General features: G+C 64.4%; 50 protein-coding genes, 1 tRNA gene and 2 other RNA genes (2 of these 53 only partly in view). 20 read left to right on the forward strand and 33 right to left on the reverse strand.

All coding sequences use genetic code 11. The features are described from left to right. Positions 1-969, forward strand: the 3' portion of a protein-coding gene (locus S6FBBBH3_RS10380; protein ID WP_120177657.1) for a molybdopterin molybdotransferase MoeA. Its footprint begins 234 nt before the window's first position; the window shows 969 of its 1,203 coding nt (coding positions 235-1,203); the start codon falls outside the window, past its left edge; the stop codon is at positions 967-969. Positions 970-1,062: 93 nt separating this feature from the next. Here the strand turns inward: S6FBBBH3_RS10380 and S6FBBBH3_RS10385 are convergent, their stop codons facing one another. From S6FBBBH3_RS10385 to S6FBBBH3_RS10405, 4 genes are all read right to left on the reverse strand, one after another. Beyond that, positions 1,063-2,442, reverse strand: a complete 1,380-nt coding sequence (locus S6FBBBH3_RS10385; protein ID WP_120177658.1) for a metallophosphoesterase family protein — start codon at positions 2,440-2,442, stop codon at positions 1,063-1,065. Between the two features lie 8 nt (positions 2,443-2,450). Beyond that, on the reverse strand, positions 2,451-3,503 hold the full coding sequence (locus tag S6FBBBH3_RS10390; protein WP_232008787.1) for a helix-turn-helix transcriptional regulator: 1,053 nt from the start codon (positions 3,501-3,503) through the stop codon (positions 2,451-2,453). A 207-nt stretch (positions 3,504-3,710) separates the two neighbouring features. Continuing rightward, positions 3,711-4,412 carry a LolA family protein gene (locus tag S6FBBBH3_RS10395; protein WP_120177659.1) on the reverse strand — a complete coding sequence of 234 codons (702 nt, stop codon included), beginning with the start codon at positions 4,410-4,412 and terminating at the stop codon, positions 3,711-3,713. Positions 4,413-4,718: 306 nt separating this feature from the next. Further along, positions 4,719-7,109 carry a DNA translocase FtsK gene (locus tag S6FBBBH3_RS10405; RefSeq protein ID WP_120177661.1) on the reverse strand — a complete coding sequence of 797 codons (2,391 nt, stop codon included), beginning with the start codon at positions 7,107-7,109 and terminating at the stop codon, positions 4,719-4,721. 241 nt (positions 7,110-7,350) lie between these two features. On the opposite strand from S6FBBBH3_RS10405, the gene trxB reads away from it, so the two are divergent. Both trxB and S6FBBBH3_RS10415 read left to right on the forward strand, forming a co-directional pair. Then, positions 7,351-8,313, forward strand: coding sequence for a thioredoxin-disulfide reductase (trxB, locus tag S6FBBBH3_RS10410; RefSeq protein WP_120177662.1), 963 nt, complete (start codon positions 7,351-7,353; stop codon positions 8,311-8,313). Positions 8,314-8,653: 340 nt separating this feature from the next. After that, positions 8,654-9,310 carry a Smr/MutS family protein gene (locus S6FBBBH3_RS10415; RefSeq protein ID WP_120177663.1) on the forward strand — a complete coding sequence of 219 codons (657 nt, stop codon included), beginning with the start codon at positions 8,654-8,656 and terminating at the stop codon, positions 9,308-9,310. Between the two features lie 93 nt (positions 9,311-9,403). Here the strand turns inward: S6FBBBH3_RS10415 and S6FBBBH3_RS10420 are convergent, their stop codons facing one another. The 6 genes from S6FBBBH3_RS10420 to S6FBBBH3_RS10445 form a co-directional block, all read right to left on the reverse strand. Continuing rightward, complete coding sequence (locus S6FBBBH3_RS10420; protein WP_120177664.1) at positions 9,404-9,742, reverse strand: P-II family nitrogen regulator; 339 nt, start codon at positions 9,740-9,742, stop codon at positions 9,404-9,406. An 11-nt stretch (positions 9,743-9,753) separates the two neighbouring features. After that, positions 9,754-10,131: a hypothetical protein gene (locus S6FBBBH3_RS11300; protein ID WP_232008788.1), complete on the reverse strand. Its 378-nt coding sequence runs from the start codon at positions 10,129-10,131 to the stop codon at positions 9,754-9,756. Positions 10,132-10,151: 20 nt separating this feature from the next. Continuing rightward, on the reverse strand, positions 10,152-11,495 hold the full coding sequence (gene glmM / locus S6FBBBH3_RS10430; RefSeq protein ID WP_120177665.1) for a phosphoglucosamine mutase: 1,344 nt from the start codon (positions 11,493-11,495) through the stop codon (positions 10,152-10,154). Between the two features lie 50 nt (positions 11,496-11,545). Then, positions 11,546-12,385, reverse strand: a complete 840-nt coding sequence (gene folP / locus S6FBBBH3_RS10435; RefSeq protein WP_120177666.1) for a dihydropteroate synthase — start codon at positions 12,383-12,385, stop codon at positions 11,546-11,548. 215 nt (positions 12,386-12,600) lie between these two features. Then, on the reverse strand, positions 12,601-14,622 hold the full coding sequence (gene ftsH, locus S6FBBBH3_RS10440; RefSeq protein ID WP_120177667.1) for an ATP-dependent zinc metalloprotease FtsH: 2,022 nt from the start codon (positions 14,620-14,622) through the stop codon (positions 12,601-12,603). A gap of 205 nt (positions 14,623-14,827) precedes the next feature. After that, entirely contained in the window at positions 14,828-15,481 is a 654-nt protein-coding gene (locus S6FBBBH3_RS10445; RefSeq protein ID WP_120177668.1) for an RlmE family RNA methyltransferase, read from the reverse strand. A 98-nt stretch (positions 15,482-15,579) separates the two neighbouring features. Between S6FBBBH3_RS10445 and yhbY the strand changes: the two genes are divergently transcribed. Then, positions 15,580-16,116: a ribosome assembly RNA-binding protein YhbY gene (gene yhbY / locus S6FBBBH3_RS10450; RefSeq protein ID WP_120177669.1), complete on the forward strand. Its 537-nt coding sequence runs from the start codon at positions 15,580-15,582 to the stop codon at positions 16,114-16,116. Positions 16,117-16,259: 143 nt separating this feature from the next. Here the strand turns inward: yhbY and greA are convergent, their stop codons facing one another. The 10 genes from greA to ffs all read right to left on the reverse strand — a co-directional run bounded on the left by greA (position 16,260) and on the right by ffs (position 23,242). Further along, positions 16,260-16,739: a transcription elongation factor GreA gene (greA, locus tag S6FBBBH3_RS10455; protein ID WP_179950556.1), complete on the reverse strand. Its 480-nt coding sequence runs from the start codon at positions 16,737-16,739 to the stop codon at positions 16,260-16,262. 256 nt (positions 16,740-16,995) lie between these two features. Continuing rightward, the gene (locus S6FBBBH3_RS10460) at positions 16,996-17,592 is read right to left on the reverse strand and encodes an SIS domain-containing protein (RefSeq protein ID WP_120177670.1); all 597 of its coding nucleotides are present in this window, start codon (positions 17,590-17,592) and stop codon (positions 16,996-16,998) included. Between the two features lie 26 nt (positions 17,593-17,618). After that, complete coding sequence (recR, locus tag S6FBBBH3_RS10465; protein WP_120177671.1) at positions 17,619-18,245, reverse strand: recombination mediator RecR; 627 nt, start codon at positions 18,243-18,245, stop codon at positions 17,619-17,621. Next, on the reverse strand, positions 18,242-19,093 hold the full coding sequence (gene modD, locus S6FBBBH3_RS10470; protein ID WP_120177672.1) for a ModD protein: 852 nt from the start codon (positions 19,091-19,093) through the stop codon (positions 18,242-18,244). The genes recR and modD overlap by 4 nt, the downstream gene beginning before the upstream one ends. 92 nt (positions 19,094-19,185) lie before the next feature. Next, positions 19,186-19,518, reverse strand: a complete 333-nt coding sequence (locus S6FBBBH3_RS10475) for a YbaB/EbfC family nucleoid-associated protein (protein WP_120177673.1) — start codon at positions 19,516-19,518, stop codon at positions 19,186-19,188. An 85-nt stretch (positions 19,519-19,603) separates the two neighbouring features. Next, a complete protein-coding gene (locus S6FBBBH3_RS10480) occupies positions 19,604-19,966 on the reverse strand; it encodes a hypothetical protein (RefSeq protein WP_232008865.1) in 363 nt (120 codons plus the stop codon). Positions 19,967-20,078: 112 nt separating this feature from the next. Further along, positions 20,079-21,473, reverse strand: a complete 1,395-nt coding sequence (gene dnaX, locus S6FBBBH3_RS10485) for a DNA polymerase III subunit gamma/tau (protein WP_120177675.1) — start codon at positions 21,471-21,473, stop codon at positions 20,079-20,081. A 204-nt stretch (positions 21,474-21,677) separates the two neighbouring features. After that, positions 21,678-22,217 carry a GNAT family N-acetyltransferase gene (locus S6FBBBH3_RS10490; RefSeq protein ID WP_120177676.1) on the reverse strand — a complete coding sequence of 180 codons (540 nt, stop codon included), beginning with the start codon at positions 22,215-22,217 and terminating at the stop codon, positions 21,678-21,680. Positions 22,218-22,232: 15 nt separating this feature from the next. After that, positions 22,233-22,901: a LysE family translocator gene (locus S6FBBBH3_RS10495; protein WP_120177677.1), complete on the reverse strand. Its 669-nt coding sequence runs from the start codon at positions 22,899-22,901 to the stop codon at positions 22,233-22,235. Positions 22,902-23,143: 242 nt separating this feature from the next. Then, positions 23,144-23,242, reverse strand: an RNA gene (ffs, locus tag S6FBBBH3_RS10500) — signal recognition particle sRNA small type. A 351-nt stretch (positions 23,243-23,593) separates the two neighbouring features. Here ffs and trxA point away from each other — a divergent pair. Both trxA and rho read left to right on the forward strand, forming a co-directional pair. Continuing rightward, positions 23,594-23,914, forward strand: coding sequence for a thioredoxin (gene trxA, locus S6FBBBH3_RS10505; RefSeq protein WP_120177678.1), 321 nt, complete (start codon positions 23,594-23,596; stop codon positions 23,912-23,914). Positions 23,915-24,077: 163 nt separating this feature from the next. Beyond that, entirely contained in the window at positions 24,078-25,334 is a 1,257-nt protein-coding gene (rho, locus tag S6FBBBH3_RS10510) for a transcription termination factor Rho (protein WP_120177679.1), read from the forward strand. A 133-nt stretch (positions 25,335-25,467) separates the two neighbouring features. Here the strand turns inward: rho and nadE are convergent, their stop codons facing one another. The 3 genes from nadE to hemC all read right to left on the reverse strand — a co-directional run bounded on the left by nadE (position 25,468) and on the right by hemC (position 28,772). Next, a complete protein-coding gene (gene nadE, locus S6FBBBH3_RS10515; RefSeq protein WP_120177680.1) occupies positions 25,468-26,919 on the reverse strand; it encodes an NAD(+) synthase in 1,452 nt (483 codons plus the stop codon). 126 nt (positions 26,920-27,045) lie between these two features. After that, positions 27,046-27,828, reverse strand: coding sequence for a uroporphyrinogen-III synthase (locus S6FBBBH3_RS10520; protein ID WP_120177681.1), 783 nt, complete (start codon positions 27,826-27,828; stop codon positions 27,046-27,048). 14 nt (positions 27,829-27,842) lie between these two features. Beyond that, complete coding sequence (gene hemC, locus S6FBBBH3_RS10525; RefSeq protein ID WP_120177682.1) at positions 27,843-28,772, reverse strand: hydroxymethylbilane synthase; 930 nt, start codon at positions 28,770-28,772, stop codon at positions 27,843-27,845. Positions 28,773-29,066: 294 nt separating this feature from the next. Here hemC and S6FBBBH3_RS10530 point away from each other — a divergent pair, with 294 nt between their 5' ends. The 3 genes from S6FBBBH3_RS10530 (at position 29,067) to S6FBBBH3_RS10540 (ending at position 32,759) form a co-directional block, all read left to right on the forward strand. Then, entirely contained in the window at positions 29,067-29,354 is a 288-nt protein-coding gene (locus S6FBBBH3_RS10530; RefSeq protein WP_120177683.1) for a type B 50S ribosomal protein L31, read from the forward strand. A gap of 183 nt (positions 29,355-29,537) precedes the next feature. After that, positions 29,538-31,277, forward strand: coding sequence for an ArnT family glycosyltransferase (locus S6FBBBH3_RS10535; protein ID WP_232008789.1), 1,740 nt, complete (start codon positions 29,538-29,540; stop codon positions 31,275-31,277). Positions 31,278-31,331: 54 nt separating this feature from the next. Next, positions 31,332-32,759, forward strand: coding sequence for an MATE family efflux transporter (locus S6FBBBH3_RS10540; RefSeq protein WP_120177685.1), 1,428 nt, complete (start codon positions 31,332-31,334; stop codon positions 32,757-32,759). Positions 32,760-33,154: 395 nt separating this feature from the next. Here the strand turns inward: S6FBBBH3_RS10540 and htpX are convergent, their stop codons facing one another. The 7 genes from htpX to gyrA form a co-directional block, all read right to left on the reverse strand. Then, complete coding sequence (gene htpX, locus S6FBBBH3_RS10545) at positions 33,155-34,048, reverse strand: protease HtpX (protein WP_120177686.1); 894 nt, start codon at positions 34,046-34,048, stop codon at positions 33,155-33,157. Positions 34,049-34,223: 175 nt separating this feature from the next. Next, positions 34,224-35,396, reverse strand: coding sequence for a tetratricopeptide repeat protein (locus S6FBBBH3_RS10550; protein WP_120177687.1), 1,173 nt, complete (start codon positions 35,394-35,396; stop codon positions 34,224-34,226). Between the two features lie 186 nt (positions 35,397-35,582). Beyond that, a complete protein-coding gene (locus S6FBBBH3_RS10555) occupies positions 35,583-35,930 on the reverse strand; it encodes an HU family DNA-binding protein (RefSeq protein WP_120177688.1) in 348 nt (115 codons plus the stop codon). A 20-nt stretch (positions 35,931-35,950) separates the two neighbouring features. Next, entirely contained in the window at positions 35,951-37,645 is a 1,695-nt protein-coding gene (rpsA, locus tag S6FBBBH3_RS10560) for a 30S ribosomal protein S1 (protein ID WP_120177689.1), read from the reverse strand. A gap of 119 nt (positions 37,646-37,764) precedes the next feature. Further along, on the reverse strand, positions 37,765-38,445 hold the full coding sequence (gene cmk, locus S6FBBBH3_RS10565; RefSeq protein WP_120177690.1) for a (d)CMP kinase: 681 nt from the start codon (positions 38,443-38,445) through the stop codon (positions 37,765-37,767). 68 nt (positions 38,446-38,513) lie between these two features. Further along, positions 38,514-39,602: a 3-phosphoserine/phosphohydroxythreonine transaminase gene (gene serC, locus S6FBBBH3_RS10570; protein ID WP_120177902.1), complete on the reverse strand. Its 1,089-nt coding sequence runs from the start codon at positions 39,600-39,602 to the stop codon at positions 38,514-38,516. A gap of 85 nt (positions 39,603-39,687) precedes the next feature. Then, on the reverse strand, positions 39,688-42,441 hold the full coding sequence (gene gyrA / locus S6FBBBH3_RS10575; RefSeq protein WP_120177903.1) for a DNA gyrase subunit A: 2,754 nt from the start codon (positions 42,439-42,441) through the stop codon (positions 39,688-39,690). 237 nt (positions 42,442-42,678) lie between these two features. On the opposite strand from gyrA, the gene S6FBBBH3_RS10580 reads away from it, so the two are divergent. The 3 genes from S6FBBBH3_RS10580 to S6FBBBH3_RS10590 all read left to right on the forward strand — a co-directional run bounded on the left by S6FBBBH3_RS10580 (position 42,679) and on the right by S6FBBBH3_RS10590 (position 45,740). Next, positions 42,679-44,010, forward strand: coding sequence for a TRZ/ATZ family hydrolase (locus S6FBBBH3_RS10580; protein ID WP_120177691.1), 1,332 nt, complete (start codon positions 42,679-42,681; stop codon positions 44,008-44,010). 271 nt (positions 44,011-44,281) lie between these two features. After that, positions 44,282-44,953: an OmpA family protein gene (locus S6FBBBH3_RS10585; protein WP_120177692.1), complete on the forward strand. Its 672-nt coding sequence runs from the start codon at positions 44,282-44,284 to the stop codon at positions 44,951-44,953. 115 nt (positions 44,954-45,068) lie between these two features. Beyond that, positions 45,069-45,740: an HAD family hydrolase gene (locus S6FBBBH3_RS10590; RefSeq protein ID WP_120177693.1), complete on the forward strand. Its 672-nt coding sequence runs from the start codon at positions 45,069-45,071 to the stop codon at positions 45,738-45,740. A 20-nt stretch (positions 45,741-45,760) separates the two neighbouring features. Here the strand turns inward: S6FBBBH3_RS10590 and S6FBBBH3_RS10595 are convergent, their stop codons facing one another. Then, positions 45,761-47,014 carry a peptidase U32 family protein gene (locus tag S6FBBBH3_RS10595; protein WP_120177904.1) on the reverse strand — a complete coding sequence of 418 codons (1,254 nt, stop codon included), beginning with the start codon at positions 47,012-47,014 and terminating at the stop codon, positions 45,761-45,763. Positions 47,015-47,104: 90 nt separating this feature from the next. Further along, positions 47,105-47,466, reverse strand: a transfer-messenger RNA (tmRNA) gene (gene ssrA / locus S6FBBBH3_RS10600). 226 nt (positions 47,467-47,692) lie between these two features. Between ssrA and S6FBBBH3_RS10605 the strand changes: the two genes are divergently transcribed. After that, positions 47,693-50,236, forward strand: a complete 2,544-nt coding sequence (locus tag S6FBBBH3_RS10605) for a DUF748 domain-containing protein (protein WP_120177694.1) — start codon at positions 47,693-47,695, stop codon at positions 50,234-50,236. A gap of 119 nt (positions 50,237-50,355) precedes the next feature. Here S6FBBBH3_RS10605 and S6FBBBH3_RS10610 read toward each other — a convergent pair. Continuing rightward, a tRNA-Thr gene (locus S6FBBBH3_RS10610) sits at positions 50,356-50,431 on the reverse strand. A 208-nt stretch (positions 50,432-50,639) separates the two neighbouring features. On the opposite strand from S6FBBBH3_RS10610, the gene tsaE reads away from it, so the two are divergent. From tsaE to S6FBBBH3_RS10645, 7 genes are all read left to right on the forward strand, one after another. After that, complete coding sequence (gene tsaE, locus S6FBBBH3_RS10615; RefSeq protein WP_179950557.1) at positions 50,640-51,149, forward strand: tRNA (adenosine(37)-N6)-threonylcarbamoyltransferase complex ATPase subunit type 1 TsaE; 510 nt, start codon at positions 50,640-50,642, stop codon at positions 51,147-51,149. Further along, positions 51,146-52,474: an N-acetylmuramoyl-L-alanine amidase gene (locus S6FBBBH3_RS10620; protein ID WP_146251479.1), complete on the forward strand. Its 1,329-nt coding sequence runs from the start codon at positions 51,146-51,148 to the stop codon at positions 52,472-52,474. Before tsaE ends, S6FBBBH3_RS10620 begins: the two co-directional genes overlap by 4 nt. A 148-nt stretch (positions 52,475-52,622) precedes the next feature. Beyond that, positions 52,623-53,687: a class II fructose-bisphosphate aldolase gene (gene fba, locus S6FBBBH3_RS10625; protein WP_120177907.1), complete on the forward strand. Its 1,065-nt coding sequence runs from the start codon at positions 52,623-52,625 to the stop codon at positions 53,685-53,687. Between the two features lie 152 nt (positions 53,688-53,839). Further along, entirely contained in the window at positions 53,840-54,244 is a 405-nt protein-coding gene (locus S6FBBBH3_RS10630; RefSeq protein ID WP_120177695.1) for a diacylglycerol kinase, read from the forward strand. Positions 54,245-54,330: 86 nt separating this feature from the next. Further along, a complete protein-coding gene (locus S6FBBBH3_RS10635) occupies positions 54,331-55,221 on the forward strand; it encodes a phosphoribosylaminoimidazolesuccinocarboxamide synthase (protein ID WP_120177696.1) in 891 nt (296 codons plus the stop codon). Positions 55,222-55,412: 191 nt separating this feature from the next. Further along, positions 55,413-55,922: a 5-(carboxyamino)imidazole ribonucleotide mutase gene (gene purE / locus S6FBBBH3_RS10640; RefSeq protein WP_120177697.1), complete on the forward strand. Its 510-nt coding sequence runs from the start codon at positions 55,413-55,415 to the stop codon at positions 55,920-55,922. 12 nt (positions 55,923-55,934) lie between these two features. Continuing rightward, a protein-coding gene (locus tag S6FBBBH3_RS10645) for a 5-(carboxyamino)imidazole ribonucleotide synthase (protein WP_120177698.1) crosses the window boundary here: on the forward strand, positions 55,935-56,256 show its 5' portion. It continues 851 nt past the right edge of the window; only the first 322 of its 1,173 coding nucleotides appear in the window; its start codon is at positions 55,935-55,937; the stop codon falls past the right edge of the window.

Raw genomic sequence — 56,256 nt, forward strand, 5'->3', positions numbered from 1 at the left:
GCGGCCTTCGCAGGTCACCCCTTCGAGGGCGAACCCGACCCCGAAGGAGCGCTTCGCATCATGACGGGTGCGCCCGTCCCCGATGCGTTCGACACCGTGATTCCGTTCGAACACGTCCTTGAATCCGAAGGTTGCATCGAATTCGAGGCGTCCGCCATTCGACCCGCCGCGAACGTTCGCCTTCAGGGCGAAGAATTCCGCGCGGGCGACGAACTCATTCCCGCGGGCGCCTTTTTGACGCCCGAGGCCGTCGGCCTTGCCGCTTCCGCGGGCTACGCCGAACTCCGCTGCCGACGCCTTCGCGTCGTCGTCTTTGCCTCGGGCGACGAACTGCGCGAACCCGGGAAGGAACTCGGCGCCGGGAAGATCTACAACGCGAACGCCTACCTCCTCACGGCACTCCTTCGCTCCTGGGGTGCCGACGTCGAATACCTCGGCATTCTTCCCGACGACTACGAAACGATGCTTGCCCGCCTCGAAGAGGCGGCCCTTCGGTGCGACCTTCTCCTTACCTCGGGCGGGGTCGGCGAAGGCGACAAGGATCTCGTGGGACGCGTTGTCGGCGAAGCAGGCGAACTGCATCACGTTCACGTGAAGCAGCGCCCGGGCAAACCCCTTTCCTACGGGCGCATCGGCGAGGCCTACTTCATGGCGCTCCCCGGGAACCCCGCCGCCTGTGCCGTTTCCGCGCGCCTCTACGTTCGCCGTGCGGTCGAACGCCTTTGCGGCGCGACGCCTTCGCCCTTGGTCGACGCCGCGGTTACGACCACGACGAAACTCAAGGGCCGGCTCAGTCGCACCGACTGCATCCGCGGTCGCATCGACGAAAAGGGCTTTGTCGCTTCGCCCCGCTCGTCTTCGAGTACGCTCGCCGGCTTGAACGACGCCGACGCTCTTGCCCTTTTGCCCGAAGACTGCGCCGAGCTTCAGCCGGGTGAAACGGTCCGCGTGAAGTTGGTGCGCCGCTGAGTCGCTTTCGCGCCGCTACGGCGAACGCTTCGGACTCTTTGGAAGAAAGCCCTCGTCGTTCCCGACGAGGGCTTTTCGTTTTTTGAGAGGAACTCACTCCTTCGGCTTGCCGCGACCCTTGCGGCGACGCGGTCGGCGGGTCTTTCCACCCGGCGCGTTGCGCGAGGGTGCGGGCTTCACGGCACCTTCGGCGGGAGCAGCCGTCGGGGTCGCGGGAGCATTGCCCGCATTCGCGGAGCGCGCGCACTTCGCATCGCGTTTCGCCTCCTCTCGGACGTTGCGCTTCGCGTCGTTTTTCACGGCGTTTCCGGCTTCCGCTCTGCGCGCCTTCGCCTTCGAGCGGGCGCTCTCGCGTCGTCCGCGGGAGGCGCACGGTTCTTTGGCGCCTTCGTCCTTCGGCGCGGCCTTCCCCTCCGACTTCGGCTTCGGACTCGTCCAGGGCTTGAAGCGTCCGCCGGGGGCTTGTTTCGCCACCTCGCGACCGAGCGCTTCTTCGCGCTCGCGGGGCGTGACGTCGCCCGACGGATACGCGAGCAACTTCGCGGAAGCCGCTGCCGCGGCCGCCAACATGCTCGGCGTCGTTGCTTCCGACGGAGGAAGCACGCACATCGCACCCGTTTTCGGGTCCCGCACTTCGATAAGCGCCGTTTCCGCGGTACGGTTCGCCCAGTCGATCGCCGTCTGAAGGGCCGCCGCTTCGCGCGGATCCATCTGAGCGGGGATCACCACCTCGCCCTTGAGGTTCACCACCCCGCGGTAGCCGACCGCGCGAACGGTCACGTTTTGGTGCTGACCGTAGACGCGATCCTCGTGCTGGTGACCGTGAAAGTGCCACTTCACGTTGAGCGCTTTCGCAAGTCGGTCGATGGCAACGAACCCTTTGCGGTGACAGCCCGCAGCCTCGTGCGTGACGAGGACGTCGGCGCGCTGGCGCATGAGGTTCTGGTAGACCGACGGGAAAATGGTCGAGCGATGGCGTCGCGGGAGGCCGCCGCGCCACACGTTCCCCGTGCCGACCCGTCGAATGAAGGTGGCCGGGCAGAAGTAGTTGGGCGTACCGTCCGGCATCCACACCTGACCGCGGAAGACGCCGCCCAAACCGCCGATCCGAAGACCCGCGATGTTGGCAATGCGCCCGTGGAGGTTGTGTGAGGCCAGCGGCCCGCGCCACAGACGGTCGTAAAACTCGTCCGTGTCGGTGTCGTGGTTCCCTGGGATCCACCAGACGTCCGTCAGCGCGAGCGCCTCCTCAAGGAGCTCTTCCACGGGAGCGGGCGGCTGCAGGTCGCCGAGAATCACCACGGCCGCGGGCTTGTGGAGCCGCACGGCTTCGTTGATCTGCTCGAACTCCCCGTGCGGATCCCCGCAGAAGAAGATTTCCGGGAGCTCTTTCGGACGGTTCGAGTGCCGGGGTCGACGATTGCGGCGGCGCTTCGTCGGAGCGTCGTTCGTTTTCTCGTTGTTTTGCGTCATGGTCCGCCTCAATGGGCCTTTCGGTCGTAGCGGGCACACAGTCGGCGCGCGGCGTCGATCATTTCGTTGCGAAGTTTGGGAGGTTCGAGAATCTCGGCTTTGTCACCCCATCGGAGGACGTCCCCGACAAGTTCCGTGCCGGAAGCGTACGGCACCTTGAGAAGGATCGATCCGTCCTCCTCGGGCACCACTTCCTGCTTTTCGTGCCAGATCTCGCGAAGGATATAGGAAGCGATCGACTTGTCGAAGCGGATCACCGCGGTTTCGATGTTGCGGCTTCGGAACATGCCGTAGCCGCCGTCGAGCTCTTTCGCGACGGCTTTGAGCGTCATGCGGCGCACGCTCTTCTCAAGAATTTCGGCGCGGCGCACGTTCTCGATGAGGAACGTTTTGAGTTTGTCGGTCGTATGGTCGAAGGCGTCGACGTACCAGCGGTTGTTCGCGTGCACGAGGCGCATGGGCGAGATGACGCGCACGGTCGTGTCGTCGCGCTTCGGGTTGTAGTAGTGCATCTCCAGGCGGCGGCGCGCACAGAGCGCCACGCCGATCGTCTCGAACGTATCGGGTTCTCGAAACGCCTTCTCGCGGCTCACCACGCGTACGCGCCGAGCGAGCTCCGAAGGCTCCATGCCGCCGAGCGTGAAAAGATTGAGCGCGCGGGCGCGCAAAGGCGCGAGGTCCTTTGCGAGCATCGACTCGGGGTCTTCGCCCAAGCGACCGAGCAACTCGATCATGTTCGCCAGAGCGAGGAGCTCTTCGGACGTGTACCAAAGCTTGGGCTTCGGGCGGCGGGCGCCCTCGGCTGCGTCGTCGCGCTTGCCCTTCGTCTTCGCACCGGCGGCTTCGGGCTTCGACTCGTCGTCGTAGAAGTAGCCGCCGCGCGTGCTCGAAAAGCGAATCGGCGCGTTGAGCATTTCGCGCATGTAACGCAAATCGCGCTTCACGGTGGGAGCGCTCACTTTCAGTACGGCAACGAGCTCCTCGAACGAAACGGCACCTTTTTCAACGAGCATTTTGTCGATGATCATTCGACGCATGCCGCTCTTGATACCCTGGGTCATAGGATGCTTTCTCAATTTCGGCTCCGCCGCAAAGCCCGATCACGAAGGGGCTTCGGGGCAGAAAAATTTCTGGTGGCCCTGTAAAAAGGCCTGCATCCTTGGATTGTATCGGGTTTTGCCCCGACGTTCGATCGGGACAAACGCCTGCGCCGCACGTGTTTGCATCGGGCGGACGCGCCCTCGGAAACCTTGTACCGAAGCCCCGCCTCAGAAGGCGGAGTCGGTGAGAACGTCCGTCCCTTCGGGAACGACGAGCTCGAACCGCTTGGCGTCCGGGGTCGTACGATTGAATTCCGTGAAGACGAGTTCCGTTTCCTGCCCGAAGGCGTCGACGAGCGTCATGCGGGAAGGAAGCCCCGCGGCGCTCCAGCCGATGACGACGCGCTCGAACGCGCCGCTCGTTTTCGGTCGCGCTTCGATGCGTGCTTCGCCCCCTTCGGCCGGCAGCTCCCGCACGATCCAATCGCGCGAGAAGTCGTTGTTGCCGAAAAGAATCGCAGCGGGCGTCGCGTCGATCGCCCCTTCCAGGCGCTTTTCCGTCACCTGCATGAGATCCGCATCGTAGAGCCGAAGCGTCGTTCCGTCGCTCACGATCCGCTGATCGTAGGGTTCGAGGTACACCCAGTCGAAGCGCCCCGGGCGCGAAAAAGCGAAGGTGCCCGACGCCTTGAGCGTCACCTGACCCTCGCGGTCGAAATTGGTCTGCACGAACGCACCCTCGGCGGCGGGCGTACTCGCCGCAAAGGTTTCGAGGCGCTTCACGGCCGCGGCGTCGGATGCCGCCGGAGCGGCGGCACTTTCGCGGGACGCACTCCCGGGGACCGCACCCTCCGACGCGAAAGCGCCCGCGAGCGCGAGCGCCGAGCAGGTCGCAACGAGACTGCGGGTGACGTAGGTTCGAAGGTTCATGGCTCTTTTCGGCGCCCGAATCCGCGCGTTCGTACGCGCGGGCGGCGCCCTCCTCGGTTGGTTGGGGTTCGTCGTTCGTTCGCTCGCTCGGGAGTCCGACGTCGGGGGCTCGTTGCGAAACGGTTTTGGAGATCTTAAGGGCCTCGGCGCCCGGGAAGGTCGCCCGACGCCGAAGGTCGGTGAGACGAAATGTTAACGGCCTGAGCCTACAAACGGATCGGCAACAGAATCGACAAAAGGGGATCGACAAAAGGAAAAGCGCCTTCTTTTCGGGAAGACGCTTCCTCAAAACGGACATGGGGAGGCTCAATGCTCGGAATTGACGAGGATGCTCCGCTTACCGGTCGCACTTGCCTTCGAGACGATGCCCGCCTCTTCCATGGCTTCGAGAATGTTGGCCGCGCGGTTGTAGCCGATCCCGAGGTGACGCTGCACGAACGAAATCGACGCGCGCTTTTCGCTCAGCACCACCTGCACCGCCTGATCGTAGAGGGGATCCGTTTCGCCCGAGCGGCGGGAGCCGCCCGCGTCGTCCCCGGCCGCTTCCGGATCGACCGATTCGGTGACGTCCGAGACGTAACTCGGCGAACCGTACTTCTTCAGCTCGTCGACGACGCGCTGCACCTCGCCGTCGGCGACGAAGCACCCCTGAACGCGCTTCGCGCCCGGTTCCCCGGGGCGGTGCAAGAGGAGGTCGCCGTAACCGAGGAGCTGCTCGGCGCCGGGCTCGCCCAGAATCACGCGGCTGTCGATGGCGGAAGCCACCTGGAAGGAAATGCGCGTCGGGACGTTCGCCTTGATGAGCGACGTGACCACGTCGACCGACGGGCGCTGCGTGGCGAGAATCAGATGAATCCCCGCCGCACGGGCCTTTTGCGTGAGGCGCGTGATTTCGCCTTCGACTTCCTTGCGGTTCGTGAGCATGAGGTCGGCGAGTTCGTCGACCACGCACACGATGTAGGGCCAGGGTTCGAGCGTGCCGGCGAGCGGATCGTCGGGTGCGGCCATCGGGTCGCGAATCGGCTGCCCGCGCTCGATCGCTTCGCGCACGCGTTCGTTGTAGCTCGTGAAGTGGCGCACGCCGATGCGGCTCATCACCGCGTAACGGTTGTCCATCTCGCGCGTCAGCCACTTGAGGGCGGTCGCCGCCTTGTTCATGTCGGTGACGACCGGGCAGAGCAGATGCGGAATCCCGTTGTAGAGCGAGAATTCGAGCATCTTCGGGTCGATGAGGACGAGGCGCAGCTGCGAAGGATCCGTGCGGTAGAGCATCGAGAGGATCATCGCGTTGATGCCGACCGACTTGCCGGAGCCCGTCGTACCCGCAACGAGAAGGTGCGGCGTTTTCGCGAGGTCCATGACGAAGGGGCGGCCCGCGATGTCCTTGCCGATCGCAAGCGTCAAAAGGGACTTGCTCGTTTCGTACGCTTCCGACTGCAGAATTTCCTTGAGGCGCACCGTCTGACGAACGGGATTCGGCACTTCGAGCGCGATATAGCTCGTCCCCGGCACCGAAAGCACCACGCGCACCGCCTGCACGCCCAGGGCGCGACGCAGGTCGTCGCGGGCGTTTTCGATTTGCGAGCCCTTCACGCCCGCACCCGGCTCAAGCCAATACTGCGTGATCACGGGGCCGGGCTGCGCGCTCATCACGGCGGCTTCGATGTTGTAGCTTTTGAGCTTCGAGACGATCAGTCGACTCGTCATGCCGATCGTCTCTTCGTCGACGCCGCGCGTTTCTTCGTCGGGGTCGTCGAGAAGCCCGAGACTCGGACGGGGCGAGTCCGCCCCCAGGCCCCGGCCTTCGGGGCGCGGTGCTTCGCTCCGCGGGGCGGGCGCAGCCCTTTCGGGCGCCGCGGCTTTGGGCTTGATGATGCGAAGCGGAAGGCGGCTTTCGGTATCGACCGCGGCCGCGCGACTTTGCTTCGCGAGATCCCCTTCGGCCTGAGCGGCAAGCTTCGTTTCGGCCTCAGGCCCTTCGCCCGACTTCAGGCGCACGATGGGCCGAATGACGAAGCGGTCGAGAAAGCGCCCCAGAGATTCGGAGACGTTCACCCACGAGAAGTCCATGAGAAGCGAAAGGCCGATCGCCATCAGCGTGAAAAACATCACGGTCGAGAGGCCGAGCCCGACGTAGTACTCGAGCGACGTGCCGAGCGAATGACCGAGGACGCCCCCCGAGTGCGCGGGAAGCACCACTTCGAAGCGTCGGAGTCGCAGCGCCTCTAGCCCGGTCGAGCCGAGCATCAATGCGAGGAACCCGACGCAGGCGGAAAACTTCGGCGGATTGATGCGCTCGGGATCCGTTTCGCCGCGCGCGCGGCGCAACTGCGAACGGATGGCAAAAACCGCGATCATGAAAAAGCCCGGGACGATCCACCAAGCCGAGAGCCCGAAGGCGCCGAAAAGAAGGTCCGCCGCCCACGCGCCCCAGAGACCGCACAGGTTCTCGGGCGATTTCGACGTGCTCACCGAAAAAGCCGGGTCGTCGGGCGAATAGCTCCCGAGCGTCATCGCAAGAATGACGCCGACCGGAATCGAAAAGGTCCAGCTCCACTCCCACAAAAAGTGCACGACGTGGTGAAGCCCCGCCTTGATGCGCTCCAGCATCCAGGCCAGTAGCCGCGCCCAGCGCGAACGCTCCGAGAGGGCGTCCCGATCCGTCGTCTTTCTCTTCTGATTGCTCTTCCTCGCCATGGCGTACGGGTTCCGGAAAACTCAAAACGCCTCATTTTAAAGGGGGAACGCATGCGGGGCGCGGTCGATCGGGCGCAAAGCGGCTCGAGGTTGCCCCGCGCGTCGCGCACGGGGCGGGGGACAACCGAACGGACTATCGCATATTGCGCACCAATAGATTATTTATATATAATGAGGCCACTCTTAACATTTTTCCGGTCTTCGACCGTCCTTCGCCCCTTGAGGGCATCGGGAGCCACTCATGTCTGAAACGAAGCACGCCCCTCTTCTCATCCTCGGTTCCGGGCCCGCCGGCTGGACGGCCGCCGTCTATGCCGCCCGTGCGAATCTCAAGCCCGTCGTGATTACCGGCATGGAAGCGGGCGGTCAGCTGATGACGACGACCGAAGTCGACAACTGGCCGGGCGCCGTTGACGGGATCATGGGTCCCGAACTGATGGAACGTCTCCAGAAGCACGCCGAACGTTTCGGCACCGAAGTGGTCTTCGACGTCATTCAGTCGGTCGACCTCTCCTCGCGTCCCTTCAAGCTTTCGGGCGACATGGGTTCCTACACCGCCGACGCGCTCGTCATTGCGACGGGTGCCTCCGCCATGTACCTCGGCCTTGAAAGCGAAGAGAAGTACCGCGGTCGCGGCGTTTCGGCCTGCGCGACCTGCGACGGCTTCTTCTACCGCGGCAAGCCCGTGGCCGTCGTCGGCGGCGGCAACGCGGCCGTCGAGGAAGCCCTCTACCTCGCCAACATCGCGAGCAAGGTGACGCTCGTTCACCGTCGCGACACGTTCCGCGCCGAACCGATCCTCGTCGACCGCCTGATGGAAGCGGTCGCCGAAGGGAAGATCGAACTGCAGCTCCACCGCACCGTCGAGGAAGTGCTCGGCGACGGCAAGAACGTGACGGGTCTGCGTCTGGCGTCGACGAAGGGCGAAGCGCCCGTCGAAATCGCGGTCGACGGTCTCTTCGTCGCGATCGGTCACAAGCCCAACACGGCACTCTTCGAAGGCCAGATCGAACTCGACAACGGCTACGTCAAGACGGCGGGCACGGGCTCTGCGGCCGCGACCGCCACGAACGTTCCGGGCGTCTTCGCCGCGGGCGACGTTCAGGACCAGCACTACCGTCAGGCCTGCACGTCGGCCGCGACGGGTTGCATGGCCGCGCTCGACGCGCAGCGCTTCCTCGAAGCGCAGGCTCACAGCCGCTAAAGCGCCCGCCGGCGCTTCGAGTGCCTGAGCCGCAACGAACCGGAAGGCCCGAGCGCTCGATACGCTTCCCCGAGCTTTGAATCGACACGCCCCCGACGAAGCCCCGTGCTTCGCGGGGCGTTTTTCGTTCGTTTCTCTTTTTCCTCTGCGGCGAATGCGCGCGCTCGAGGGCGCTTCGGCGGCCGAAGCGCGATAATGCCTCATCCCGTTTCGAGGACGTTGCCGGAGCGAAACTTCCGCACGGCCCGCATCCGCGAACACACAGCAGACGATTCAACCCACTCTAGGAGCGGCGCTCCCGCCGCGCGGCAACGCGCGGGCTTGCGCGCCGGAAAATGCAATGCAGTATTCGAGCCTTGCGGATCTGAAAGCCGTCAGCCGCGAACTCAAGGAAAAGGCCAAGGCCGCCGAAGAAGAACGTCGTCGCGAAGAAGAGCGACGCCTGGCCGCGACGAAAGACGCCCGCGCCTTCCGTGCCGCCATGGCCGACCTCGGCGTGACGCCCTCCAAAGACGCGAACCGCGTCTCGCACGCCGCACGCCCCAAGACCCCGACCCCTCAAGCCAAAGCGCTTGCCGCGAAGCTTGCCGACGAGACGCCCGCCGATCGCTTCTCCGACGAGTGCGATCCGTCCGACTTCCTTAACGAAGAAGACCTCTTTTTCCGTCGCGAAGGGGTATCCCCCGAACTCCCCAAGCGTCTGCGTCGGGGCGAGTGGACCGTGCAGGCAAAGCTCGACCTTCACGGTCTCTACGTCGACGAAGCGCGCGTTGTCTTTGCGAAGTTCCTCGACGACTGCCGCATCCGCGGCTACCGGTGCCTCTCGATCGTGCACGGCAAGGGCTACGGCTCCGCGGGCGGGCAGAGCGTGCTGCGCGAAAAGGTGCGCCGCTGGGTGAAGCAGTGCGACGACGTGATCGCCTTCGCGCAGGCCGCGCCCTCGAAGGGCGACGCGGGCGCGCTGATCGTGCTTCTCAAGCAGCCCGGAGCCCGATAAGGAGCAAGACCGCTCGGGTAGCTCGAACGGTCTCCAAGAAAAAGCCCCGACCGAGGTCGGGGCTTTTTGCGTTTAAAAAGGGTCTTCGGCGACTCACACCGCCGCTTCGCCCGTTTCGCCCGTGCGAATGCGGATCACCTGCTCGACGTCGAAAACGAAAATCTTTCCGTCGCCGATGCGACCCGTGTAGGCGGCCTTGCGGATCTCTTCGATCGCCTGCTCGAGGATGTCGTCCGACACCACGGTTTCGATCTTGAGCTTCGGCAGGAAGTCGACCACGTACTCGGCGCCGCGGTAGAGCTCCGTGTGGCCCTTCTGGCGCCCGAACCCCTTCACTTCCGTCACGGTAAGTCCGTGAACGCCCACTTCGGAGAGGGCTTCGCGCACTTCGTCGAGTTTGAAGGGCTTGATGACGGCTACGATCTGCTTCATCGCGAGTCTCCTCAGGCCTTGCGCTTCAGGCCGATCTGCTCGACGCGGTATTCGTAGAGCGACACGTCGGCCACGCGCACGCCGAAGTGCGGGTCGTTGCCCGGGCTGTGCCAGACGTCGAGATTCTGGCGCCAGGCGCGGATGAAGGCCGCGACGTTTTGCGGCATCGCCGCGCTCTGCGTCACTTCATCGAGCGTGAAGCGCTGACCGCCCACGAGATAGAGCGTGAGGTGGTGCGCCATCAGGCCGCGCGTGACCGGAGCGGCAAACGCCACGGACGGCTGCGGAGTTTCGGACTGTTGCTGGGCGGAGGCCTCCGCCTTTTTGTGGCTCTTCGTCATGATCTTGTCTTCGAGCGACCGCCCCTCGAAGGAGCGGTCGGTTTGCATTCGGGTTGGGAAAGTCTACCTCAAGCCTCGGTCGCGGGGATGAGATCGGCGAGTTCGTGCGCCGTACGGGAGGCGAGCTCCTTGTCGTCGGCTTCGACCATGACACGCAAAAGGGGCTCCGTCCCCGAGGGACGAATAAGGACGCGCCCGCGGCCCGCAAGAGCCGCTTCCGCACGTTCGACCGCTTCGATGAAGGGCGCGTGCGACTTCCAGTCCCAGCCCTTCGTGATGCGGCGGTTGACGAGCACCTGCGGCATGAGCGCGAGGTCGGCGGTGAGCTCCGCAAGGGTCTTTCCGGAGCGGCGCAGCGCGGCGAGAACCTGCAGGGCGCTCACGATCCCGTCGCCCGTCGTCTGACGGTCGAGCGCGAGGAGGTGCCCCGAGGTTTCGCCCCCATAGAGCCACCCCTTCGCCTTCAGCATTTCGAGCACGTAGCGGTCGCCCACTTTCGCGCGGGCAAAGGGGACGCCGAGTTCGGTGAGGCGCTTTTCAAGGCCGAAATTCGTCATAAGGGTGCCTACCACACCGGCGACCTCCCCTTGCGCCATACGGTCGCGAACGATCACGTAAAGGAGCTCGTCCCCGGTATAGACGCGCCCGCAGGCGTCCGCCATGATGAGTCGGTCGGCGTCGCCGTCGAGGCTCACGCCGAGTTCGCACCCCGCGTCGCGCGTGCGCTCGGAGAGGTGTTCGGTGTGGGTTGCGCCCACGCCGTCGTTGATGTTGAGGCCGTCGGGGGTGACGCCGTCCGTGCGCACTTCGGCGCCGAGTTCGTGGAGCACGTCGGGCGCGACGTGGTAGGCGGCGCCGTTCGCGCAGTCGACGAAAATCTTCATGCCGCGAAGGTTCACGGAGGAGTCGATCGTCGACTTGCAGAATTCGATGTAGCGGCCCGCGGCGTCGTCAAGACGACGGGCCTTGCCGAGTTCGGCCGACGGCACGCACGAGTAACCGAGGTCGATCTCGGCTTCGATCTCTTCTTCGACTTCGTCGGGGAACTTCGTCCCTTCGCCCGAGAAGAACTTGATCCCGTTGTCATCGTACGGGTTGTGGCTCGCCGAAATCACGACGCCCGCGTCAAGACGCAGGGCGCGCGTGAGGTACGCGACCGCGGGGGTCGGAATGGGGCCGCAGAGGACGATATCGACCCCGGCGGCGGAAAAGCCCGCCTGCAGGGCCGCTTCGAGCATGTAGCCCGAGACGCGCGTGTCCTTGCCGATCAGCACCGCGGCGTGCCCCGAGGGGCTGCGTCGACGCAGTACGCGCCCGGCCGCCATGCCGAGTTTCATCACGAAGTCGGGCGTAATGGGGGCTTCGCCCACCTTGCCTCGAACACCGTCGGTTCCGAAATAATGACGCGCCATCGCGTTGCTCCTTGTTCTGCGAAAAGTGTGTGGTTGATGTGAGTGACCGATCAAAGGCCGAGTCGGGCGCGGGTGCGGCGCCAGACGCGCAGCATGGCGCAGGCGTCGGCCGTCGCGCGAACGTCGTGAACGCGCAGGACGTGCGAGCCCGCCGAGGCGGCGAGAAGCGCCCCCGCGACGCTCGCGTCGACGCGGTCCTTGGGCTTTTCGATACCCGTCGACAACCCGATCATGGACTTGCGGGAGATCGCCGTCATGACGGGGAAACCCGAGTCCGCAAAGCGTTCGATCGCGGCCCAGAGGTCGAGATTCTGTTCGTAAGTCTTCCCGAAGCCCACGCCCGGGTCCCAGCAGATGCGCGAGGCGTCGACCCCTGCCTTGAGGAAAGCCTCGGTACGGCCTTCGAGGTAGCGGCGCACCGCATCGACCGCATCGGCTTCGGGGTCGAGCTGCGTACGGTCCATGATGACGAGACCGCACTCCGTTTCCGCGGCCGTTTCAAGGGCCCCGGGGAGCTCGAACCCGCGGATGTCGTTGAGGATTTCGGCGCCCGCTTCGGCCGCGGCGCGCATGACGCCCGCCTTCGAGGTGTCGACGCTCACGGAAACGCCCCGGCGAGCGAGTTCGGTAACGACGGGCAGCACTCGCTCGAGTTCCATTTCAAGCGTCACGGCCGTTTCGCCGAACCCCGGACGGGTCGATTCGCCCCCGACGTCGACGATGTCGGCGAGGCCCTTCATGCCTTCGGCCCAGGCGATCGCCGCTTCCGGGGCATTGTGGTCGCCCCCGTCCGAGAAGGAATCGGGCGTGACGTTGAGAATCCCCATAACGAGCGGAGCCGTCGCGTCGAGATCGTAAGTACGGGTGCGGGTGCGCCAGATAAGCGGCATGGTGTGTCCTTCGTGCGTGTCGTTGCTGTTTTTCTTCGGTTCGCGCCTCAAGCTTCGGGCGGAAAGCGAACCTTCAATCGAATCGGGCCGCTCGACTGCACGCTAAGCAGTCGACCGGCCCGTTCGTTGCGGTATGAGGTCGGGGAGGCGGGATTTCAGGGTTCCTTCGGACTCGGCCGAAGCCGGCCCGAAGGAACCGGTCCCGCCGCGGCCCGTCAGGCGTTCCCTCCGTCCTTGCGGGAGGGTTCGTCGCCGCGATCGGCGTCGGCGGACGGTTCGGACGCTTCGGGCGCGCGATCCGTCGTTTCCTTCGGCTGCGCGTCGTCGGCCTTCTCGGCCTTCTCGGCCTTGTCGGCGCTCTCGCTCTTTTCCTCGTCGTCCTTCTTCGCGGCCTTGCCCTTTTCGTCCTTCGGCGTCCAATCCTTCGGAGGACGCGGGGTCTTGCCGGCCATGATGTCGGCGATCTGGTCTGCGTCGATCGTTTCCCAATCGAGCAGGGCCTTCGCCATGACGTGCATCTTGTCGGCGTTCTCTTCGATCAGGCGGCGCGCTTCGGCGTACTGCTCGTCGATGATGCGGCGGATTTCCGCGTCAACTTCCTGCATGGTGCGCTCCGACACGTGCGTCGTCTTCGTCACCGAGCGGCCGAGGAACACTTCGCCTTCGTTTTCGGCGTAGACCATCGGGCCCATGCGTTCGCTCATCCCGTAGCGGGTCACCATGTCGCGCGCGAGCTGCGTGGCGCGTTCGAAGTCGTTCGAAGCGCCCGTCGTCATCTGGTGCATGAAGACTTCTTCGGCGATGCGGCCGCCGAAGAGAATCGCGATGCGCGTGAGGAGGTACTGACGGTCGTAGCTGTAGTGGTCCTCGGTCGGAAGCTGCATCGTGAGGCCGAGCGCGCGGCCGCGCGGAACGATCGTCACCTTGTGCACGGGGTCGCTCTTCGGAAGGAGGTAGGCGACGACGGCGTGGCCCGACTCGTGGTAGGCCGTGTTGCGGCGCTCCTCTTCGTTCATGACCATGGCGCGGCGTTCGCTGCCCATCATGATCTTGTCTTTGGCGTTTTCGAAGTCGACCATCTTCACGACGCGACCGTTGCGACGCGCGGCAAAGAGCGCCGCTTCGTTCACGAGGTTCGCGAGGTCCGCGCCCGAGAAACCCGGCGTGCCGCGGGCGATCACGGCGGCGTCGATGTCGGCGCCGACGGGGATCTTGCGCATGTGCACGTTGAGGATCTGTTCGCGACCGCGAATGTCGGGCAACGGAACCACGACCTGACGGTCGAAGCGGCCCGGACGCAGGAGCGCCGGGTCGAGCACGTCGGGACGGTTCGTCGCGGCGATCACGATCACGTTCGCGCCCGTATCGAACCCGTCCATTTCGACGAGCATCTGGTTGAGGGTCTGCTCGCGTTCGTCGTTGCCGCCGCCGAGGCCCGCGCCGCGCTGGCGGCCGACCGCGTCGATTTCGTCGATGAAGATGATGCAGGGCGAATTCTTCTTGGCGGTTTCGAACATGTCGCGAACGCGCGCGGCACCGACGCCGACGAACATTTCGACGAAGTCCGAACCCGAAATCGTGAAGAAGGGCACGCCCGCTTCGCCGGCGATCGCCTTGGCGAGAAGCGTCTTACCCGTACCCGGGGAACCGACGAGGAGGACGCCGCGCGGGATGCGGCCGCCGAGACGCTGGAACTTGTTCGGGTCGCGCAGGAAGTCGACGATTTCCTGCACGTCTTCCTTGGCTTCGTCGCAGCCGGCGACGTCCTTGAAGCGAACCTTGTTTTCCTGGTCGTCGAGCATGCGGGCCTTCGACTTCCCGAAGCTGAAGGCGCCGCCCCCGGCACCGCCCCCCTGCATGCGACGCATGAAGAAAATCCACACGCCGATCAGAAGGAGCATCGGGAACCAGGAGACGAAAACCGAGAGCAGAAGCGACGGTTCTTCTTCGGCCTTGCCGTAGACCTGAACACCCGACTTGCGCAGATCGTCGACCATCCAGAGGTCGCCCGGGCTCGTGAGCGTGTACTCGCTCCCCGTCTGCGGGGTGACGGTGATGCGGGAGCCCTGAATATCCACGCGGCGGATCTTCCCGGACTTCGCATCCTCCATGAACTGGGTGTAGCTCGTCGTATCGAGCTTCGAGGGCTCGGTGGCGTCGAACTGCCGGAATACGGTAAAGAGCACGACGGCAACGAGAACCCACACGGCAATGCGGGCAAACGACTTGTTATCCAATTACTCAACTCCTAGTGAGGGCGCGAACCGATCGTCGGCGTCTTCGGGCCGGGCGGCGAGCCTTCTCGATGGGATCCCGCCGGGGCCCGGAATCGGGTTTCGGCGAGCGGTCTCCCATTTTAACGGCCGCCCGCGCGGCGCCTGTGGCGTGCGCGGGCTCTTTTGGCCGTCAACTTCGTACGGGCTCGGTCTTTTTGGTATGAATTTATTTCTTCGGCTTGAGTTCCCGCGCCACGAGGTAGACCTCGGCCGAGGTGTCGCGCGAAGCGGCTGGCTTGCGGGTATAGACCTTCTTGAAGACCTTCTTCAGCGCTTCGACGTACTGCGAGTAGCCCGAGCCCTGGAAGGCCTTCGTCACGAAAACGCCCGAGTCTTTGAGGTGCTCCATGCAGAATTCGAGCGCAAGCTCGTTCAAAAGGAGCGAACGGGCCGCATCGGCCGCGGCGATCCCCGAGAGATTCGGAGCCATGTCCGAAAGCACCACGTCGACCTTGTCTCCGTTTAGAATCTCGGTCAGCTTGTCGGCCACCTCCTGCTCGCGAAAGTCGCCCTGCAGGAAGGTCACGCCGTCAATCGGATCCATCGGCAGGATGTCCATGGCAATGATGCGGCCTTCGACACGGCCCGATCGGTCCGACAGACGCTCGCGAACGATCTGCGTCCAGCTGCCCGGCGCCGCACCCAGGTCCACCACGGTCATGCCGCGGCGAAGCAGATGTTCCCGATCGTCGAGTTCGGTGAGTTTGTACACCGAACGGGCTCGATAGCCTTCCGCGCGGGAACGCTTCACGAACGGGTCATTGATGTGACGTTCGATCCAGGCACGGTTGGATCTGAGCTTTTTCGTTGCAACAGGCATTCTTTTGGCCTCTCGAAGAATTGAAATTTACGAACGGGGAACGCCGGCCGGCGCGCTGAGCGGGCCCTTTCCCCGTCCGTCAAGTATTTGGAAAAATTATGAAGGAAATCATTCTCGCGCGTGACACGCGACTCGCCTTGCGTGCTCAGGCCCATCACCTCGACCCCGTCGTTCTCCTCGGCGTCAACGGCCTCACCGAAGCCGTCATGAAGGAAATCGACCGCGAACTGAAGGCCCACGAACTCATCAAGGTGCGCGTGCCGACCGACGACCGCGAAGAACGCGAAGCCGTGTTCGCCGAAGTGGCCGAAACGCTCGGCTGCGCGCGCGTTCAGATGATCGGCAAGCTTCTCGTTCTCTGGCGTCCGGCCGACGAATCGGTCGACCCGAAGGAAGCCGAAGAGTCCGCCCGCATCGCCGCGCTCGCCTTCGGCCGCGGCTCGGTCGCGGGCAAGGCCCGCGCGGAAGCGCCCGTCAAGCCCCGCAAGGCTCCGGTGAAGACCGACAAGCCCGCCAAGAAAGTCGCCTCGAAGAAGCCGGGCGAAAAGAAGAAGAAGAAGGCCGAACCCGCGCCGCGCCGCGCTCGTCCGAAGCGCACCCGCACGACGAAGAAGGCCGCGCTCGCGAAGTCCTGATCGAAACCCCGACCTTACGGTCGGGTTTCACGCGACCGCGCACCTATCGAAGAAGGCGCACGACTCGATGCGAGGCGTGCGCCTTTTCGTTTGCGCGCTCGGGCGGGAAACCGTCAAGGGTCCGCCCGAGTCGCCCGCAATCCTCAGAGGTACTGAACCTCTTTGATTTCGTACGTGACTTCGCCCTTCGGGGCCATGAACTTCACGACGTCGCCTTCGAACTTGCCGATGAGGGCGCGCGCGATCGGGGACGAGACGGAAATCAGGTTCTGCTTGATGTCCGCTTCGTCGTCGCCCACGATCTGGTAGGTGACGCTCGCGTCGTCGTCTTCGTTGTAGAGCGTCACCGTCGCACCGAACACGATGCGGTCGCCCGCATCGACGGTCTTGGGATCGATCACCTGCAGAGCTGGAATCTTCCCTTCGAGCTCGGCAATGCGGCCCTCGATGTGACCCTGCTCCTCGCGGGCGGCATCGTACTCGGCGTTTTCCGAAAGGTCGCCCTTTTCGCGGGCCTCCGCGATGGCGGCGACGACGGCCGGACGGGCGGTCTTCTTGAGGTATTCGAGTTCGCTCTTGAGCTTTTCGGCGCCCTTGATCGTGATGGGAATGCGGTTCAACATGTCGGTGAGGTTTACCCTTCAAATAAAAACACAACGTCCGACCGCAAACGGCCGGACGCTGCAGGAAAATGTTCCGCGGACGCGTTCCGCGCACAACGTTTGCGGAGCGTCCGAACCCGCCGGTCGGTCGCGCGCGACGCGCGCCGCAACCCCTCGGCGGGCAACCTTGCTAGTGTACCTCAAGGCCGAAGGACGTGGTCGGAGGCGGGGCCGGATCGAAACCGCGCCGCGCACGGACGCCCTCCTTCCCGAGGCCTCACTCGTTCGCGTAGTTTTGCGGGTCGAGCCGCCGTTCGACGAGCTCGATCATGATGTGGATGCACTTGATGTGCAGTTCCTGCACGCGGTCCGCCCAACGGCCCGCGGGGGTCACGATCGCCACGTCCGATTCGAGTGCAAGGGGCGACCCTTCGCGCCCCGTCATGCCGACGACCGTCATGCCGCAGGCCTTTGCCGCGCGCACCGCCTTCAGAATGTTTTTGCTCGTCCCCGAGGTCGAAATCGCCAGGAGCACGTCCCCCTTGCGACCGAACCCTTCGACCCAGCGCGAGAAGACGTCTTCGTAGCCGTAGTCGTTCCCGACGCAGGCCATGTGGGAGACGTCCGAAATCGCGGTCGCCCCGTAGGGACGACGATCGCTCCGGTAGCGCCCCGTCATTTCTTCGGCGAAGTGCATCGCGTCGCAGAGGCTGCCGCCGTTGCCGCACGAATAAATGCGTCCGCCCGCTTCGATGCAGTCGGCAAAGACCCCGGCCGCACGGTCCACGGCCGAGAGAGCGTCCTCGTTCTTCATGAGGGCTTCGAGTGCCGTGTGCGCCTCCGAAAGGGCGGCGAGAATGTGTTCCTTGCTCATGGAATGTCTCCGGTGAGAATTCGACCTCACGCCTCGCGGCGCGAGTAGACGGCCCCCGCGATGGTGCTCAGGTCCGTGTATTCGATTTCAAGGCCCGAGGGAAGACCTCGCGCGAGACGGGTCACCCTGAGGTCGGGCCAGCGCTTTTTGAGGGCGTCAATCAGATAGTAGGCGGTCGCGTCGCCCTCGGGCGTATAGGAGGTGGCGACGACCACTTCGCGCAGGCCGTCCTTCGCAACCCCTTCGGCCACGCGTTCGATGAAGCGCGGCAGGCCGATTTCTTCGGGCCCCACGTCGTCGATCGGAGCGAGGCGCCCGGCGAGCACGAAGTAGAGCCCCGGCCACGCGAGCGACGCGTCGAGCGCGAGCTGGTCCGCGACGCTTTCGACGACGCAGAGCATCGTGCGGTCGCGCCCCTCGTCCGCACACACGTCGCAGACGTCGGACTCGCAAAACGTGTTGCAGTGGGGACACCGATGCAGACGCCGGTCCGCTTCGGTAAGGGCGGCAATCAGGGTCTTCAGACGCGCGTGCTCGCCCGAGAGAAGGTGAAAGGCCGCGCGCTGCGCGGACTTCGGGCCGTAGCCCGGCATCTCGGCGAGCACCTTGACGAGGGCGTCCAGGGACGGAGGAAAAGCTCCCGGAGAATTCATTTGCACGCTCCGGGGTTCGGGCAGGAAAAGCGCATCTTGACGTCGAAGGGCTTTCCGAAATAGGGCCAGCTCGTCACGAGCACGTCCGCTCCGGCGCGCGCGTACTCGGCCGCGTTCTGCGCGGTCACGCCGCCCGCGACGTTGATGACGACGTTCGGATGCTTTTCGCTGAGCACGCGTCGGAATTCGGCCACGGTCTCGGGCGCAAAGCGCTCGCACTGAATGATGTCCGCACCCGCCGCGGCGTACCGAAGGCCTTCTTCGATCGAATCGACTTCGACCGCGATTTTGCGCTCCGGAGCGCTTTCCTTCAGACGGGCGACGGCCGCGTCGGGCGACGCGCAAAAGACCCGATGCTGATCGAAAACGAGCACCGAGTCGGAAAGGCCGTAGCGGTGCACGATGCCGCCCGCGGCGCGCACGGCCGCATAAACGATCGGCTTCGTGCCGGGGAAGTGCTTGCGGGTGAGGGCGACCTGCGCGCGCGGGTTTTCCGCCTTGGCGGCGCGCACCATGTCGGCCGCGCGGTTTGCGACGCCCGACGCGTACTCCAGCACGTTCTGGGCGGTTTTATAAACCGCGTGCAGTTCCGACGCGCGACCGCAGGCACGCAGGATGACCTGCCCCGCTTCGACCGCGTCGCCGTCCTTGGCGAGCCGCTCGACGCGGGCCCCGCGCAGTTCGAAAAGGCGGCACGCCGCATCGAGCCCCGCCACGATCCCGGGCGCTTTGGGCGCGGCTTCGACGACGCCCTCCGTGTCGCCGATTCCGAGTCCTTCGGTCGTCAGGTCGTCGTACGGGCAGTCGTCGACGAGGAGCCCCTCGAGGTACGCATCCGTGAAGTGCATCTCACACCCTGCAATGAATTCGATTGAAAAAACGGTCTTCCCGACGGCAAAGACGCCCCGAAGTTCGGAGCGTCTCGCATCGGTTCGCGGCCTCAGAAGGGCATCTTCATGCCGGGAGGCAGGGGAACGGCCTGGCGCATGCGCGCTTCGCTCACGGCCGAGAGCTTCGTCACGGCGTCGTTGAACGCAAGCGTCACCAGGTCTTCGAGCATTTCGATGTCATCGGGATCGACCGTCTTCGGGTCGATCGTCACGCGACGGCATTCGTGCTTGCCGCTGATCACCACCTTGACGGCGCCGCTACCGGCTTCGCCTTCGATTTCCATCTGAGCGATTTCTTCCTGAACCTTGGCGAGCTTCGCCTGCATCTTCTGGGCCTGGGCCATCAGTCCGCCCATACCGCCCATGCCACCCATTCCGCGCATGTCGTCGTGTCCTCCGTAAGGTTTGTACGATTCGGCACCCCGCTTCGATGCGCGGGGTGCCGGGGATTGCTGAAAACTTACCACATCAGCGCCGCGTGCGACGCTTCGATCCGGCGGGAAGTTCCGCCTCTTCGGCCGCCCGCACCGATCCTTCGTCGACCGTACCGTGGAAAATCTCCACGATCGACTTCACGAAGGGGTCTTTCGAGAAGGCGTCAACGAGCGCGAGGTGTTCCGCCGCGCGCTCCCGACGCTGTTCGGCCGCCACGGTCGCGCCTTCGCTCACGTTGCCGACTTCGAACGCCACGTGGAAGGGGTGACCGAGATAGCGCGAGAGGTCTTCCGCCAGACGCTTGCGATTGGCTTCGGTCGCAAACGCCCGCACCGAGAGACGCAACTCGACGCGATCGTGCGTGAGTTCGATCACTTCGGCCTGCGTGGCGAGCATCTTCACCGGACCCGCCAGTCCCGCTCCCTCAATGAGGGACCGCCAGTTGAGCGGACCCGGAGTTCCGAGGTCGTCGTCCGACCCGTGAACTCCGTAATCCGCGGGAACATCCTCAACCGGCGGAGGGCTCTCCCCAGGGAGGCGTCCCGCCGTCGGCGCCGGGGCGCTTGGGCGCACCCGAGGCGGGTCGGGGCATGGGCGGAAGGCCCGAACCTTCGCCCACGCGCGCGACCTGCGCGCCGCCCGGCATCGGGGGCTCCGCGGGTTGCGGGGCGGGCTGCGGCGCCGCAGGCGCGGGTTTCGGTTGTGCGGGCTGAGCGGATTGATGAGGCTCGGCGCTCGGCGCCGCCGCGGGGCGCGCACCCGCGCGTTCGTCGCGCGGCACGACGCGTCCGACGCGCAGGCCCGCGGGCTTGAAGGCGAGCATGCGCAGGAGCGTCATCGTGAAGCCCGCGTATTCGTCGGGCGCGAGATTCAAGTCGTTTCGACCGTGAAGCACCGTCTGGTAGTAGAGCTGCACCTCTTCGGGCGAGAAGCGCTTCGCAAGTTCCGCCTGCGCTTCGTAGTCGGGGTCGTCCTGCGCGACGGCGCCGGGCACGCGCTGCATGAGCGCGATCCGATGCAAAAGCCCCGCCATGTCGCGAAGCGCCTGCGCAAAGGAGATGCTCTCGCCCGACATTTGGTCGGCCAAGCGCATCATCGTGTCGGCTTCGCCGCGCTCGAGCGCGCGCAGAATCTCAACGAGCACGTCGCCGCTCGTCATGCCGAGCATGTGCCGAACGCCCTCGAGCGTCACGGCGCCGCCGCAGTACGCGATTGCCTGGTCGAGAAGCGACAACGCGTCGCGCATCGACCCGCGGGCGCCTTCCGCCAAAAGACGCAGGGCGGGCGTTTCCGCGTCGATCTTTTCGACTTCGAGAATGTGCTGCATGTGCGCGACGATCGCCGAAGGGGTCATGTTGCGCAGGTTGAATTGCAGACAGCGCGAGAGGACCGTGATCGGCATCTTCTGCGGATCGGTCGTCGCGAGGATGAACTTCACGTACTCGGGCGGCTCTTCGAGCGTCTTCAGCATGGCGTTGAAGGCCGTGCTCGAGAGCATGTGCACTTCGTCGATCATGTAGACCTTGAAGCGACCGACGGTCGGAGCGTACATCGAACGCTCGAGAAGCGCCGTCATGTCTTCGACCGAACGGTTCGAGGCCGCGTCCATCTCGATGTAGTCGACGAAGCGTCCTTCGTCGATCGCACGGCATGCGGGACACACGCCGCACGGATGCGCCGTAATGCCGCCCTTGCCGTCCGCGCCCTGACAGTTGAGGGCCTTGGCGAAGATGCGCGAAATCGTCGTCTTGCCGACGCCGCGCGTGCCCGTGAAAAGATAGGCGTGGTGGAGACGCTCCTGCGTGAGCGCCCGCGTGAGGGCGGTGACCACATGGTCCTGCCCCACGATCGACTCGAAATCGTGAGGTCGCCACTTGCGCGCGAGTACCTGATAGCTGCTCATAGATAGTTTTCGGCGCACGGTCCCGCACAAGGCTCTTGGCTCAGGGCGCAAAGCCGCGCGGGACGAGCGCCGCTCGTCGGTTGGTTAACAATCGTCCGCCGTCCGCTTTGGGACTTCCAGCCCCGCACGGGGTTCGTCCCCCGGGCGGGTCGTGTCCCGTATTTTAGGGCGTGCGACTGCCACTCGCGCGCTTCGCCCCCGAAGTCAAACGTCGGAAATGCCGTCGCCCGGTTGCGAAACCGCTTCGTCGGGCTCGGCGGCAAGCCGCTCCATCGTCGCCCGATCGACGCGGCAGATGCGCCAGTCGTTGAGAATCGTCGCGCCGAGCTTTTGATAGAAGTCGATCGCGGGCTGGTTCCAGTCGAGCACCACCCACTCGAAGCGACCGCACCCTTCCTTCACCGCTTCGCGCGCGAGGTAGCGGATGAGGCGTCGGCCGCAGCCGCTTCGGCGCGCTTCCGGCACGACGAAGAGGTCTTCCAGATAGAGGCCGCGGCGCGTGAGGAAGGTCGAGAAATTGAAGAAGTAGAGCGCGAACCCGACGGGACGCTCGCCTTCGGGGCCCTGCTCCCAGGCGAGCACGCACCGAATGATGGAACGTTCGCCGAAAAGCTCTTCGTACACGGATTCGGGCGTCGCCGTGCACTGGTGGTCGAGTTCCTCGTAGCGGGCGAGAGCATGGATGAGTTCGCTCACGGTGGCGGCGTCTTCCGGGCGGGCCGAGCGAATGTCGAAGTGCGTCATGGGAGTGGATGGTCCTCAAAGGTTGGTCGGAAAAACAACGTCGGCGAACACCTTAACGGAGAGGAGCCAGAAAAGCACCGACCCCGTGCGGTAGATGATGCGGGAGGCACGGTCGCTACGCAGAAGCCCCCGAAAGTGCGACGTCACGAGGCTGTAGCCCGTATGAATCAGGATCACCAGCAGGAAGTACGTTCCCGAGAGGAGCGCGAACTGCGGCCAGAAAGGCGCGTCCGCGGCGATGAACTGCGGGAAAAGCGACACGAAGAACATGATGAGCATGGGGTTCGTCATCTGCAGCGTGATGCCTTCCATGAAGAAGGGAATCGGTCGCACGATCGCGTCGCGAAAATCTTCGAGCTTGAGTTTGTCGATTTCCTTGTCGGCGAGTTTGAGACCCAAGCCCTCGGCGTTCCAGGACTTCCAGCCGAGCCACACCATGTATAGCGCCCCCAGAACGCGCAGCGCTCCGTAGGTGCCGGGCGAGTGCGAGAGCACGATCCCCAGCCCCGTCGCGGAGACGAGCGCCATGATGATCGTTCCCGAGGCCGTGCCGCAAATGGTCCAGATCGCACCTCCGTAGCCGAATCGGACCGACTTCATGATGGTCATCAGAACCCCGGGACCCGGGGAGAAAACGGTGGCGGCGGCCGTAAGGAGGAAAAGCCCGTAGAGTGTCGTATTCATGGCGGTTCAAGGCATTCGACCTTCGACGCCGCGATGTCAGGCACGTCCGCCCCGCAGGGCGGGCGGCGCCGCGCCGCAAGGTCCGATCCGACCATTGTAGGGGAAGTCGCACGGAGGGCCGCCTACGGGAAAACGCCACTGAGCGGGGCGTTTCGGGCGGAGCAGGCGCAAAAAAAGCGCCCTCGGACACGGGGTCCAAGCACGCGCGGGAGGCCTTCGGCAAACGAACGCCTGAAAATGAAAATGGCGAGCCTTATCCTCGGCACTGCACTCACATCGGTATGGCTGCTTTGTTCCCAACCTGACCAGATTCCCGAGGAGCACATGCGAGGGGACCCGCCAAGGGCCACATTCTAGCGAAAGAACAAAAAAATTGCAAAATTCCCCCTTCCCCTCTCGCCCTGACCCTTACACGGAAAAATCACTGGTGTTATAGTTCTCCTGACTTCAATGTCCGGTTTCGATAGAACCGGACGACATCTCGGGCCTTTCGATCCGGCCGTCCGCTCAGGACGCTTTCCGGCGACTGCTCGCCCTTGCTACGGCACCATCCGTTTTCCCCGCGGGATCCGCGCTTTTCCTTCCGAACGAATGCGAACCAACGCATGCGCCTTCGCCGACGAAGGGCGACGCGCACGCGACGCCCGCGTCCCCGGGGACTTCAATTCACGACATTTTTCTCGGAGCCATCCATGAGCATCCTTCACGTCACCGACGACAACTTCGACGCCGACATCCTCAAGTCCGACAAGCCCGTCTTCGTCGACTTCTGGGCTTCCTGGTGCGGTCCCTGCCGCATGCTCGCCCCGAAGCTTGAAAAGGCCGCCGAAACCTTCGAAGGCCGCGCCGTGATCGCCAAGTACGACGTCGACGCCTCGTCCGAGCGTGCCGCCGAATTCGGCGTGCGCGGCATCCCGACGATCATCGCCTTCAAGAACGGCCAGGTCGTCGACCAGCGCACCGGCGCCTGCGACCAGGCGACGCTCGACGCGTTCATCGAAAAGAACCTCTGATCGGTTCTTCTCACACTGCGGAATCCGCCGGCGGCGGGTTCCGCCTTTCTTATCGTCGACGCTCGGACCGGTCGGTCCATTCCCGCGCGTCATCCTCCCCGCACCACATCCTCACTTCTCGGAACGCTTCCGGACGGCCGTCCGGGCTTCACGTCCTTTCATCATGCATCTCTCGGACCTCAAAGCGCTGCACGTTTCGCAACTCCTCGACATGGCGTTCGCCCTCGAGATCGACAACGCCCAGCGCATGCGCAAACAGGAACTCATGTTCGCCATCCTGAAGAAGAAGGCGAAATCCGGCGAACAGATCTTCGGCGACGGCACGCTCGAAATCCTCCCCGACGGGTTCGGTTTCCTGCGCAGCCCCGACTCGTCGTATCTCGCGAGCACGGACGACATTTACATTTCGCCCTCGCAGATCCGTCGCTTCAACCTGCACACGGGCGACTCGATCGAAGGTGAGGTGCGTACGCCCAAGGACGGCGAGCGCTACTTCGCGCTCGTGCGCGTCGACACGGTGAACGGCCTTCCGCCCGAAGCGCTCAAGCACCGCATCCTCTTCGAAAACCTCACACCGATCTTCCCGAACGAGCAGCTCACGCTCGAGCGGAACCTGCGCGGCGACGAAAACTTCACGGGCCGCATCATCGACATGATGGCTCCGATCGGCAAGGGGCAACGCGCGCTCATCGTCGCGCCTCCGAAGTCCGGCAAAACCGTGCTCCTGCAGCACATCGCCCACGCCATCACGGCCAACCATCCCGACTGCGTGCTGATGGTGCTTCTCGTCAACGAACGCCCCGAAGAAGTGACGGAAATGCAGCGCTCGGTGAAGGGCGAAGTCGTCGCCGCCACGTTCGACGAACCCGCCGTGCGTCACGTACAGGTAGCCGAAATGGTGATCGAAAAAGCAAAGCGCCTCGCCGAATCGAAGAAGGACGTCGTCGTGCTGCTCGACTCGATCACGCGTCTTGCGCGCGCCTACAACCAGGTGATTCCCTCCTCGGGCAAGGTCCTCACGGGCGGGGTCGACGCCAACGCGCTCGAACGCCCGAAGCGCATCTTCGGCGCCGCGCGCAACCTTGAAGAAGGCGGGTCGCTTACGATCGTCGGCACGGCCCTCATCGACACGGGCTCCCGCATGGACGACGTGATCTACGAAGAATTCAAGGGTACGGGCAACAACGAAATCCACCTCGAACGGCGCCTCGCGGAAAAGCGCGTCTATCCGGCCATCAACCTCAACCGTTCGGGCACGCGTCGCGAAGAACTGCTCCTCAAGCCCGAAGTGCTCCAGAAGGTTTGGGTCCTGCGCAAGTTCCTCTACGACATGGACGAACTCGAATCGATGGAATTCCTCCTCGACAAGCTGAAGGCGACGAAGAACAACAACGAGTTCTTCGAACTGATGAAGCGCTGAGTTTCCCGCGCGACCCGAATCCGAAAAAAGGGCGCCGACCGAGGTCGGACGCCCTTTTTTTCTTCAGACTTTCCGAGGCACCGAAGGCGCCCCGGATTTCCGTGGATATTCCATAGATATTCGATACTTACACTCAGAAGCCGCGGGCTCGATCCCAGTCCGCGAGCGTCACGGGCGAGAGCCGCAGGCCGCAGGGCGTCTGCAGGCGCTTGAAGGCAAAGCGCGCGGCGCGCGCGGCGAGTTCCCGCTCTTTACGCTCGAGCATCTCGCCCGCAAAGACCCGTTCCATCACCGCCTCGATCGTGTCGTAGGGCGGGAGGCTGTCGCTGTCCTTTTGTCCGGAGCGAAGTTCCGCCGTCGGTTCGCGCTCGATCAGCGCCTCGGGGATGCGCTCCGCGCCCGCCCGACGATTCGACTCGTAGCAAAGACGCCGCACGTCCGCCTTCCAAAGGTCGACGATCGGCGCAAAGCCCCCGGCGACGTCGCCGTAGAGCGTCCCGTAGCCCATGGCGGCTTCGGCCTTGTTCGAGCTGCAGAGCATCAAGGCGTTGCGGTGATTCGCGATCGACATGAGCCAGAGGCAGCGAAGTCGCGCCTGAATGTTCTGGTCCGTGATGTCGCCCTCGGGAAGAAGCCCCACGTCGGGCTCGAACTCCTTCACGGCGAGTTCGTGCAGCGACTCGATCGAGCGTTCGTGCAGTTCGATCCCGAGTCCGTTGCAAAGCGATCGGGCGAGCGTTCGGCTTTCTTCCGACGTGTAGCGCGACGCAAGAAGCACGCCGCAGACCCGGTCGGCCCCGAGCGCGTCGACCGCAGCCGCCGCACAGAGCGCGCTGTCGACGCCCCCGGAAATGCCGAGAACGACGCCGCCCCGAAGGAACGAACGGGCGACGTAGCTGCGGACGGACTTGACGAGCGCCTCGTAAAGGACCGCTTCGCGATCGGCGCGCAGAGACCCAATCGACACAGCGTCGGGCCCCTCGAGCGCCTCGCCCCGGTTCCACTCAAAGGTGGCCCGGGCGCGCTCGAAGCGCGGGAGCGCCACCGCCTTGACGCCGTCCGTAAAGAACGATTCGCCGCGGAAGCTTTCCGTGCGTTCCGCGCCCCCGAGACTCATCGAGAGAACGGGACGCGCGGGCGAAGCGGGCAGCGGCAACTCCTCCCAGACTGTGTGGCGCAGGGCGGAATTCCAATAGATGTCGCCCGGGGCATCTTCCCGGAGCGCGACGCGCGTGCCGTCGGGAAGCCGAATCCCTTCGGCGGGATCGGCAAAGGTCACACGGCCCTCGTTCAGGACGGCATGACGAACGCCTTCGGGGAAACGAACGGGAACGACGAGCATGACGGGGTTGCGCAAAAGCATCCGTGCCGCTTCTCCGAGCAGCTGCTCGGTGTAGCGGGCGCGCGCCTCGCTCATGAAAGACACTTCGCCCTCCAAAGCGAGCAAACCGCCCTCGACGGAGCCGAGCGGCGCGAAGACCACGTCGCACTCCTCGGCCACGCCGCGGGCCGTGTCGACGAGGGCCCTCAGATTTTCTTCGGGAACGCCCGTTCGGGATTCGGGCTGATGAATCGTGATGCGCATCGGGGAAAACCTCCGGATTCAATCGATGGCCCATTATGATCGAAAGGCCGGCAAAGAGGACTTCGCCGGCCTTTCGGATTCGCGTTTCATTTGGAAAAAGCAGGGCCTCGCCCGCTTTCCCGAGTCTCAACTCGCGTCGTCGAGACTCTCGAGGATGTGACGGCGCACCGTTTCGTCGTCCGTCGAGGTGACGACGATTTTCTTGAAGCCCGCTTCTTCGAGACGCCGCACCACACGCGGATGGATCGTGATCGCCGTACCGCGCACGAGCCAGCTGCGCGCGCCCGTCACGGGACGCACGGCGTGCATGAGCGCGTCGACCGCATCGGTCGAGGTGATGTAGACGACGGGCGACGGACCCACCGTCGCGAGAAGGAGCGTTCTGAGGTCCGTCGACGACAGTTCGAGCGGAACGCGCACGTAGGCGCAGAGCGTCACGACGTCGGAGCCGATCGAGCGGAACTGCGACGGCAGCCACTCGCGCCCCGTCTGGCCGCGCAGAAAGAGGACGCGCGAAGGGGCGCCGCGCGCCATCACGAGTTCCCACAGTGCTTCGCTGCCGGAGTGTTCGGCGTCGCCCTCGGGGTAGAGGAGCTTCACGTCGTCGCCCCAGGCGGCGCGAATGACGCGCGCCGTCCCTTCGCCCACCGTCGCAAGCGTCACGTGTTCGGGCCACTCCCGAACCCAGTGCGCGACGGCCGCAACCGACGCGGGGCTCGGAAGCACCACCATCTCGACGTCGTCGAGATTTTCAAGGCGCTTCGCGACGCGTTCGGCGTCCGCCGCTCCGGGCAGATCGATCGTGAAGGCGGGCCAACGCCACACCTCGTGACCCTCGGCCTCCAGACGGTCTGCCAACCGATCGTTGGCCGCGCCCGGACGCATGAGGATGATCGGATGTTCGCTCATCGGGAACCCCGCGATCAGCCGAGAACGGCCTTCAGAATGGCATCGGCCCCCTGACGGCGCAGATCTTCGACGACGCGGGCCGCAAGCGCTTCGCCCTCGGTCCAGGGACCGCGGATTTCGCTGCGAACGGCTTCGCCCGTGTGGTGGTTGCCGACGAGCGCGCGCAGCCACATTTCTTCGCCTTCGACGACGGCGTACGCGGCAAGCGGCACCTGGCAGGAGCCGCCGAGCGCGCGAGAGACGGCGCGCTCGGCCGTGCAGCAGGCGCGCGTGTGCGGGTCATTGATGAAGGCGAGCGCTTCGTGCATCGTGCGGTTGGCTTCGCAGATTTCGATGCCGAGCGCACCCTGGCCCGGCGAGGGCAGGCTCACTTCGGCCGAGATGATCGAACGGATGCGATCGTGGAGTTCGAGTCGCTTGAGGCCCGCGGAAGCCATGACGAGCGCGTCGTATTCGCCCGCGTCGAGCTTGCGAAGACGGGTGCCGACGTTGCCGCGCACCGGGAGCACCTGAAGGTGCGGATAGTTCATGCGAAGCATGAGTTCGCGACGCAGGCTCGCCGTACCAACGCGGGCGCCCGCGGGCATTTCGTCGAGCGAAGCGTACTTGGGCGAAACGAAGGCGTCGCGCGGATCTTCGCGTTCGCTCACCGCCACGAGTTCGAACCCTTCGGGCAATTCCATCGGAACGTCCTTGAGGGAGTGAACCGCCAGGTCGGCTTCGCCCTGCTGCATCGCCACTTCGAGTTCCTTGACGAAGAGCCCCTTGCCGCCCACCTTCGAGAGCGTGCGGTCGAGAATCTGGTCGCCACGGGTCGTCATGCCGAGGAGCTCGACCTCGGAGCCGGGATACTTCCGACGGAGAACGTCCTGAATGTGAAGAGCCTGCCACATGGCCAGGGGGCTTTCTCGCGTAGCGATGACGCAGCGTTCGAATTTCGACATCGTTTTTGGTCCAAAAACTGGGGGGTGGATTCGGACGCGACGCCCGAAGCGTGCGGGTACGTCAACCGTCCGAGTTGAGGTTGGGCGGCATTTTAGCCCATCGCCTTTTCGCGATCCTTAACGTTTCGGAAGGGAAACCCGGCGGTTTCGGTTGCAACCCGCCGTGAACTCTGAAATAATCTCCCGCTTCCCAGTTGGCACGTGGGTCGGCATGCCTGCCGTAAGACCTGTTTCACACAGGCTGGTTCGCAAGGCCGCCAGGGCGACCGACAAACAAACTAGGAATTTTCTCAAATGAAGCCGAATATTCATCCCGAATACCGCGAAGTCGCCTTCGTCGACCTCTCCATCAACAAGACGTTCATCATCCGTTCCGCCGTTCAGACGAAGGAAACGGTTGAGATCGACGGCGTGACCTACCCGATGTTCAAGCTCGATACGTCGTCCGCGAGCCACCCGTTCTACACGGGCGCTCAGACGCGCATCGTCGAAGCCGGCCGCGTGGAAAAGTTCCGCGCCAAGTTCGCCGCCAAGCAGCAGGCCCTCAACGCCGCCGCCGAAGCCGCCAAGGCCGCCAAGTAATTCCGCGTGTTCGGAATGCCGAGAGGGGTCGAATCCGACTCCTCCCGCCAAGGGTAGTTTCCAAGAGGGAACTGCCCTTTTCTTTGTTCGGGGTTCCCCGAATCACACAAAGCGCCTAACATCAGCAGGGGTCGAACCGAAGTTCGATTCCTTCCCGCCTTCCGTCTTCGAGAGTCGATTCCCGTGTTCAGTCAACGTTCCACGCCCGCCCGCATGTCCGAGGAGGCCGCGCGCAAACTGCCGCGTTACGCGCTGCTCGCCCTCCTGTGCGTCTTCATCTTTTGCGGCCTCACGGCGCAGGACCTCTGGACGGTTCGCGACGCGGAAAGCTTCGGGATCGCGCTCGGCGCCCGCTCGGGCTCCTGGGCCGAGGCCCTCCTTCCGGGGATCGCGGGCCGGGCGCTCGTCGATCACGGACCGCTTGCGGGCTGGGTGTCGGCCGCCTTCATGGGGCTTTTCTCGGGCCTTTTCGGCGACGTTTTTGCGTATCGACTCTCGTCGCTCTTTTGGTTTGCCTTGACGACCGCGACCCTCTGGTACGGCACGTGGCACCTCGCGCGCCGCCCCGAAGCGCAGCCCATTGCCTTTGCGTTCGGGGGCGAAGCGAGCCCCCGCGACTACGGGCGCGTCGTCGCCGACTCGGCCGTGCTCCTTTTCGTCGCCACCTTCGGGATCGTCACCCGTCAGTACGAGGCGGGGCCCGACACGGCGCTCTTGTCGCTTGCGGCCCTCAACTTCTACGGGCTCACCCGGTCGCTCTCGCGCCCCTTTGCGGGCGCCTTCCTCGCAGGGCTCGCTTCGGGTCTTGCGGCCCTCGCGTCGACCCTCTTTGCGGGCGTGTGGCTTCTTGCCGCCACGGTGATCGTGCAGATCGTCGTGCGCGCGGTGGGCGGGAACCGCGAGCTGCGCATCGCGCTCGCGCTTTTGGGCGCCGCGCTCCCGATCGCTCTCTGGACGGGAGCCGCGCTTCTTGTTGCGCCCGATGCGGCGGCGACGTGGCTTTCCGCCTGGGCGGCCCGTCAGGCCGCTTTCTTCGGGATCGTCGAAGCGTCGACGCTCGTGTGGTTTCTGAAGAATTTCGTCTGGTACCTCTGTCCCGTTTGGCCCCTGGCCCTCTGGGGGCTCTACAGCTGGCGCCGTCAGCTCGACCTCACGCACCTCCTGTTGCCGCTCGCTTCGATCGGTACGGGCCTTTTCGCCGCGTTGCTCTCTTCGGGTCAGACGGCCGATCAGGTGTTTCTCGCCTTCATTCCCGCGACCGCGGTCTTTGCCGCTTTCGGCCTCATCACGGTCAAACGGTCGCGCGAAAACGTGCTCGACTGGTTCGCGCTTTCCGTCTTTTCGCTCGGCGTCCTGACCCTCTGGGCCTATTGGATCGCCTGGAACATCGGTTTCCCGCCGAAGATGGCGCGCTCCGTTTCCATGCTCGCGCCGGGGATCGCTCCCGAATTCACCTTCGGCACCGTCGTTGCAATGGCGGCGAGCCTCGTTTGGTTCGGCTTCGTCGTCTGGCGTCTTTCGCACCGCCCGAAGGTCGCCTGGCGCGGTCCCTGGCTCGCCGCGCTCGGCATGACCGCGGCCGCGGCCTGTTCGCTCGGGCTCTTCCACACGGCCGTCGACCGCAACCGCTCCTACGCCGACGTGGCGCGGGAAACCGCCGCCGAACTCGCGCGCCGCGGCGCGCCCGAAGCGTGCGTGGCGGCCCCTACGGTGCCCCCCGGCATTCAGGCGCTCTTCGCCTACTACGGCGGCGTGCGTTTCGCCCCGAGCGCCGAGGCGAGCTGCCGCTTCGAACTCGTTCGCACCTCGCGCGACGAAGCGCCCGAAGGCACGATTGCGGGTCCCTTCTCGCGACCGCACACGGACGAGCGCTTCTTCATCCGCCGAGGCACCGCGACGCTCGATCGCAAGCACCGTCCCTGATTCTTTTTCGAAGGAGGACACCTCCTTCCCACGCACCTTCCGAAGGTTTCCGACATGACACAAAACAGTCTGCCGCCGCCCAACACCTCGCTCAAGGCGCTCCTGCAGCTCGCCGGACCGATTTTCGTCGCCAACATCGCGATCATCGGCAGCGGCACCATCGACACGATCATGGCCGGTCGTCTCGGCAAGGATCACCTCGCAGCCATCGCGCTCGGGATCGCCGCCACGATTTCGGTCCTCATGGGGCTCGTCGGCATCCTGCAGGGGCTGAGCCCGATTGCGGGTCACCACTACGGCGCCCGTCAGTATCACAAGATCGGCGAGGAGCTCAACCAGAGCTTCTGGCTCGCGCTCATTCTGCTTGCGATCGGCTTTCCGATCCTCAATGCAACGGACTTCTGGGTGAATCTCGGTCAGGCCAAGGGCGAGGTCGCCCGCATGGCGGCCGAGTACATCTACTGGACGGCGCTCGCGCTCCCGGCGTGTCTGGGCGCGCGCGTCATCATTTCGGTCAATGCCGCCGTCTCGCGCCCGCGCGTCACGATGTGGGTTTCGCTCGCGCTCCTTGCCCTCAAGGTGCCCTTCAACGCGATTTTCATGAACGGCTGGCTCGGCTTCCCCGCCATGGGCGGCGCCGGGGCGGGCGTTTCCTTCTGCGTGCTCAACTACCTGGCGCTTGCGATCTACCTCATCCTCTGGAAGTACGATCCCTTCTACCGCCGCATGCACGCGCCCAAGCTTTCCGGCCCCCGTTGGTCGCTCCTCAAGGAGCACCTGCACGTGGGGATTCCGATCGGGCTGAGCACGTTCTTCGAAGTCTCGAGCTTTACGCTCATGGCGATTTTCGTTTCGCGCTTCGGCCCCGAAACGATGTCGGCACACCAGATCGTCGCCAACATGACCTCGATGTGCTACATGGTGCCCCTTTCGGTCGGGATTGCAAGTTCGGTCCTCATCTCGCAGTGCCTCGGTGCGCGCTGGCCCGCGGTTTCGTTTGAGGTGTTGAAGCGCTCGCTCAAGCTCACGGTGGCGATCGCCCTTTTCGCGTCGCTTTTCCTTTTCGTCTTCCGCTCCCCGATCATCTGGCTCTACACGACGGAAGTGCCCGTGCACGACCTTGCGGTCTCGCTCATTCTCTTCGGGTGCTGCTACCACGTCTTCGACGCCATGCAGTCGGTGAGCGCCTTCTCCCTTCGCGGCTACCGCGTCACGAAGATGCCGATGATCATCTACGGCGTGATGCTCTGGGGCGTGGGGCTCGGTTTCGGCTACCACCTCGCCTTCGACGGCGAATGGGCGGGCGGTCCCTACGGGGTCTACGGCTTCTGGTCCGCGACCGCCGCGGGGCTCTGCCTCACGGGGCTTGCGCTCGCAGGGATGGCGCTCTGGGTCGGGCGCAACTTCTCGCGCGACGACGAGCATTCGAGCGAAGAAATTCGCGCGGCCGTCGAAGCCGCGAACGGCGAACACAAGGCCTGAGGCGCGTTCGCACGCTCTTTCCAACGATTCAAGGGACGCCTTCGGGCGTCCCTTTTTTCCCGAGTTTGTCAGTTGACGACTTAAAAATATCCTGCTTTTGCTAGAGTCTCTAGTAAAGCCTAGGTTATCGGTCGTTCATTTTTGTGTAGTGCCAAACCCAGGGGTTTCATTGAGCTGGCGCAGTCGCAGCGTCCTGCGCCCCACCCAAACCCTTGCGGAGCCCCTCGGGAGCCTGCGCAGAGCCTCTGCGGCGTCTCTGCGCGCCTCTGTGCCCCCTCGGAGCTCTCCGAACGCGCGCGGTTCGCCGCTCATTCGGCCCGAGCATGAAAAAAGCCCCTTGCGGGGCTTTTTCGTTGCGGGCCCGAAGGCCCGCCGCTTGGTGTCGATTGCGTCGATCAGTAGCGCTTTTCTTCAAGCGCCTTGATGCGGTCGTCGATCGAGGGGTGCGAAGCAAAGAGGCTCCCGAACCCGCCCGAGATGCCGAAGCCCTTGACGGAGCCCTGCAGCTCGTTCGGTTCGACGCCGCCGAGACGACGCAGCGCGTCGATCATCGGACGGGACGAGCCCATGATGCCCGCGGCGCCCGCGTCGGCGTGGTATTCGCGGTAGCGGCTGAAAGCGGCCACGACCATCGAGGCGAGGAAGCCGAGCGCGATATCGAGCACGATCGAGGTGATGTAGTAGCCGATGCCGGGACCTTCGTTTTCGTTGCGAAGGATCTGGCGGTCGACGACCCAACCGATGATGCGCGAGAAGAAGACGACGAACGTGTTCATGACGCCCTGAAGGAGGGTCATCGTGACCATGTCGCCGTTGCGCACGTGGGAAATTTCGTGCGCGATGACGGCTTCGACTTCGTCGCGGTTCATGATCTGAAGGAGACCCGTCGAAACGGCCACGAGCGACGAGGAGCGCGTGGCGCCCGTCGCGAACGCGTTGGGTTCGCCGTCGTAGATGCCGACTTCGGGCATCGGGATGCCCGCCTTCTGGGACTGGTAGCGCACGACGTCGACGAGGTAGCGTTCGAGGTCGTTCGCGGGGCGATCCGTGTCGATCATCTGAAGGCCCATGCTCATCTTGGCCATCGTTTTGCTCATCGCGAGCGAAATGAGCGAGCCCGAGAAGCCAACGACCATCGAGAAGACGAAGAGCGTGCCGAGGTTGAGGTTCGAGCCGGCCATGGTGCCGAAATTGACGCCGAAGACCATCTGCACCACCGTGAGCAGGATGGAGAGCATGATGAAGACGGCGAGATTGGCGAGAATCAGTAAGCCGATGCGCTTGAACATGACGTGTTTTGTGTCCTTTTTGTTGTGCGGAGCTCGATTCTTTTTTCTTCGGGGGCCGACCGGGATTCAGAACTCCGCGGATGCCGATCCGCCCTCCATGAATCGGAAATTCTAAAGGCCGTCCCGACGTGCAATCGAAACGGCCTTCGTTGTTTTTGTAACAATCCGCCCGAACTCAGCGGCTTTTCCCCTTGGAGTCCTCGACGCGCCGCGGCGGAAAGCTGTCCCAGGAGCCGCAGCCGAGGCAGTGCCAGGCGAAGTTGGAGGCGAGGAACCCGCAGTGCGTGCACTGGTAGCGCGCGAACCGCTGCGCGTGGCGCTGCAAAAGGCCGGAGAGGAGTTTCGTCTGCTCGTCCTCGGGGTTCGCCTTCGCGCGGAGTCGCACGAGCGCGTTGAAGGCGGAAAGGCTCGGATGGGCGGCGAGCATCTTCGCCGCGATCGCCTCCGCTTCGGGGAGGCCCCGCCACTCGGTGACGCGCGCGATGACGGCTTCGAGGGCGTCGGCCGTGGGGTGCTCCGGCAGAGCGCTTCGCAGCAGTTCGATCGCCTCGTCCTTTTGTCCGAGCGCGGCCATCGCGTCGGCGAGCTCCCCGATCACGAGCGGCGTGTGCGCGGGGAAATTGCGTGCGAGACGCCGCCAGTGTTCCGCGGCCTCTTCGACGGAGCCCGCGGCAAGCGCCACTTTGCCCGCGAGGTGATCCACCCGGGGCGTCACGTCCGCGTAGGGAAGCACTTCGGCGACGAGCTTCGAAGCTTCCTCGAGGCGCTTCGAACGCAGAGCGACTTCGATGCGTTCGCAATAGAAATGGGCCGTCTCCAGACGGTGGTCTTCGCCCGTTTGCGCCTCGACGGCGCGCACGGTGTCGATCGCGCTTTCCCACTCGTGCTCGATCGTGTAGATCGTGAGGAGTCGGCGCAGAGCGCCGAGGTGTTCGCTCGGCACTTCGGAAAGTTTTCGGTATTCGGCTTCGGCCCGGTCGAAAAGACCCGCGGCGAAGTAGTCCTCGGCGAGTTCGGAGAGCGCCTTCGTGCGGTCCGCATCCGAGAGGTCCGAACGATTGACGAGATGAAGGTGCAGACGAATCGCGCGTTCGAATTCGCCCCGGCGGCGGAAGAGCTTCCCGAGCATGTGATGGAGCTCGATCAGATCGGGGTCGAGTCGGCACGCTTCGACGAGAACGTCGATCGCCTTGTCGGGTTCGTCGTCCAAAAGGAGCGCCACGCCCCGGGTGAAGTGTTCCGGCAGTTGGGTCTTCTCGCTGCGCTGGCGGCGATCGAACCCGCGGCACAACCACCCGGCCGCAAAGAGCGCGGGCAGCGCGACGAGATACCAGAGGTCAAATTCCATGTGGGCTCCCAGACTAAACGCGACGGAAGTGTTTCGGGCGCTATCCGAGGCGTCCGAACGGCTCAAAGCCGCAAAAGGGCAATTATTTTAATCGAAAAAAGGCTGTGAACTTTTGGTTCACAGCCTTTTCACTGGTCGACCGACAGAACCGATCGTCACCCCGAAGGGTGCGTCATCGGGTCGGACTTACGTCGGATCTTCATCCCGCGACGCGTTCGCGTCGAAGGACGAGTCGGCGCTCGGCCCGACACTGACCCGCTCGCGCAACCCCTTGCCGGCCTTGAAGAAGACCGTGTACCGGGGGCGAACCTCCACGACGGAACCGTCCTGGGGATTGCGCCCTCGGCGGGCGGCGCGGTACTTCTGGCCGAGAGAGCCGAAGCCGCGGATCTCGATACGGTCGCCTCGAACAAGGGCGTCCGTAATTTCTTGGATGATTACCTGTGCCGCGTCGCTGCATTCGCGTTCGCGGAACTTGGGGTATCGGTCCTGTATCTCCCGGAGCAACTCGGACTTGGTCAGGGTCTTACCCATAGCGACCTCCTCCTAAAAAGTTACTTCTGTTCGAGCTTGGCCTTCAGAAGAGCACCGAGGTTGGTCGTACCGGAAGCAGCGCCCGTGTCGGCGTTGAGGCGGTCGAGAGCGTCGCGCGCTTCGACGGCGTCCTTCGCCTTGATCGAGAGCTGGATGTTGCGGTTCTTGCGGTCGATGCTGACGATGAGCGCTTCGACTTCGTCGCCTTCGGAGAGACGGGTCGTGGCGTCTTCAACGCGGTCGGCGGAGATTTCGCTGGCGCGCAGGTAGCCTTCGACGTCGTCGGCGAGAGCGATGACGGCGCCCTTGGCGTCAACGGACTTCACCGTACCCTTGACGATGCTGTTCTTTTCGTGGGTGCTCGTGAAGTTGCTGAACGGATCGCCGCCCATCTGCTTGATGCCGAGGGAGATGCGTTCGCGTTCCGTGTCGATCGCGAGAACCACGGCTTCGAGCTCGTCGCCCTTCTTGTACTTGCGAACGGCGTCTTCGCCGGATTCGTTCCAGGAAAGGTCGGAGAGGTGCACGAGACCGTCGATGCCGCCGGGCAGGCCGATGAACACGCCGAAGTCGGTGATCGACTTGATCTGACCGGAGACCTTGTCGCCCTTCTTGTGCGTCTGGGCGAATTCTTCCCAGGGATTGGCCTTGCACTGCTTCATGCCGAGGCTGATACGACGACGTTCTTCGTCGATATCGAGAACCATGACTTCGACTTCGTCGCCGAGCTGGACAACCTTGCGCGGGTCGACGTTCTTGTTCGTCCAATCCATTTCGGAGACGTGAACGAGACCTTCGATGCCGGCTTCGACTTCAACGAAGGCACCGTAGTCGGTGATGTTCGTGACCTTGCCGAAGAGGCGGGTGCCCTGCGGGTAGCGACGGGAGATGCCGATCCACGGATCTTCGCCGAGCTGCTTGAGGCCGAGCGAAACGCGGTTCTTTTCCTTGTCGAACTTGAGAACCTTGGCTTCGAGTTCCTGGCCGACCTGAACGACTTCGGTCGGGTGACGGACGCGACGCCAGGCGAGGTCGGTGATGTGGAGGAGGCCGTCGATGCCGCCGAGGTCGACGAAGGCACCGTAGTCGGTGATGTTCTTGACGATGCCCTTGACGATGGCGCCTTCCTGGAGCGTTTCGAGCAGCTTGGCGCGCTCTTCGCCCATGTTGGCTTCAACGACGGCACGGCGCGAAACCACGACGTTGTTGCGCTTGCGGTCGAGCTTGATGACCTTGAATTCGTACGTGTTGCCTTCGTACGGCGTCGTGTCCTTGACGGGACGCGTGTCGACGAGGGAGCCCGGGAGGAAGGCGCGGATGCCGTTGGTCATGACGGTGAGACCGCCCTTGACCTTGCCCGTCACGGTACCCGTAACGAGTTCGCCGGATTCGAGAGCCTGTTCGAGGTTCATCCAGGCAGCGAGGCGCTTGGCCTTGTCGCGGCTGAGGATGGTGTCGCCGTAGCCGTTTTCGACGGATTCGATGGCCACGGAAACGAAGTCGCCCGGCTGAACGGTCACTTCACCGCGATCGTCCTTGAATTCTTCGATGGGCACATAGGCTTCGCTCTTGAGGCCGGCGTTGACGACGACGAAGTTGTAGTCGACGCGAACGACTTCGGCGGTGATGACTTCACCCTGGCGCATTTCCTGCTGGGCGAGGCTCTGTTCGAAGAGCTCGGCGAAGGATTCGGGCTTGTTGATTTCGTTGGACATTGTAGAAGACAAATAAAGCACACCCGCAGGTTTCTGACGCGCTTGAGCGACAGGACTCCTTTGGGCGGAGTTGATGAAAAAGCCGACCCATTCGGCGGGCCGGCTAGGAAATCGTGATTTTACGACAGCTTAGAAGCGTCACTCCACCAGTCGAGGACCTTTTTTACAACTTCCTCGACATTCATTTCGGACGTGTCGAGAACGTGCGCGTCGTCCGCTGGACGCAGGGGCGCGGTCGCGCGTTCGCGGTCGCGTCGGTCGCGCTCCTCGAGGTCGCGCGTGAGTTCGTCGAGGTCCGCGGCGACGCCGCGCGCGGCGAGCTGCTTGAAGCGACGTTCGGCGCGAACGCGGGCCGAAGCCGTCATGAAGACCTTGAGGCGGGCTTCGGGAAAGACCACCGTCCCCATGTCGCGCCCGTCGGCGACGAGCCCCGGAGTACGGGCCGCACGACGTTGCAGTTCGAAGAGCGCGCGACGCACGGCGGGAAGCGCCGCCACGCGCGACGTGGCGCGGCTCACTTCTTCGGAGCGGATGCGCTCCGTCACGTCTTCGCCCGCCACCAGGATGCGGCCCTCGGCGAAGACGGGCGAAAGCCCGCGGCAGAGTTCCGCGAGCGCCGCTTCATCATCAAGCGCGACGCCGGCGTCGAGCGCCGCGAGCGTCGCGATGCGATAGAGCGCGCCGCTGTCGAGGTAATGGAAACCGAGGGCGCTTCCGACGCGTTCGGCAATCGTCCCTTTGCCGCTTGCGGCCGGGCCGTCGAGCGTGATGACGGGAATCGTGGTGAGAGTCGAATCCATGGTGAAATCCTTGGTGCCTGTGGGGATCGGTGAGGGAAATCGTACCCGAGTCGCGACCGGGCCGCAGCTCAGGCGCGTCGGGGGTGCCGCCGCGCGAAGGCGTGCAAAAAGTCCGCAAGCGCGATCGCGCCCGAAACGGGCATCGCGTTGTAGAGCGACGCGCGCAGACCGCCCACCGTGCGGTGACCGGCCAAGTTGAGAAGCCCCGCCTCGTGCGCCTCCTTGAGGAAAACCGGCGTCAACGCCTCTTCGGCCGGATGGAAGACGACGTTCATGCGGCTGCGCGACGCCCGATCGACCCGCTGCAGGTACACGTCGGGATGTTCGTCGAGCGCTTCGTAGACGATCCTCGAGCGTTCGCGCGCCCGAGCGTCCATTTCGGCGAGCCCCCCTTCGGACTCGATCCAGGCGGCCATCAGGTTCGAGCAGTAGAGCTGAAAGACGGCGGGCGTATTGGGCATGCTGCCCGTCTTTTCGTAGACGGCGTAATTGAGAAGCGTCGGCACTTCGGGGCTCGCGAGCCCGAGAAGATCGCGCCGCACGACGACCACGGTGAGGCCCGCCGGACCGAAATTCTTCTGGGCGGCCGCGTAGAGGAGCCCGAACTTCGAAACGTCGACCGGTCGGCTCATGAAGTTGCTCGACATGTCGGCCACGAGCGGAACGCCCGCCGCGCCCGAATCGGGGATCCCCGCGAATTCGACGCCGTGCACCGTTTCGTTGTCGCAGTAGTAGAGGTAGGAAGACTCCGCCGTCACGTCGATTTCTTCGTCCGAGGGCGTGCGGGTGCCGTTCCCAGCAAAGGCCGACTGGATGCGCGCGAAGCGCATCGCCTCGGTTTCGGCGCTCTTACTCCAGGTGCCCGTCACGATGTAGGAGGCGACCGTACCGGCGCCGAGCAGATTCATCGGAACCATCGCGAATTGAAGACGCGCTCCGCCCTGGCAAAAGAGCACCGCATGGGTGTCGGGCACGCCGAGGAGCGACCGCACGCGTTCTTCGAGCTCTTTCACGAGCGCGAGAACGCGGGGCGAACGGTGGCTCGCCTCGAGAATCGAACATCCCGTACCCTGCCAGTCGAGAAATTCGTCGCGGATTCGGCGCAGAACGGGTTCGGGCATCGTGCTCGGATCCGCGGAAAAGTTGTACGGTCGCATGGCCAGTTTTTTCTCCGAATCGGTGTGCGAAGGGCCGCCCTTGAGGCGGCCCCCGCAGGTGGTCGGCGAAGTGAAGAAACCGTCGTCAGACGCCCTTCGGGTCGTCTTCGGCGGCGTCCTTTTCGAGATCGTCGCCGAGATCATCGACGTCGTCCTCGAGGTTCTCCTCGAACGCTTCGGGGTCTTCTTCCTCGACGGCGGGCACGTCCGCGCCTTCGGGCACCTCGATTTGCAGGTGTTCGACCTCGTCGTCGCCGCCTCGGATGACCGAGCGCACGGACGCCAGCGTGTCGTCGCCCATGTTGATGAGGCGCACGCCCTGCGTCGCGCGGCCGATCACGGAGACTTCGCTCGCGTGGGTGCGAACGACCTTGCCGCCCGTCGAGAGGAGCATGATGTCGTCCTCGTCCGTCACGAGCGAGGCCGCCACGACGCGACCGTTGCGCTCCGAAGTGGCGATCGAAATGATCCCCTGACCGCCGCGGCCCTGCCGGCCGTATTCGGTCACGCGGGTGCGCTTCCCGTAGCCGTGTTCGGTCGCCGTCAGCACGAACTTCGATTCGTCGTCGACGACGGCAAGCGCCATGACGCGCTGGCCCTCCTTCAGACGCATGCCGCGCACGCCTCGGGCGGTGCGGCCCATCGGGCGCACGTCGCTTTCCGCGAAGCGCACCGACTTGCCCGCATCCGAGAAGAGCATGATGTCGTGCGTGCCGTCCGTGATCGCGACGCCCGCGAGCGATTCGCCCTCTTCGAGCTGCGTGGCGATGATCCCCTTCGTGCGGATGTTTTGGAAGGCCGTAAGCGGCACCTTCTTCACGGTACCCGTATCCGTCGTCATGAAGACGTAGTGTTCGTCGTCGAACCCTTGGATCGGGAGGATGAAAGTGAGGCGTTCGTTCTCTTCCAGGGGGAGCAGATTGACGACGGGGCGACCGCGCGCGCTCGCCTTCCCTTCGGGGAGGTCGAAGACATCGATCGGATAGACCCGTCCGGCCGTCGAGAAGCAGAGCAGAATGTCGTGCGTGTTCGCAACAAGGAGCTGCTCGATTTCGTCGTCCTTCGTCGTCGCCTGCACGTTGCGGCCCTTGCCTCCGCGCGCCTGCGCCTGGTAGTCGGCGAGGTCCTGGCTCTTCACGAAGCCTGCGCGCGTGATCGTCACGACCATGTCGCGGCGCGGGATGAGGTCGCGCTTGTCGAAATTCGGGTCGCCGAGGAGATCGATCGTCGAGCGGCGTTCGTCGCCGAACTCTTCGCGGATCGCCTTGAGCTCTTCGCCGATGATGGCGCTCACGCGGGCGGGCTTGGCGAGGATGTCGAGGAGGTCGAGAATGCGGCGAACCGTTTCCTCGTAATCCGTCATCACCTTTTCGCGTTCGAGCCCCGTGAGACGGCGCAGGTTCATCGCAAGGATGTTGTCGACCTGCGGACGCGTGAGGTAGTAGAGCCCGTCGGCGCGAAGGCCGCGTTCGTGGTCCATCGCTTCCGGATAGAGGTCCGCGGCGCTCCCCGCGGCGCGCTCGGTGATTTCGCGCGCAAAGCTCATGTCCCAGCCGCGACCGTAGAGCGCTTCGACCGCTTCGTCGACCGTCTTCGCCGCGCGGATGAGGCGGATGAATTCGTCGAGGTTCGCAAGCGCCACGGCCTGGCCTTCGAGCAGGTGACCGGCCTCGCGGGCTTTGCGCAACCGGAAGACCGTACGGCGGGTGACGACCTCGCGACGGTGCGCGAGGAAGTACTCGATCATCTGCTTGAGCGTGAGGAGCATCGGCTGACCGTCGACGAGCGCCACCATGTTGATGCCGAAGCTCTCCTGCATTTGCGTGAGCTTGTAGAGGTTGTTGAGCACAACCTCGGGCATGGCGCCCTGCTTGAGGTCGATCGCGATGCGGATCTGGTCCGAGGACTCGTCGCGCATTTCGGCCACGCCCTCGATCTTCTTTTCACGCACGAGCTCGTGCATGCGCTCGTAGAGGACGCGCTTGTTGACCATGTAGGGGATTTCGTCGACGACGATGCGAACGCGCCCTTTGCCGAAGTCTTCGAGGTGGGTGCGCGCGCGCATGAGCACGCGGCCGCGCCCCGTGCGGTAGCCCTGATGGATCCCGGAGATGCCGAAAATGATGCCGCCCGTCGGGAAGTCGGGCGCGGGCATGCGCTGGATGAGTTCGTCGATCGTGCAGTCGGGATGTTCGAGCGCGTGCAGACACGCGTCGATCGTTTCCCGCAGGTTATGCGGCGGAATGTTCGTCGCCATACCGACGGCGATGCCCGAGGAGCCGTTCACGAGAAGCTCGGGCAGGCGCGTGGGCAGCACCACGGGCTCCTGCTCGGAGTTGTCGAAGTTCGGCACGAAGTCGACCGTTTCTTCGTTGAGGTCGGCGAGCATTTCCGAAGCGATCTTCATCAGACGCACTTCGGTGTAACGCATGGCCGCGGCGTTGTCGCCGTCGATCGAGCCGAAATTGCCCTGCCCCTGAATGAGCGGATAGCGCATCGAGAAGTCCTGCGCCATGCGCACGATCGTCTGATAAGCGGCGCTGTCGCCGTGGGGGTGGTACTTACCGAGCACTTCCCCCACCACGCGGGCGGACTTCTTCGTCGGGTTGTTGTGGGTGTTGCCGATTTCCTTCATGGCGAAGAGGACTCGACGATGCACGGGCTTCAAGCCGTCGCGCACGTCGGGCAGAGCACGCCCCACGATGACGCTCATTGCATAGTCGAGGTACGAGCGACGCATCTCCGTTTCAAGCGAAACGGGAAGAAGCTCCTGCGCGATCGCATCGCCCGCGGTGGGCGAAGCCTCTCCCTCGAGCGGCGCCTCACCCTCGGTCTTCATGTTTTCTTCGTCCATGAAAATTCCTTCTGTCTCTCATGATGTGGAGTCGCTCGACGAAACGGCATTCCGGAGCGACTCGAAGCAGTTGATTGTACCAAGAGCCCGTACGAGGGGGCCGCACCCCGCGTCGGTCGTTCGTTAGAATGCCCGCACGGGATCCCGCCGGGCTCCCCGATCTCGCCGACGTGCCGCAAGCTTCTTCGGCGAACCCACTCGCTTACGGAGACTTTTCACACCATGCGTACGGTTGATTTACTTATCGAGCCCCGCTGGGTCATCCCCGTCGTCCCCAAAGGGACCGTGCTGACGGATCACGCCGTCGTCGTCGACGCGGGACGCATCGTCGACGTGCTGCCCGCCGAGGAAGCCCGTTCGAAGTACGAAGCGCGCAAGCACGACGTCCTGGAACAGAGCGTCGTCATGCCGGGCTTCGTGAACCTGCACACCCACGCCGCCATGAATCTCGTGCGCGGTCTCGGCGCCGACCTCCCGCTCATGGACTGGCTCACGACGAAGATCTGGCCCGCCGAAGGCAAACTCATGAGCGACGAATTCGTCGAAGAAGGGTCGTTCCTCGCCGGTCTCGAACTCACCGCCTCGGGCGTGACGACCGCCAACGACAGCTACTTCTTCCCCGAAGCTGCCGCCCGGGGGCTCAACCGCGCGGGTCTGCGCGCGGCCGTTTCCGCGATCGTCATCGGTTTCCCCTCCGCTTGGGCCAAAAACGACGCCGAATACCTTGAAAAGGGAGAAGCGCTTCTGAAGCGCTACGCCGGGAGCGACACCGTCAAGATCACGGTGGGTCCGCACGCCCCGTACACGGTGAGCGACGAAGCGTTCAAGCGCTGCGCCGAACTCTCGAACGCCTACGACGCGCCCATCCACATTCACGTGAACGAAACCGCGGGCGAAGTCGCCGATTCGATCCGACTGCACGGCGTGCGTCCGATCGAGCGTCTGCGTCGACTCGGTCTTCTCAACGAACGCCTCATCGCCGTTCACAGCGTGCACGCCGATGCGGGCGACATCGCGGCGATGGCCGAAGCGGGCGCTTCGATGTGCCACTGCCCCTGCTCGAACCTCAAACTCGCCTCGGGCTTTGCGCCCGTTGCGGCCTTCATGAAGGCGGGCGTCAACGTCGGCATCGGCACGGACGGCGCCGCGAGCAACGACAAACTCGACATGCTCGGCGAAACGCGTCTTGCCGCCATGCTCGCCAAGGCCGTTGCGGGCGACACGACCACGGCGACCGTGGCCGACATGCTTTACGCCGCGACGATGGGCGGCGCCAAGGCGCTCGGCTGGGAAAAGCTCATCGGCTCCGTCGAAATCGGCAAGGCCGCCGACCTCATCGCGGTCGACCTTTCGGGCGTGGGCACGCTCCCCATTCAGGACCCCGCCGCGCAGCTTCTTTATGCCGCCGATCGGGAAAACATCGTTCGTACTTGGGCCAACGGCGAACTCATCGCAAGTCGAGATAAAACAATGGGTAAAACCGCTTGGCACAAAGCCGAAATTCGCCCCGAGGAGATACAAGCACTTGCCGAAAAGTGGCAAAATAGGATCTAAGTCGGTGGAAAGACTCTCGGCTCAGAATCCGGCTTCCCGATTCCGCTCCTCTCCGAGACGGGGTGCGGTTCGGGAATCCCGACTCCCTGCGGAGTTTCCTTCTGTGCCGACGCCCGCTCTTGGAACAGCCAGGAACGGGTTTCTGCCGCAGGACGAGGAATCCTTTCCAATGCCCTGTCGGAATTCGGTTTTGGTTGACCCTTCGGTGCATGTCGATTCACTCAGGCGCACAAAATCGTCCGTTTCCACTTTTTCCAAGGAATACATAAGAATGAAGACTTCCGCGAAGATTGGTGGCGTTGTCGCCGCCCTTATGATTGCTGCTTCCGGCGCCACGTTCGCCGCCGAACAGGTCAATCCCTACGTGCACTCCACATCGGGCGAAATCGTCAAGACGGGCTCGGGCCTCTGCCTGCGCACCGGCTTCTGGACGCCCGCCCTCGCCGAAGCCCTCGGCGTGAACGGTGACGGCTGCGCTTGCGACGCCGACATCCTCGACGCCAACGCCTGCAAGGTCGTTGAAGAACCCGCCCCCGCCAAGGCCGCCGAAAAGGTGACGTTCTCCGCCGACATGCTCTTCGACTACAACCGCGCGACCCTCAAGCCCGAAGGCCAGGCCGTCCTTGACGACCTCGTCTCCCGCATCGCCGGCGTCGACATCGAAGTCATCCTCTCGACGGGCTATGCCGACCGCATCGGTTCCGACAAGTTCAACGAAAAGCTCTCGATGCAGCGTGCCGAAACCGTGAAGGGCTACCTCGTCTCGAAGGGCGTCGACGCCGCTCTCATCCAGACGGAAGGCAAGGGTGAAAGCGATCCCGTCGTGAACTGCCCGAACCCGAGCCGCAAGGGCCAGATCAAGAACTTCCGCGAACTCGTCAAGTGCCTCGCTCCGAACCGCCGTGCGGTGGTCGAAGTCGTCGGCTCGCGTCCCGCGGAATAATGCCTCTCTCGGCTCGAACGCCCGCGCGCTCGAGCCGTAGCCGAGGACTCCAAGCCCCCGCTCGTCGGGGGCTTTTTCTTTTTTCGTACGTACCGCTCACGCCCCCTCACCGACCATGATTTCGACGCTCATCTTCGACCTTGACGGAACGCTCGTCGACACGGCGCCCGACCTGGCGCTCGCCGCCAATCTCATTCGCACCGCCCGAGGGATGGAGCCCCTCCCCGAAGCCGAACTGCGCCCCTTTGCGACGCGCGGCGCGACGGGGCTTTTGGGCGCCGCCCTCGGCGTCGAGCCGACCGACCCCGAATTTCCCGCCCTGCGCGAAGAGTTTTTGAAGAACTACGCGGCGAATTTCACCGTCAAGTCGCGCCCCTTCCCGGGCATTCCGGCGCTCTTGGAGGCCCTGCGCCAAGGCGGCGCGACGCTTGCCGTCGCCACCAACAAGCAGGCCGTGTTCGCGTCGGCGATTCTCAGGGATCTGGCGCTTGCCCCCTACTTCGAATCGATCCTCTCGAGCGACTCGCCGGGCTGCGCCATGAAGCCCCGGCCCGACACGATTCTACGTACGCTTGAAACCTTGGGCGCCGACCCCGCGACGACGATCTACGTCGGGGACGACCCCGTGGATCTCGAAGCCTCCCGCCGCGCGGGCGTGCGCGCGGCGCTCGTCGACTGGGGCTATGCGCGGGTCGACCTCCATGCACTCGACGCGGACGTCGTCGTCTTGAGCCCCGAAGAGCTCCTTCGGTATCTCCTCTCGGAAGGGTTCGGGCCGGCCCGCTGAGAAGCCCCGAGCTTTTCGGCTCAGCGCTCGACGGGAACGAGCTTGTAGAGCTGGTCCCCGGGGCGAATGCGCTCGGGCACGGGGAACGTGATCGAGTCGCCCTTGCGGGCGGACTCGGCGGGACGTTCGTCGACGTAGAGGCTCTCGAGCGTCCAGACGACCGCGCCCGTCGTCGGCCCCGTCACGAGGAGTTTTTCGCCCGGGCGCACGTCGCCCGCGAAGAGCTCCGCGTGGCCGATGCCGTTGCGGGCGAAGTAGTTGCAGACGCGCCCGAGCGCCGTCTTCTTTTCGGTGGCTTTCGAGCCGTAGCCGCTCGCCCATTCGCCCGCGGTTTCGCCGAGGTAGTGTCCGGTCCAGAAGCCCCGGTTGAAGACCGTCGCAAGGCGCGCGTTCCAGTCGGCAAGGCGCTCTTCGTTCCAATCCCCCGCGAGCACGCTCTCCAACGCTTCGCGGTAGCAGCGCACCGTTTCCAAGACGTACTCGGGCGAGCGGGCGCGCCCCTCGATCTTGAAAATCGAAACGCCCGCCCGAACGAGGCGCGGCATGAGTTCGATCGTCTTGAGGTCCTTGGGCGACATGACGTAGCCGTTGTCGATTTCGAGTTCCGTTCCGCGAACCTCGTCTTTGACGACGTAGGTGCGGCGGCAGTTCTGAAGGCACGCGCCCCGATTCGCGCTTTGGCCCCGCGTGTGAAGGCTCAGGTAGCACTTGCCGCTCACGGCCATACAGAGCGCCCCGTGCACGAAGAGTTCGATCCGAACGGGGCAGCCCGAGGGGCCTACGACACCCTCGCGGCGAATGCCTTCGGCAATCGCCGCCGTTTGTTCGAGCGTGAGTTCGCGCGCGAGCACCATCACGTCCGCAAACTGCGCGTAGAACTTCACCGCGTCGAGGTTCGAGACGTTCACCTGGGTCGAGAGGTGCACGGTCAGCCCCCGCGCCCGCGCCCGCATCATGACGGCCGCATCGGACGCGATGACGGCGTCGACCCGGGCGGCTTTCGCCGCATCGAGTACGCGCTCGAGTTCGCTCAAGTCCTCGTCGTAAATCACCGTATTGACCGTCAGATAAAGCCGCACGCCCGCCGCGTGAGCGCGCTCGACAAGCTCGGCGAGATCCTCCTTCCCGAAGGCCGATGCCGCGAGCGAGCGCATGTTGAGCGCCCCGACCCCGAGATAGACGGCATCCGCCCCCGCGGCGAGCGCGGCGGCAAAGGATTCCCGCGAACCGGCGGGCGCGAGGATTTCAAAGTCGGCGGGGGAAAGCGAAGTCACGGCAGTACGAAGGACGAGAAACAAAAAAACGGAAAGCGCAAAAACACAAAACCCGCGAACGGGCGTGCCGTCGCGGGCTTTGCTGAAATCTGGTGGAGGCGGCGGGAGTTGAACCCGCGTCCGGAAACCTTTTTCCGATGGTTCTACATGCGTAGCCGAATGATTTGAGTCTCGCCTACCGCCCTGCCAATCGGCGGGCCGACGGTAAGCCAGCCGTCAATTGATCTCGAACCCGCGTCGACGACGCCCGAGGATTCCAGCCTCTGTAATCGATGCTGCCGTCGGTTGCCCGACCTGACCCAGAGGCGAATCAGTGCAGCATCTCGCCATTAGGCGGCGAGAGCGTAACGCTTAGAGTTGGCGTTTGTTTGTTTGCAGCGGATTTACGAGGTGACTGCACCTCGGCATGCCCCATACGGCGTCCGCGTCCCCGTCGAAGCCAAGGCGCCCCCGTATGTTGGAGGGGAATTATAGCCCGAACGACCGGAAGGCGTTCGATCGGGCGATACGTTTGTTTGCACATTCGGAGGGGCCGCCGCGGGGGATCGTGGACCGAACCCCATAGGAAAGCGCGGAGGGACCGACGATAATGTCCTTAATGCGAAACTCTTCGCTCGAAGCGGGCCGCGCGGCCCGAGCCGCGCTCCGCAACGACCGAACAACCAAAAAGGATGAACAATGGGCAAGGGTTTGACTTTTACCGCCGTCGCCGTGGCCGTCGGCGCGGCGCTTTACGCGGGTCTCGGCTACGTCGCCGTACCTCAGGGGGCGCGTTACGCACTGGAAAAAATCGCCGCCGAAAAACTCCAGCGACCCGTGACCGTGGGCGAGGTGTCGTTCAGCCCCTGGTCCTGGACGTTCGAACTTTCGGACCTGACGGTCGGAAGCCGCACCGGAAAGCACCACCTTCTCAAACTCGGGCACCTGCGCGTCGACGCGAGCAGCCGCTCGCTGCTTGAGCTCGCCCCGGTGCTCGACGCGGTCGAAGTGTCGGGCCTCGACGTCTATGCGGCTCTGGACGAAGAAAAGTTCGAAGAGCTCGCCGCACAAACGGGCGGGGACGGGGCTCCCGCCGAAACGCCGCCCGCCGAAGCAAGTTCGGGCGTTCCAGCGTTTGCGATCTACAACATTCGCCTCTCCGACAGCCGGATCCGCGTGACGGACGCCTCGAAGGGAATCGACGAGTCGATCACGGACCTGCACGTCGAGCTTCCCTTCGTGAGCACGCTCTCGAGCGCCCGCGAGAGTCTCCTGACGCCCGTCGTCAACTTCAACCTGAACGGCACGCTCGTGGCGGCGACGGGGCGCACGAAGCCTTTCGGGTCGTCTTTGGAAACCGAACTCGCACTCGACGTGAAGAATCTCGACGCGGCGCGCTTCGCGCGCATCGCGCCCGCCCTCAATTCGCCCGAACTGCGTCTGGCGAGCGCGAACCTCACCGCGCACGCCTCGGTGCTTTTCCGGAATCCCACCGGGGGCGAGCCCGCGAAGATCATTCTCTCGGGCGAGGCCGCACTCACCGACGTGAAGGCCGAAACCACCGTCGGAAAGAAGCGCGCGCAGTTGGCCGCTCTCAAGAAAGCTTCGATCGCGATTCGCGAAGTGAACCTCGTCGAACAGCGCGCGGCCGTCTCGAACGTTCGCGTCGAAGGCCTCACGGCCGCGCTCGATCGATCGAACCCGCTTCTGGCTCCCAAGACGAACGCCGCTCCTGCGGCTTCCGCCCCAACGAAGAACGCCGCCGCGAGCCCGTCGGAACCCTCCGCCTGGACGTGGTCGCTCGACTCCGCGGAGCTCGTCGACGCCAACCTCCGTTGGACCGACGGCACGGTGTCGCCCGCGGCGAAGGTCACGGTCGCGAACCTCAAGGCCGACCTCAAGAATCTCGATTCGAACGGCAAGGAACCCGCGGCCTTCTCGCTTTCGGCCGACACGCTCCGGGGGTCGCTCGCCCTCAACGGTACGGTGCGCCTTGCGCCCCTGGAAGTCACCGTCAAAGCCAAGGGGCAAAAGCTCGCCCTCACGGACGCGGCGGGTTACGTGCGCGACGCGCTCGGGGTCGACCTGGCCGCCACGACGGCCTTCGACGTCGAGGGGGCGATGCGTCCCGATGCGACGACCGCCCGCGGCACGGTGTCCGTGTCCGGCGTCTCCCTCAAGAAGGGAAAAGAGACGCTCGCCTCGGTCAACTCCGCTTCGGTCGAATTGAAGGATCTGCAGCTCGAAAAACGCACGGCCGCCGTGGAGCGCGTCGTGGTGGAGGGCGCCTCGGTAACGGCCGTGATGCGTAAGACCGGGCTCAATCTCGCGCAGATCGGTGCGACGGGGTCGGAGGAAAGCGGCAAGCCCGAAGGCGCCGCGGCGGCGGAAAAGCCGTCCGAGGCCGCTTCCGCGCCCTGGACCTGGACCGTGGGAGAAGCCGCTCTCAAGCGCGCGAAGCTCGCCTTCCGCGACGAAACCGTGAAGCCCGTCGCCTCGGCGCAGTTGTCGGACCTCAACATCACGCTGAAGAACCTCTCGTCGGCCTCGGGCGCGAAGTCGCTCGTCGACGTCTCGGCGGTTATCGGCGGGGGCACCCTCAATGCGGGCGGCCAGTTCACGCTCTCGCCCCTCTCGGCTGCGGTTGAAGTCAAGGCCGACAAGGTGGGGCTCAAGTCCTTCTCGAACCTCATGACCGCCTACGCGGGCGTGGGCGCGAAGAGCGGCGAATTCCGCACCTCAGGCGCTCTCGGCGTCTCGTCGCCCGAAGGGTCCGAAAAGCCCGTCGTCACCTGGAAGGGCGATGCGTCGCTTTCGAACTTCAACATGACGAACGCCGCCGGCAAAGGCATCATGAGCTGGACGAAGGCGACGCTTGCGGGCATGGACATTGCGACCACCGATCCGATCAAGATCGTCATTGCCAAAGCGTCCGTCGAGCAACCCGGCGAAAAGCAGACGAAGGCCCTGCGAGAGCTCTCGGGCCTCGCGTCCGCCATCGCGGCGCTTCGCGGCAACGACAAGACCGCCGAGCGCATCGACAAGGTGAACGAGGCGCTCACGGGGACGATCGAGCTTGAGAACATCCGCTACGAAAACGGACGCTTCTCGGCCGAGGGGATCGGGAACGGCGCGCTCGGCGCGGCGCTTCTCGAGAAACTCTCGGATTCGATCGGCAGCCACCTTGCGAAGACGGAAACGGCAACGAAGACCGAAACCGACGCCGCCAAGACGAACCGCTGATCGACGCGACGCGTGCGGTCGGAACTTTGCGTTCCGGCCGCCCGTCGAAGGGGCTTCGCGAAACGCGGAAAGCAAAAACGGCGAAGCCCGCGGATTTTCATCCGCGGGCTTCTGAATTCTGGTGCCGGAGAAGAGATTCGAACTCCCGACCTTCGCATTACGAATGCGCTGCTCTACCAGCTGAGCTACACCGGCTTTCCCTCGATCCGCTTGCTTCGTTTCGTTTGAAGCGTCGCGCATCAGAGAATTCGAATTATGAAGACCTTTTCGATTTTGCGCAAGTGCTTTTTACAATCTTTTACATTCATCGTTTTCGGGCCCGTCCGGGCACGCTCATTTACCACGTCGGGCCGCACCTCCTATAATGGAGCGATTTTCATTTACCGCCGACTCAAACTCACGGATGTCTAACGAAATTTTCCTTCCGACGGTCGTTTCTTTGCCCCTGCCCGAGGACACCGACCGCCTCGGTCGGGCGATCTCCGTCGCCCTTCGCACCCGTGCCGACGAACTTCGTCGTACGGGTCTTGCCGTTCGCCTCGAAGGCGACCTCGGAGCGGGCAAGACGTCGCTCGTGCGCGCCGTCCTGCGCGGCCTCGGCTGGGAGGGTGCGGTAAAGAGCCCCACCTTCTCGCTGCTCGAAACCTATGCGGTCGAGGGGCTCGAATTCAATCACTTCGACTTCTACCGTTTCGAGACGCCCGAGGAGTTCGAAGACGCGGGCTTTGACGAGTGCTTCCGTCCCGGGGCGATCTGCGCCACCGAGTGGAGCGAAAAGGCCGCCCCGTATCTTCCGGCCGCAGACCTCGTCGTGAAGCTGACGGTCGAGGGGCTCGGCCGCCGTGCCGAACTCATCCCCCAAACCGAAGCGGCCCGCGCGCTGCTCGCCTCCATGCCCGAGGACGCCGAATGAATCTTGAGCGCCGACGCCTGATGCAAGCCGCCGCCGGCTCGCTCCTCCTCTCCCTCGCCCCCGTCGACATCGCCTGGGGGGCGAAGATGATCGCCGTGCGCATGTGGCCGGCCGAGGAATACACGCGCGTGACGCTCGAGTCGGATTCTCCGCTCAAGTACCGGCACTTTTTCGTTCGATCCGCGAAGCCCATCCGGCTCGTAGTCGACATCGACGGGTTGCAGCTCACCGAATCGCTCAAGCGCCAGATTGCGGCCGTCAAGCCCGACGATCCCTACATCGCCTCGATGCGCATCGGTCAGTACAAACCGGGCACCGTGCGACTCGTGATGGACCTCAAGACGGAAGTGAAGCCCGAAGTGTTTCTTCTCAAACCCTTCGCGAACTATCAGTACCGTCTGGTCTTCGACATCTACCCCGAGCATCCCCGCGACAGCATCGGCCAGATCCTCGCTTCGCGCGACGACACCGACATCCTCTCGGCGCCGAGCGAAGAGGATCCGTTGGCGTCCGTTCTCGAAAGCCTCGGGAAGGATACGTCGCCCCCGCCCGCAAAACCTGCGAACGGCGGCACCGCCGGGAAGCCCTCGGGCGGCAAAAAGCCCGCCCCCTCGAAGAAACCCTCGCGCCCCGAACTCGTCATCGTGGTCGACCCCGGTCACGGAGGCGAAGACCCGGGGGCGATCGGTCGCAGGAAAACCCAGGAAAAGACGGTGGTCCTTCAGATCGCGCGGCGTCTCGCGAAGCTCATTGAGGCCGAACCCGGCATGAAGGCGATTCTGACGCGCAACTCCGACCACTTCGTGAGTCTCGGCGGGCGCGTCGCGATCGCCCGAAAGGCGCGCGCGCACCTTCTCGTAAGCATCCACGCCGACGCCTGGGTGAAGGCAAGCGCCCGCGGCTCCTCCGTCTTCGCCCTTTCGCAAAAGGGCGCCACGTCGGCCGCGGCCCGGTGGCTTGCAAAGAGCCAGAACGAATCCGACATGATCGGGGGCGTCAACTTCAAGGACGTGGACCGTCAGGTCGCAAGCGTCCTCGTCGACATGACCTCGAACTGGACGATCGGCTACAGCTTGGGGCTCGGCACCGCCGTGCTGCAGGAAATCAAAGGCATCAACCGCCTGCACAAGAACCACGTCGAACAGGCGGGCTTTGCCGTCCTCAAGGGCCAGGGGATCCCTTCGATTCTCGTCGAGACGGCCTTCATCTCGAACCCCGAAGAGGAAAAGCTCCTGCGCTCGGGCACGCACCAGCAAAAGATCGCCCGGGCGATTTTCACCGGCATCAAAAAGCAGCTCGCAGCCGACTCGACGCTCCTCAACTGAGGACGAAAAGCACTCGGAAAGACGCCCGCAGCCGATCGGCCGCGGGCGTTTCCGATACAATCTCAAGGATTGACATACCACGCGTCGGCGGCGGGTGTTTTTCTCCCAGCGCCGTCCGAAACATCTCACTCATTCGGAGTTCATCGACATGGCACTTGTTTCCATGCGTCAGCTGCTCGACCATGCGGCTGAAAACGGCTACGGCGTTCCCGCCTTCAACGTCAACAACCTCGAGCAGGTTCAGGCCATCATGGCCGCGGCCTCCGAAGTCGGTGCTCCCGTGATCATGCAGGCCTCGGCCGGCGCCCGCAAGTATGCTGGCGAAGCCTTCCTGCGCCACCTCATCGAAGCCGCCGTCGAAGCCTATCCTGACGTCCCCGTGTGCATGCACCAGGACCACGGTCAGAGCCCGGCCGTCTGCCAGGGCGCCATCCGCTCGGGCTTCACGTCCGTCATGATGGACGGCTCGCTCATGAGCGACGGCAAGACCATCTCCTCCTACGAATACAACGTCGACGTCACCCGTCGCGTCGTTGAAATGGCCCACTGCATCGGCGTTTCCGTCGAAGGCGAACTCGGCTGCCTCGGCTCGCTCGAAACGATGCGCGGCGACAAGGAAGACGGTCACGGCACCGACGCCACGATGACCCGCGAACAGCTCCTCACGGACCCCGACCAGGCGGCCGAATTCGTGAAGGCCACGCAGATCGACGCGCTCGCCATCGCCATCGGCACCTCGCACGGCGCCTACAAGTTCACGCGCAAGCCCACCGGCGAAACGCTCTCGATCCAGCGCGTGAAGGAAATCCACGAACGCCTCCCGAACACCCACCTCGTGATGCACGGCTCCTCGTCGGTTCCCCAGGAATACCTCGCCGTCATCCGCGAATTCGGCGGCGAAATGCGCGAAACGTACGGCGTTCCCGTCGAGGAAATCCAGAAGGCGATCCAGCACGGCGTTCGCAAGGTCAACATCGACACCGACATCCGCCTCGCCATGACCGCCGCGGTTCGTCGCTTCCTCGTCGAAAATCCCTCGAAGTTCGACCCGCGCGAATTCATGAAGGCCGCCCGCAAGGCTTCGATCGAACTGTGCAAGCAGCGCTACCTCGAATTCGGCTGCGAAGGCCAGGGGGCGAAAATCAAGCCCGTCGCCCTCGACAAGATGGCGGCCCTCTACGCCGACGGCACGCTCGCTCAGAAGGTTTGCTGATGCACTCCCGATAAAAGCGAATGAAAAACGCGCGTCCTCCTCGAAGGGCGCGCGTTTTTTGACTTTACCGAGGCCCGTGCGCATCGACGCCCGGACTCGCGACGACCCCCACCGGACCCACGAACGCGGCCGACCGACGCCGCCCGCCCGCCATGACAGAACCCGCCGACGCCACCCAACTCAAAGGCAAAAAAGGCCTCAAGCGCCTCCTCAACGCCACGCGCTACTCGATGCAGGGCTTTGCCGCCGCCTGGAAAAAGGAAGCCGCCTTCCGCGAAGAGGTGCTCCTTTGCGCGGTGCTCGTTCCGCTCGCGGTTTGCCTTCCGGTCTCCGCCTTCGAGAAGCTCGTTCTCGTACAGGCGACCCTCTTCGTGCCGCTCGTCGAGATTCTCAACAGCGCCGTCGAAGCCGCGGTCGACCGCTTCGGCCCCGAGATCCACCCGTTGGCCGGTTACGCCAAGGACCTCGGAAGCGCCGCGGTCTTCATGGCGCTCTGTATGGCGGCCTTGGCCTGGATCGTCGTCGCGGGCCCCGTCGCGTGCTCGTTCTTCGCCTGAGCGCAATACAATCTCAGAGATTTCCGAAAACGTCGTTCGATACAGAATTTCCATCCCCTTCACATTTCCAACTTGGGAGTACACACATGGCCGGTCTTTCGAAGACAAACATCACGTCGCTGGAAAAGGTCTACAGCGGCAAGGTTCGCGAAAGCTACGCGGTTGGCGAGGACAAGCTCCTCATCGTCGCCACGGACCGCATTTCCGCCTTTGACGTCATCCTCGACGACCCGATCCCCGGGAAGGGCAAGGTTCTGACGGCTCTCACGAACTTCTGGTTCGACAAGCTCGACGGCGTTCTGCCGAATCACCTCACGGGCATCGACCCCGAAACGGTCGTCAAGCCCGAAGAAGTCGAACAGGTGCGCGGCCGTGCGGTCGTCGCGATGCGCCTGAAGCCCATCCTCGTCGAATGCGTGGCCCGCGGCTACCTGATCGGCGGCGGCTGGAAGGACTACTGCGCGACGGGTTCCGTCTGCGGCGTGAAGCTGCCCGAAGGCCTCAAGATGGCCCAGAAGCTCCCCGAACCGATCTTCACGCCCGCCGCGAAGGCCGAAGTCGGCACGCATGACGAAAACATCTCGTTCGAACGCGTGGTCGAACTCTACGGTGAAGAAATCGCCAACACGATCCGCAACGCCACCCTCGAGCTCTACCGCCGCGCGGCCGACTACGCGCTCACGAAGGGCATCATCATCGCCGACACGAAGTTCGAATTCGGCATCGACGCCGAAGGGAACGTGCGCCTCATGGACGAAGTCCTCACGCCCGACTCGAGCCGCTTCTGGCCGGCCGACACGTACGAAGTGGGCACCTCCCCGATGAGCTACGACAAGCAGTTCATCCGCGACTGGCTCGAAGCCCAGCCCTGGGACAAGACCCCGCCTGCTCCGAAGGTCCCCGAAGACGTCATTGAAAAGACGGCCGACAAGTACCGCGAAGCGCTGCGTCGCCTCGCGGGCACGGACATCGAGTAATTCGAGCCGCACGCGTCGCTCGGGCGGGTTCCCGGTCCTTCCGGGGCCCCGCCCCGAAAACCTCTCCCTCGGTTTCCGCGACGCTTTTTCCAAAGTCCAGGAGAAAAGTTCTCCCGCCGCGAGGCCCGGAGAACTTTTCTCTTCGACTTTTACCCTTCACCGTTTCTCCCTATTTTCGTGAGGTTTTTGCAATGACCAACAACGACACCCGTCCCCTCGTCGGCATCGTCATGGGCAGCAATTCGGACTGGGACGTCATGTCCCACGCCGCCCGCATGCTCAAGGACTTCGGCGTTCCCTTCGAGGCCCGCGTCGTCTCCGCGCACCGCATGCCCGATGAAATGTTCGAGTACGCTTCGAGCGCCCGCTCGCGCGGTCTGCGCGTTATCATTGCCGGCGCGGGCGGCGCCGCGCACCTGCCCGGCATGATCGCCGCCAAGTGCACGTTGCCCGTCTGCGGCGTTCCCGTTCCCTCCAAGTACCTGCGCGGCGTCGACAGCCTGCACTCGATCGTGCAGATGCCCAAGGGCGTGCCCGTCGCCACGTTCGCGATCGGCGAAGCCGGTGCCGCCAACGCCGCCCTCTACGCCGTGCAGATCCTCTCGGTCGAAGACGCCGCGCTCGAAGAAAAGCTCGCCGAATTCCGCGTCGCTCAGAACGCGAAGGCCCGAGCCATGACGCTGCCCGTCGAAACGCTCTGAGGAAACCGAACGATGACCGAAACGAAGCCGATTCTTCCGGGCGCCACGCTCGGCCTCATGGGCGGCGGCCAGTTGGGCCGCATGTTCGCGCAGGCCGCGGCCGCGATGGGCTACCGCGTCGCGGTACTCGAACCCCAGCACGGCGCCCCCGCCGCCGAAGTGTCCGCCGAGCACATCGAAGCGCCCTACAACGACGCCGACGGCCTCGACCGTCTCGCCGAGCGTTGCCCGTGCGCCACGACCGAATTCGAAAACGTTCCCGCCGAGAGCCTTCGCCGTCTTGCCGCGAAGGGCACCCTCACGGCGCCGCCCGCGCACGCCGTGGCCGTCACGC

Origin of the sequence: Sutterella megalosphaeroides, from assembly GCF_003609995.1 — a bacterium.
GTDB classification, from domain to species: domain Bacteria; phylum Pseudomonadota; class Gammaproteobacteria; order Burkholderiales; family Burkholderiaceae_F; genus Sutterella; species Sutterella megalosphaeroides.

What these genes read in the sequence shown, in the direction of transcription:
- S6FBBBH3_RS10385 (WP_120177658.1), bottom strand. Translation starts at nt 2,442, where the DNA reads ATGACGCAAAACAACGAGAAAACGAACGACGCTCCGACGAAGCGCCGC.
- S6FBBBH3_RS10390 (WP_232008787.1), bottom strand. Translation starts at nt 3,503, where the DNA reads ATGACCCAGGGTATCAAGAGCGGCATGCGTCGAATGATCATCGACAAA.
- S6FBBBH3_RS10395 (WP_120177659.1), bottom strand. Translation starts at nt 4,412, where the DNA reads ATGAACCTTCGAACCTACGTCACCCGCAGTCTCGTTGCGACCTGCTCG.
- S6FBBBH3_RS10405 (WP_120177661.1), bottom strand. Translation starts at nt 7,109, where the DNA reads ATGGCGAGGAAGAGCAATCAGAAGAGAAAGACGACGGATCGGGACGCC.
- trxB (WP_120177662.1), top strand. Translation starts at nt 7,351, where the DNA reads ATGTCTGAAACGAAGCACGCCCCTCTTCTCATCCTCGGTTCCGGGCCC.
- S6FBBBH3_RS10415 (WP_120177663.1), top strand. Translation starts at nt 8,654, where the DNA reads ATGCAGTATTCGAGCCTTGCGGATCTGAAAGCCGTCAGCCGCGAACTC.
- S6FBBBH3_RS10420 (WP_120177664.1), bottom strand. Translation starts at nt 9,742, where the DNA reads ATGAAGCAGATCGTAGCCGTCATCAAGCCCTTCAAACTCGACGAAGTG.
- S6FBBBH3_RS11300 (WP_232008788.1), bottom strand. Translation starts at nt 10,131, where the DNA reads ATGCAAACCGACCGCTCCTTCGAGGGGCGGTCGCTCGAAGACAAGATC.
- glmM (WP_120177665.1), bottom strand. Translation starts at nt 11,495, where the DNA reads ATGGCGCGTCATTATTTCGGAACCGACGGTGTTCGAGGCAAGGTGGGC.
- folP (WP_120177666.1), bottom strand. Translation starts at nt 12,385, where the DNA reads ATGCCGCTTATCTGGCGCACCCGCACCCGTACTTACGATCTCGACGCG.
- S6FBBBH3_RS10445 (WP_120177668.1), bottom strand. Translation starts at nt 15,481, where the DNA reads ATGCCTGTTGCAACGAAAAAGCTCAGATCCAACCGTGCCTGGATCGAA.
- yhbY (WP_120177669.1), top strand. Translation starts at nt 15,580, where the DNA reads ATGAAGGAAATCATTCTCGCGCGTGACACGCGACTCGCCTTGCGTGCT.
- greA (WP_179950556.1), bottom strand. Translation starts at nt 16,739, where the DNA reads ATGTTGAACCGCATTCCCATCACGATCAAGGGCGCCGAAAAGCTCAAG.
- S6FBBBH3_RS10460 (WP_120177670.1), bottom strand. Translation starts at nt 17,592, where the DNA reads ATGAGCAAGGAACACATTCTCGCCGCCCTTTCGGAGGCGCACACGGCA.
- recR (WP_120177671.1), bottom strand. Translation starts at nt 18,245, where the DNA reads ATGAATTCTCCGGGAGCTTTTCCTCCGTCCCTGGACGCCCTCGTCAAG.
- modD (WP_120177672.1), bottom strand. Translation starts at nt 19,093, where the DNA reads ATGCACTTCACGGATGCGTACCTCGAGGGGCTCCTCGTCGACGACTGC.
- S6FBBBH3_RS10475 (WP_120177673.1), bottom strand. Translation starts at nt 19,518, where the DNA reads ATGCGCGGAATGGGTGGCATGGGCGGTATGGGCGGACTGATGGCCCAG.
- S6FBBBH3_RS10480 (WP_232008865.1), bottom strand. Translation starts at nt 19,966, where the DNA reads ATGCTCGCCACGCAGGCCGAAGTGATCGAACTCACGCACGATCGCGTC.
- dnaX (WP_120177675.1), bottom strand. Translation starts at nt 21,473, where the DNA reads ATGAGCAGCTATCAGGTACTCGCGCGCAAGTGGCGACCTCACGATTTC.
- S6FBBBH3_RS10490 (WP_120177676.1), bottom strand. Translation starts at nt 22,217, where the DNA reads ATGACGCACTTCGACATTCGCTCGGCCCGCCCGGAAGACGCCGCCACC.
- S6FBBBH3_RS10495 (WP_120177677.1), bottom strand. Translation starts at nt 22,901, where the DNA reads ATGAATACGACACTCTACGGGCTTTTCCTCCTTACGGCCGCCGCCACC.
- trxA (WP_120177678.1), top strand. Translation starts at nt 23,594, where the DNA reads ATGAGCATCCTTCACGTCACCGACGACAACTTCGACGCCGACATCCTC.
- rho (WP_120177679.1), top strand. Translation starts at nt 24,078, where the DNA reads ATGCATCTCTCGGACCTCAAAGCGCTGCACGTTTCGCAACTCCTCGAC.
- nadE (WP_120177680.1), bottom strand. Translation starts at nt 26,919, where the DNA reads ATGCGCATCACGATTCATCAGCCCGAATCCCGAACGGGCGTTCCCGAA.
- S6FBBBH3_RS10520 (WP_120177681.1), bottom strand. Translation starts at nt 27,828, where the DNA reads ATGAGCGAACATCCGATCATCCTCATGCGTCCGGGCGCGGCCAACGAT.
- hemC (WP_120177682.1), bottom strand. Translation starts at nt 28,772, where the DNA reads ATGTCGAAATTCGAACGCTGCGTCATCGCTACGCGAGAAAGCCCCCTG.
- S6FBBBH3_RS10530 (WP_120177683.1), top strand. Translation starts at nt 29,067, where the DNA reads ATGAAGCCGAATATTCATCCCGAATACCGCGAAGTCGCCTTCGTCGAC.
- S6FBBBH3_RS10540 (WP_120177685.1), top strand. Translation starts at nt 31,332, where the DNA reads ATGACACAAAACAGTCTGCCGCCGCCCAACACCTCGCTCAAGGCGCTC.
- htpX (WP_120177686.1), bottom strand. Translation starts at nt 34,048, where the DNA reads ATGTTCAAGCGCATCGGCTTACTGATTCTCGCCAATCTCGCCGTCTTC.
- S6FBBBH3_RS10550 (WP_120177687.1), bottom strand. Translation starts at nt 35,396, where the DNA reads ATGGAATTTGACCTCTGGTATCTCGTCGCGCTGCCCGCGCTCTTTGCG.
- S6FBBBH3_RS10555 (WP_120177688.1), bottom strand. Translation starts at nt 35,930, where the DNA reads ATGGGTAAGACCCTGACCAAGTCCGAGTTGCTCCGGGAGATACAGGAC.
- rpsA (WP_120177689.1), bottom strand. Translation starts at nt 37,645, where the DNA reads ATGTCCAACGAAATCAACAAGCCCGAATCCTTCGCCGAGCTCTTCGAA.
- cmk (WP_120177690.1), bottom strand. Translation starts at nt 38,445, where the DNA reads ATGGATTCGACTCTCACCACGATTCCCGTCATCACGCTCGACGGCCCG.
- serC (WP_120177902.1), bottom strand. Translation starts at nt 39,602, where the DNA reads ATGCGACCGTACAACTTTTCCGCGGATCCGAGCACGATGCCCGAACCC.
- gyrA (WP_120177903.1), bottom strand. Translation starts at nt 42,441, where the DNA reads ATGAAGACCGAGGGTGAGGCGCCGCTCGAGGGAGAGGCTTCGCCCACC.
- S6FBBBH3_RS10580 (WP_120177691.1), top strand. Translation starts at nt 42,679, where the DNA reads ATGCGTACGGTTGATTTACTTATCGAGCCCCGCTGGGTCATCCCCGTC.
- S6FBBBH3_RS10585 (WP_120177692.1), top strand. Translation starts at nt 44,282, where the DNA reads ATGAAGACTTCCGCGAAGATTGGTGGCGTTGTCGCCGCCCTTATGATT.
- S6FBBBH3_RS10590 (WP_120177693.1), top strand. Translation starts at nt 45,069, where the DNA reads ATGATTTCGACGCTCATCTTCGACCTTGACGGAACGCTCGTCGACACG.
- S6FBBBH3_RS10605 (WP_120177694.1), top strand. Translation starts at nt 47,693, where the DNA reads ATGGGCAAGGGTTTGACTTTTACCGCCGTCGCCGTGGCCGTCGGCGCG.
- tsaE (WP_179950557.1), top strand. Translation starts at nt 50,640, where the DNA reads ATGTCTAACGAAATTTTCCTTCCGACGGTCGTTTCTTTGCCCCTGCCC.
- S6FBBBH3_RS10620 (WP_146251479.1), top strand. Translation starts at nt 51,146, where the DNA reads ATGAATCTTGAGCGCCGACGCCTGATGCAAGCCGCCGCCGGCTCGCTC.
- fba (WP_120177907.1), top strand. Translation starts at nt 52,623, where the DNA reads ATGGCACTTGTTTCCATGCGTCAGCTGCTCGACCATGCGGCTGAAAAC.
- S6FBBBH3_RS10630 (WP_120177695.1), top strand. Translation starts at nt 53,840, where the DNA reads ATGACAGAACCCGCCGACGCCACCCAACTCAAAGGCAAAAAAGGCCTC.
- S6FBBBH3_RS10635 (WP_120177696.1), top strand. Translation starts at nt 54,331, where the DNA reads ATGGCCGGTCTTTCGAAGACAAACATCACGTCGCTGGAAAAGGTCTAC.
- purE (WP_120177697.1), top strand. Translation starts at nt 55,413, where the DNA reads ATGACCAACAACGACACCCGTCCCCTCGTCGGCATCGTCATGGGCAGC.